Genomic DNA, 54,921 nt, shown 5'->3' on the forward strand with positions numbered 1-54,921 from the left:
CGCTTCTCATGGGACCGTCTGGAGCAGATTAAGGCGGAAACCGGAGTTCAGCAACTCGTGTTGGACCTGAGTTGTCGTCGCACAGAAAAGGGATGGAATATAGCCACAGACCGCTGGCAGACTGTTACGGATACGGTGATTGATCTGCCGACCTTGCAAGAGTTGGAAAAGCATTGCGCTGAGTTTTTGATTCATGCTGCTGATGTAGAGGGTTTGCAGGCGGGTATCGATCAGGATTTAGTGAAATTGTTAGGCGATATCACGACCATTCCTGTGACCTATGCAGGTGGTGCACGCGCGCTGAAAGATCTTGCGTTGGTGCATCAGTTGTCAGCAGGGAAGGTGGATTTAACGATTGGCAGTGCGCTGGATATTTTTGGTGGTAATGGCGTCACGCTTAATGAATGTATTGAATGGAATCAACATATCGCTTAACCGTTGTTTTATTTCTAGATATCAGACTAGTCTGTTTTTCTGTAGAACACGATAGATCTTCTGGCTGGTCTTGGCGAGTTTATTGATATCTCCCAGGCCCGGCTTCTCTCCTTCCTTAAGTCTTTGCTCCCACTCCCCCAGCTCCATGTCGAGAAAATCAATCAGTTTTTTAGAGCATCCTGTACAGATACCTGAACATAGCTCACTCATGGGCAGCTCAAAGGGAACAGTAAACCTAACCTCATTAATCAGGTTGTGCATTGCGGTTGTTGTGTCTGGCTTCATGCTGCTTTCCGCTATTACTCATCGAGCTTATTTTAACCAATCCGCTGTGGTAAGCATTGATTTAAAGCAGGTCAGCAAAATAGGTGGTAATTTGTATTTGCTTTGCTATTCCTTTTAGGAATCAAAAGTATAAAAATTATGAATTTGTATAATTTCTGATGCTCTATTAGGATAGCGTCATAATAACGGGTGACTTAATAATAGCTAAGCTGTTGTGGCGTGCCTATACAACCGGATACAGGAGAGTTCTCTGATGGCGGGTAAAACATTATATGACAAATTATGGGATCAACATCTTGTTCGTCAGAGTGAAGATGGTAGCTCATTAATCTATATCGATCGCCAGATTCTTCATGAAGTCACATCGCCACAGGCATTTGAAGGACTGCGTCTTGCAGGTCGTAAATTGTGGCGTGTTGATGCTAATTTAGCTACGCCTGACCATAACGTGCCTACCACCGAACGCTCAGGAGGCGTTGATCTGATCGTTGATCCGGTTTCGCGTATTCAGGTAAAAACACTGGATGATAACTGTGACGACTTCGGCGTGGTTGAGTTCAAAATGAACGATACACGTCAGGGTATTGTACATGTTGTTGGGCCTGAGCAGGGTATGACATTGCCGGGTTCTACGGTGGTGTGCGGTGACTCTCATACGTCTACACATGGCGCATTTGGTGCGTTAGCCCATGGTATCGGTACATCCGAAGTTGAACACGTTATGGCAACTCAGTGCCTTATCGCCAAAAAAATGAAAAATATGTTGGTGCGGGTCGATGGTCAGTTAGGTACGGGTGTGACAGCTAAAGATGTAGTGTTGCATATTATCGGTGTGATCGGTACGGCAGGTGGAAATGGTTGTGCCATTGAGTTTGGCGGTGACACGATTCACAACATCTCAATGGAAGGTCGAATGACCATCTGTAATATGGCCATCGAAGCAGGCGCTCGTGTCGGTATTGTTTCTGTAGATCAAACCACCATAGATTACTTTAAAGGCCGTCCGTTTTCACCCAAGGGTGAACAGTGGGATGCAGCAGCAGTTGCCTGGAAAGAGCTTGTTTCCGATGATGATGCTGAGTTTGATAAGGTCGTTGTAATACGGGCAGAAGATATTCTCCCTCAGGTGACTTGGGGAACCTCACCAGAGATGGTAGTAAATGTAAGTGCAACGGTACCTAACCCTGATAAAGAATCTGACCCAACTAGAGCGGATGGGATTCGTCGCGCATTGAAATATATGGGACTAAAAGCCGATCAGAAGATTACAGATATTCAGCTAGATCGCGTCTTTATCGGTTCTTGTACAAACTCACGTATTGAAGATTTACGGGCAGCCGCCGAGGTAGTTAAAGGTCGTAAAGTGGCAGCCACAATCAAACAGGCACTGGTTGTGCCGGGTTCTGGTTTGGTGAAAGCGCAGGCAGAAAAAGAAGGTCTGGATAAAATCTTCATTGAAGCAGGTTTGGAGTGGCGTGAGCCTGGTTGCTCAATGTGCCTGGCAATGAACCCCGATAAATTAGGTAATGGTGAGCACTGTGCTTCTACCAGTAACCGCAACTTTGAGGGGCGTCAGGGATTTGGTGGGCGAACCCATTTGGTAAGTCCTGCGATGGCAGCTGCAGCCGCTGTAACCGGACATTTCATTGATGTTCGTGAATTAATGGGCAGCTAAGGTAGCGCAAGCTTCAGGTAGAGGAAGAATAGAATGAAAAGTTTTACGAAGGTTACTGGTATTGCTGCACCGTTAGATCGTGCCAATGTCGATACGGATATGATTATTCCGAAGCAGTTTCTGAAATCGATTAAGCGTTCGGGTTTTGGTCCTAACCTGTTTGACGAATTACGTTATATGGATGAAGGTCAGCCTGATCAGGATTGTGCGGGTCGCCCTGTTAATCCTGACTTTGTATTAAATCAGGCGCGTTACCAAGGAGCCGCGGTATTGCTTGCGCGTGAAAATTTTGGTTGCGGCTCCAGTCGTGAACATGCGCCGTGGGCGTTGGATGATTTCGGCATTCGCTGTGTGATAGCGCCAAGTTTTGCAGATATTTTTTATAATAACTGCTTTAAGAATGGTTTGTTGCCTATCATCCTTAATGATGAACAGGTCGATCAGCTGTTTAATGAAGTTGAAGCTACTGAAGGCTATCAGTTGACCGTCGATCTGGACAAGCAGCTCGTTATAACGCCTTCAGGTGCAACTTTTTCCTTTGAGGTAGACGGGTTTCGTAAGCACTGCTTACTGAATGGTCTGGATGATATAGGTTTAACCCTGCAATATGCGGATGAAATAGCTGCTTATGAAGCTCGCCGACGTCAGGAAACACCCTGGTTGTTTGATGCCATCAAATAACAAAATAGATAAGTTAAGGATTTTAAGATGAGTAAAAATGTTCTGATTCTTCCTGGTGATGGCATCGGCCCTGAAATTGTTACACAGGCTAAGCGCGTATTAGAACTGGTTAATTCCCAGTTCTCATTAGATCTTGAATTCACAGAAGCATTGGTGGGCGGGGCGGCAATCGATGCCGATGGCGTTCCTTTGCCAGCGTCAACATTAGAAGCGGCAAAAAAAGCAGATGCAATCCTGTTAGGGGCTGTGGGTGGTCCTAAGTGGGATACCAATCCTGATTTCCAGATTCGTCCGGAAAAAGGTTTATTGGGTATCCGCTCAAACCTTGGCTTATTTGGTAACCTGCGTCCGGCTATTCTATATCCACAATTGGCGCATGCCTCATCGTTGAAACCTGAAATTGTATCGGGTTTGGATATTCTGATTGTACGCGAGTTAACGGGGGGGATCTATTTTGGTCAACCACGCGGTATCCGGGTTAAAGAAGGCGGTATTCGTGAAGGCTTTAATACCTATGTTTATGACGAAAATGAGATCCGCCGTATTGGTCGGGTAGCCTTTGAGGCCGCTCGTCAACGTGGTAAGAAGCTGTGTTCAGTCGACAAGGCTAACGTACTTGAAGTGACCGTGTTATGGCGTGAGATCATGGATGAGCTAGCGAAGGATTATCCAGATGTTGAGCTGAGTCATATGTATGTTGATAACGCGGCAATGCAGTTAGTACGGGCGCCAAAACAGTTTGATGTAATGGTTACGGGTAATATGTTTGGTGATATTCTTTCGGATGCTGCTGCTATGCTAACCGGGTCTATCGGCATGTTGCCATCGGCGTCTTTGGATGTGAATGGTAAAGGGATGTATGAGCCATGTCATGGCTCTGCACCGGATATTGCTGGTCAGGGTAAAGCAAACCCATTGGCAACGATTCTTTCAGTCGCTATGATGTTACGTTACTCGTTGGGTGCTGGCGAAGCTGCAGACAAAATCGAAGCGGCCGTTAGTCAGGTGCTTGATCAGAATCTGCGCACTGCCGATATTATGTCGCAGGGTATGACCGCTGTCAGCACATCACAAATGGGTGATGCGGTTGTGGCTGCTCTTAAAGGCTAATGTTCGTCAGCTTCTGAACAGCACATAATACACCTTAGTCGGAGTCTTCGGATGCCGGCTTTTATGTTTTTGTACTTTGTACTTTTTTAAATTGGGGATACCAATGAAACGTGTAGGTTTTGTCGGTTGGCGTGGAATGGTTGGTTCTGTGCTGATGCAACGCATGATGGAAGAGCGTGATTTCGATCACATCGAAGAGCCCGTCTTTTTTACCACTTCTCAGGTTGGCGAAGCGGGCCCGGATATTGGTAAATCGATTCCGGCACTGAAAGATGCCACGGATATTGAAGTGCTGAAGACCATGGACGCGATTATTTCCTGTCAGGGCGGGGGCTACACGAAAGAGGTATTCTCAAAGCTGCGTGAGTCCGGTTGGAAAGGTTACTGGATCGATGCAGCATCCGCATTGCGAATGGATGATGACAGTATCATTATTCTTGATCCTGTAAACCGTAAAGTAATCGATAAAGGCCTGGCGTCTGGTGTTAAAAACTTTGTCGGCGGAAACTGCACGGTTTCCCTGATGTTAATGGGATTGGGTGGTTTGTTTAAAGCCGGTCATATTGAGTGGTTGACTTCCATGACCTATCAGGCCGCTTCAGGAGGCGGTGCCCGTCACATGCGCGAGCTAATCAGTCAGATGGGTGTTATTCATAACTCTGTGGCGGGTCAACTGGATGTCAACGGTGCAATTCTGGATATCGATAAGCGTGTCGCTGAGACGATTCGTAGTTCGGACATGCCGGTTGATAATTTTGGTGTTCCACTGGCGGGTAGTTTGATTCCATGGATCGACGTTGCGCTGGAAAATGGGCAAAGTAAAGAAGAGTGGAAAGGATTTGTTGAGACAAACAAGATTCTGGGTCGCTGTGATAGCCCTATTCCGATTGATGGAACTTGTGTGCGTATCGGTGCCATGCGTTGTCATAGTCAAGCCTTTACCATTAAGTTGAAGCAGAATGTACCACTGGATGAAATTGAGTCGATGATCGCTGAAGCGAATGACTGGGTTAAAGTTATTCCGAATACGCGCGATATTACGGCTGCTGAGCTGACACCAGCCAAAGTTACAGGTACTCTGAGCGTCCCGGTAGGCCGTCTGCGTAAAATGAAAATGGGTGGCCAGTACCTGAATGCTTTCAGTGTCGGTGATCAGTTACTCTGGGGTGCGGCTGAGCCGTTGCGTCGTATGCTGCGGATTTTGATTGAACGAGCCTGATAAGCAGTTCATATAGTTTTCAATAGCCCGACATTGTTCGGGCTATTTTGTTTTTGAGGGTAAGATGGAAAGAACGTTTAATGTCGTTGTTGTTGGTGCCACCGGATTGGTTGGCGAAAATATACTGAGCATTTTGGAAGAGCGCAGTTTTCCTGTCGGTGAATTGTATCTGTTGGCCAGTGAGCAAAGCGAAGGTACAAAAATATCCTTTAAGGGGCATAGCGTAAAAGTCCGGAGTGTTGTTGATTTTGACTTTAGTCAGGCACAAATTGCTCTTTTCTGTACGCCAGAAGATGTGTCTGCTCAATATGCGCCTATCGCTGCGGATGCTGGCTGTGTTGTTATTGACTCGAGTGCTGCATTTCGCAATGATCCGGATGTTCCGCTTGTTATTCCAGAAGTTAATGCATATCGACTTGCCGATTTTTCCATAAGGCATATTGTTAGTACACCTGATTGTATGACGACTCAGATGTTGATGGTTTTAGCGCCGATTCATAGAGCCGTAGGCATCGAATTAATTACGGTCTCCACCTATCAGGCCGTATCTGGTTCAGGAAAAAAAGGTGTTGAAGAGCTGGCAAAACAAACAGCACAGTTGCTGAATGCGCGTGAAATAGAAACGCGGGTTTACAAGAAGCAAATAGCATTTAATAACATACCCCAGGTAGGCGCTTTTTTGGAAAATGGTTATACCCGGGATGAAATGGGGATTGTCTGGGATACGCAAAAAGTGTTGGATGATACCTCCATTAGAGTTAATCCGACCTGTGTCCAGGTGCCGGTGTTTTTTGGTCATGGCGAATCTGTTGGTATAGAAACGCAGGCCTATATCAGCGCTGATGAAGTCACTGATATTTTACAGGCATTAGAAGGAATTGAGGTTGTTGATAAAGGCGATGAAATGGATATTGCGACGCCAGTAACGGATGCTGCAGGAAGTGATGCTGTATTTGTCAGCAGGATTAGGGAAGATTTAAATGGACATCAGGGTATAAGTTTTTGGATCACGGCCGATAACGTTCGAAAGGGCTCTGCTTTAAATCTAGTTCAGATCGCAGAGTTGCTGATTAATGACTATCTGTAGGCATTAATCAGCATATTAATCGCTAAAAAAGAATAATTAGGCAAATTACACGCTTATTTGCCCAGTTTCTTGACCGATTGCTACTTATTAACAATACTTTGAAGAAATATCGGATCGGCAACCTGCTGATTATGCAAGAAATAATCAGTAGGTAACTTAAGGAATATAAAATGCTGCGCAAACTTACTTTGAGTCTGGCTGTTGCAGGTGCTCTTGTATCGACACAGGCTAACGCGTTAGGGCTTGGTGATATCAAGATAAAATCGGCTTTAAATGAGCCACTGAATGCAGAAATTCAGTTGCACCAGATACGTGATTTGAATCCATTGCAGATCCGTCCCAGGATGGCTGATCAAGATGAGTTCGCGCTTGCGGGGATGAGTCAGCAAAGGGCTCTGTCTGATATCCGTTTTCAGGTGAAAGTGAGTCCCAATGGTAGTGGCGTTATAGTACTCACCTCGCGGGAGCCGGTAAAAGAGCCGTTTATCAATTTTTTAGTTGAGGTGAATTGGCCTAGCGGGCGCTTGGTACGTGAATATACACTGTTGCTTGATCCTCCGGTATTTGATCCGGCTCCAACGCAGAGGCTTGTCGAACCCGCTGTATCGGCTGCTGTACAGACGCGTCCAAGCGTACAGGCCGTTGCGCCGGTTGCGCGTAGTACTTCAGGTGTATCAAATATCCGTACGCGTATGGATAAAAAAACTCAGGCGTATGTGGATGTCAAAGATACGCTTTGGGGGTTGGCTATTGAGAATCGTGTAGCGCCGGATATTTCGTCCTACCAGATGATGGTCGCGATGCATCAGAAAAACCCGCAAGCCTTTTCCGATGGAAATATTAATAACTTAAAAGCGGGTGTGGTACTGAATCTTCCCACTGAAGCCGAAGCGAGGGCTGTATCATCACAGGCGGCTGCAGCAGAAGTTCATAGACAAACATCATTGTGGAAGCAGCAGAAATCACCGGTTACCGATAAAGCACCGATAGACGGAACAAAAAAAAGTTTAAAGAGTGACGCCGCAAAATCCGAAGAAGCAGATGAAGCTGACAAAGGGCAGCTGAAAGTAGTAACACCTGCAGAGTCAGTTGATAAGGATGATGCGGCGTTAAGCGATCAGAATAATCAGGTGGATGATCCTGAAAAACAAACGTTGATTGAAAAAAATGAACTGTTAGAAAATCAGCTGGCCGTTTCTTCTGAATCGCTGGATCGTCTGGAAAGAGATAATGTCGATCTGAATGATAAATTAGATGCTATCCAGCAGCAGCTTGATTCCTTGCAGCGATTAATCGAACTGAAAGATCAGCAGTTAGCAGCATTGCAGAATCAAGTTAATCAACCAGTAGTCTCTGTTGAAGCACCGCCTCCGGTCACTGAAAAAAGCTTGTTGAATAAAATACTACAGACCCCTGAGTACCTGGCTGGTATTGGTGGTGGACTTATCGCAGCCTTGGTAGGTTTAGGGCTGATACTGCGTCGTAAGAAAAAAACCGAAGATGCCGTTGAAGAGGAAGAGTTTTTCTCTCCGGTTATTGATGAAAAGTCAGACAATAAAGTTGCTGTGTTGGAAGAGACGTCTGATGATCTTGCAGCAGCAGCAGCAGCAGCAGCAGCAGCAGCAGCAGCAGCAGCATCGCAGGAAGGAACTGATTCCCTTGCCGCCAGTGATTTTGATCTGGACGATGATATTGATGATCTGAACTTAGATATGGACCTGGATCTGGATGAGTCATTTGACAGTGATCTTGAATCAATCGATATTGATGATGTTGCAGGAACTTCTGTATTGTCTTCGGCAGAAAAGGTTATCGATGAGCCGGATGAGGATGACTTGCTAGGCTCGATTCTAGGTGAGCAAGACGAAATTGAGGATGATGAGTTTGATCTGGGTCTGGATGAGTTGCCGGAGCTGGAAAATGCTGATGATATCGCTGTTGATATGCCAGACGAAAATCAGTCGGTTGATTTGGATGAAGAGTTTGAATTAGATGATTTGTCTGATGAGGCAGTAGACGCAGATACCGCGCTTGATGAGCTATTGGCCGACGATAGTGATGAGCTTGATGCGCTGGATAAGTCCCGAGGTGCTAACGAACGCTCGGGTATGGACATGGTCGATCCTATTTCAGATCTATCAGAATCTGAAGATACCCTGGAGTCGCTGGGGTTGGGCTCGTTCGAAGAGAGTCCGGTTGTTTCTGATGCGACAGAGGTATCTGCTGTTGCTGAGGAAGTATCCTCGGCGGATGATGACGGGCTTGAGTTTAATCTGACAGAAGAAAAGCCCTCTGAGCAGAGTAAGGACCTGAGTGACCTTGAAGCTGATCTTGAGGGTCTTGATTTTGATTTGGATAATCTTGGTGAAGAGCAGCCTGGGGTTGCGACTGACGTAGCCGAAAATGAAGATGATCTGGACTTTGAAACTGATCTGATGGCAGATCTGGATTCGCTCTTAGCTGACGACGTCGCGCCTGAAGATGAGCCACTGAGTGACCTGAATGTTAGTGAAAATGAAGATGCACTGACTTCTGAAACACTTGTTGCTGACGGGCTTACTAGTGAAGAGTTTGGTTTAGAGGATGCGCTTGATTCAGAGGAGGCGCTTGATTTCGAAGAATCGCTTGATGCAGAAGATCTCGTTGAAAGCACTGTTGAGTCTCCCGCTGACGTTGCGGAATTATTGGAAGACCCTGTAGGGCTTGATCTGGATGTAGAAACAACGCCTGAGCCAGAAGAAGAAACAATGGATTTGGCCGGTTTCGATCTTGATGACCTTGATCTTGACCTCGAGGGCGAAGAAAACGAACTGCCAGGCACCCCTTCAGATGAAGAAGTTACGCGGGAATTAACCTCTAATATTGAACATGATCTTGATGCAGAGCTGGATGGCGAGCTGGAAGCATTACTGAACAGCACAGATAACGATATTGCTTTGGAAGAAACGTCATCTGAAGAAGATCATTCACTGGATGCGTTAGGCTTTTTGGACGGTGCTGATGAAGTTGAAACTAAACTGGACTTAGCCAGGGCTTATATTGATATGGATGATGTCGAGGGTGCCAGAGATATTCTTGAGGAGATTGCTCAGGAAGGGAGTGATGCCCAGAAAGAGGAAGCTCAGGAGTTGCTGGAGGGGCTTGCTTGATTCGTCAAATAGAGTCATTGAATAATGAAAAAGGGGCGACTTCGGTCGCCCTTTATCGATATGCGCTGTGTGTAGAGTATGCCGGTGCCCGGTATAATGGTTGGCAAATTCAGAAGAACGATGAAGTGCCTACCGTACAGGGGCATGTGCAGAAAGCGTTGTCGGTTGTAGCAAACGAGCCGGTAGCGGTTGTTTGTGCTGGCAGGACTGATGCGGGGGTCAATGGAACCTATCAAATAATTCATTTTGATAGCCATGCAAAACGTGAAAACCGGGCATGGGTACTGGGCGGAAACACTCATTTGCCGGATGATATTGCTATACGTTGGGCGATACCGGTTGATGATACTTTCCATGCCAGGTTTAGCGCACTGGAGCGCCGCTATCGTTATCTGATATACAGCCACAAAGTTAAACCGGCACTGCTGACGAAAGGTATTACCTGGACATATAAGCCGTTGAATATTGAGAAAATGAAATTGGCCGCTACCTATCTGGTAGGAAAACATGATTTTTCTTCGTATCGTGCTGTGGCGTGCCAGGCTAATAGCCCTGTTCGTGATGTTAAGGAGTTGAATGTCTATCAGTCCGGAGACTTGATCGTGATTGATGTCCGGGCGAATGCTTTTTTGCATCATATGATCAGGAATATCGCGGGTGTGCTGATGAAAATCGGTGCAGGCGAAGCATTGCCTGTCTGGGCTAAAGAAGTACTGGAGGCAAAAAACCGTTGTGCCGGTGGTATTACTGCGCCGTCTGCGGGCCTCTATTTTGTTGATGTGAAATATCCTGATAGTTATTCACTACCAAAATCTGAACTCGGGCCTTATTTCGTTAATATAACTGGCTAACGTTGAGCTGTTAGTTCTGTTAGAATCGCTTCTTTGTTTAATCATATATCGACTTAATCATGGCAGTACGCGTAAAAATTTGTGGAATCACTCGTAAGGTGGATGCTCAGTTAGCTGTTCAGGCAGGAGCACATTCATTGGGTTTTGTTTTTTATGAACCCAGCCCGCGTTATGTAGAGCCTGCCGTCGCTGCTGAAATAATCTCTGGTTTGTCGCCGTTTATTACCTCCACTGCGCTTTTTGTGGATGCGGACCCGGATGTTGTTAGGGATATTATCTTACTGACGAAGGTTGATCTGCTTCAATTTCATGGAAACGAATCGCCTGAGTATTGCGAGCAGTTTGGCAGGCCTTACATTAAAGCGTTACGCATGAAACCTGATATGGATCTGGTTCGGCAAGTGGGTTGTTATTCATCGGCGCGAGGTATTTTGCTTGATGCTTACAAACCCGGCGTCCCCGGCGGAACCGGAGAGTCATTTGAGTGGTCGCGAATACCTGTTTCAATGCGCTCCTCGATAGTGCTTGCTGGTGGTTTATCTGCTGAGAATGTAGCCAAGGCGATAGAGCAAGTCGCTCCTTATGCTGTTGATGTCAGCGGAGGGGTGGAAGCATCTGCGGGTCTTAAAGACGCGAATAAAATTAAATGTTTTTTTGAAGAGGTGGCACGTGCCAATAATAACTGATCCGGCTGCTCTGATGCAGCTGCCTGATGAGCGAGGCCATTTTGGTCCTTACGGTGGTCGTTTTGTATCTGAAACCTTGATGGGAGCACTTCAGGACCTGGAAAGGGTCTATGAGCAGCTCTCTAAAGATGCAGAATTCCAAAAAGAGTTTGATCGTGATTTAGCTCACTATGTGGGCCGTCCATCACCGCTCTATTTTGCCGAACGCCTGACAAATCAGGTCGGTGGTGCAAAAATTTACCTAAAACGCGAAGACCTGAATCATACAGGTGCGCATAAAATCAATAATACAATCGGGCAGGCTTTACTGGCTAAGTTTATGGGTAAGCCCCGTATTATTGCTGAAACGGGTGCGGGTCAGCATGGTGTTGCCTCTGCTACTGTGGCAGCACGTTTAGGGCTTGAGTGTAAAGTTTATATGGGGGTTGATGATGTTCATCGTCAATCGCTTAATGTTTATCGCATGAAGCTGTTGGGCGCAGAAGTTGTCGCCGTTGAGTCAGGCACTCGCACATTAAAAGATGCGATGAACGAAGCGATGCGGGATTGGGTCACTAATGTCGATAATACGTTTTATATTATCGGTACTGCGGCAGGTCCACATCCTTATCCGAAGCTGGTACGTGATTTTCAGTGTGTGATTGGACGCGAAGCTCGTCAGCAGTGTATGGAACATGAAGGCCGTTTGCCGGATGTACTGGTCGCATGTGTGGGCGGCGGTTCTAATGCGATTGGTTTATTTCATCCGTTTATCGAAGATAGCAGCGTTCGTATGATTGGTGTTGAAGCGGGCGGCTATGGCATTGAAACCGGGCAGCACGCTGCGCCGTTGTGCGCAGGTCGTCCAGGTGTGTTGCACGGAAACAGAAGCTATTTGATGTCTGATGATGCGGGGCAGATTATGGGCACTCACTCAGTGTCTGCAGGTCTTGATTATCCGGGTGTCGGTCCTGAACATGCGTGGTTGAAGGACTCCGGACGGGCAGAATATGCTTCTGTCACAGATGAAGAGGCATTAAGTGCCTTCCGCATGCTTACCCGCGTTGAGGGTATCATGCCTGCTTTAGAGTCAAGTCATGCTGTTGCTCATGCAATTAAAGTCGCTAAAGAGATGGATAAGGATCAGATTGTACTGGTTAACTTGTCGGGTCGTGGTGATAAAGATATTCATACCGTTGCTGGTATTGATGGTATTGAGCTTTAAATCACTAAGGATATTTTGAAGATGGGTCGTATTAATCAAAGTTTCGAGTCCCTGAAAGCGGCGGGTCGTAAGGCGTTGATCCCTTACATTACCGCAGGAGATTCACAACCGACTGTCACTGTACCGTTGATGCATGCCATGGTTGAGGCGGGCGCTGATATTATTGAATTAGGTGTGCCTTTTTCTGATCCTATGGCTGATGGGCCGGTTATTCAGTTGGCTTGTGAGCGTGCATTGAGTCACGGTACACGGTTAGTTGATGTATTAGATATGGTCAAAGATTTTCGTAGTACAGACGCGACAACACCGGTTGTCCTGATGGGATATCTTAATCCTATTGAAGCGCTTGGTTATGAAAATTTTGCACAAAAAGCCAGTGAGGCAGGAGTGGACGGTGTTCTGACGGTGGATTTACCACCAGAAGAATCTGTTGAGTTTGCTGCTATCATGAAAAAGTATGCGCTGGATGTGATTTATCTATTAGCTCCTACGACTGAAGAATGCCGTATTGAGCAAGTCTGTGAATATGGCTCTGGCTATGTTTATTACGTATCAGTTAAAGGTGTTACCGGTTCTGCAGCGCTGGATGTAAATGAAGTAGCCAGTAAGCTTGAAGTGATACGCCGTCATACCACTATGCCTGTCGGTGTCGGTTTCGGGATTCGCGATGGTGCTTCTGCAGCGGCGGTCTCTAAAATTGCTGATGGTGTTATCGTGGGCAGTGTGCTGGTGAATGCGATTGCGGAAAAAGCAAATCAGCCTGAAGAGATTGCTATTGATGTCGCGGCTATCCTTGCACAAATGCGTAGTGCGATGGACGCTTGAGAATAACGAATTATCAAATGGGATTTAGATAAGCATGAGTAATTGGTTAGACAAAATTGTTCCCTCGCTCGTACGTTCAGAGAACAAAAGAGCGAGCGTCCCTGAAGGTCTTTGGAAGAAGTGTCCTAAGTGTGAAGCGGTATTGTACCTTCCTGAGTTAGAAAAAAACCTCAATGTTTGCACTAAGTGTGATCATCATATGCGTCTGGCGGCTCGTCAGCGTTTGGAGTCCTTTCTGGATAAAGGCTCGTTTACCGAGCTGGCAGGGGAAGTGGAGCCGGTAGACCGGCTTAAGTTTCGCGATACCAAAAAATATAAAGATCGTTTATCAGCGGCTCAAAAAGAAACCGGTGAAAAAGATGCGTTGGTAGCTATGCAGGGTAAGCTGCTGGAAATGCCTGTTGTGGCGGTTGCATTTGACTTCCGCTTTATGGGCGGGTCGATGGGCGCGGTCGTTGGAGAGCGCTTTGTTCGTGCCGTCAACGTTGCACTGGAAAAGAAGATCCCGTTGATCTGCTTTTCAGCATCCGGTGGTGCGCGTATGCAGGAAGCGTTGATCTCCTTGATGCAGATGGCTAAAACCAGTGCTGCATTAGAGAAAATGCGTCAGGCGGGTATTCCGTATATTTCAGTACTGACTGATCCTGTTTATGGTGGTGTTTCTGCCAGTTTGGCGATGCTGGGAGACCTGAACATCGCTGAGCCTAAAGCGCTGGTGGGCTTTGCTGGCCCGCGTGTTATTGAGCAAACCGTGCGAGAGAAATTACCTGAAGGGTTTCAGCGTGCTGAATTTCTATTGGAGCATGGTCAGGTGGATATGATTGTTTCCCGGCTTGAAATGCGTCAGCGTTTGCATTCGATTCTTTCAATGTTTACGCATCGCTTTGCTGTCCCGGCTCAAGTTGAAGCGGCGGTTGTTCAGGGCGACGCTAAGAGCAAAGTTCAGGCAAGTGATAAGCAGGCACCTACTCAGCCGATAAAAGACTCGGATGCTTGATAGGTGGTTTGAGGCCGGTGAACGCCGGCCTTTCTTTTGGTAAGCAGTATTAATGAATAGATCAGAATTTACACTTGAACAATGGTTAAGCTGGATGGAAAACAATCATCCGGTTGCAATTGATTTGGGGCTTGCTCGGGTACAACAAGTATTCACCAGGTTGGACCTGGATTTTCGACAGGTGTGCGTCATTACCGTCGCTGGCACTAACGGCAAAGGCTCAACCGTGTCGATGCTTGATGCTATTTATCGTCAGGCGGGTTATAAAACGGCGTGTTATACCTCACCTCATTTACAAATATATAACGAACGCGTCCGTCTGAATGGTGGATTAGTCAGTGATCAGCAGCTTGTTTCTGCATTTTCTGCCGTTGATCAGGCCTGTGGTGATATTTCACTGACCTACTTTGAGATGGGCACATTAGCGGCGTTGTGGTTGATTGCAGAGCAGCAACCGGATGTGGCTATATTGGAAGTAGGTTTAGGTGGGCGTTTGGATGCGATAAACGTCCTGGATGCGGATGTGGCCGTCATTACGACGATTGATATCGATCATGTTGATTGGCTGGGCGATGATCGTGAAATAATTGGCCGGGAAAAAGCAGGTATTTTCAGAAAAGGCAAACCTGCCGTTTGTGGTGAATTGAACCCACCCGCTTCAATTGCTGAGTATGCGAGGGAGCTTGGTTGTGAGTTGCGCCAGGTAAACCAGTCCTATGAGTATCATATTAAGAGCGAAAGGCGTTGGTCCTGGGAAGGCTGTGACCTGCAGGGTAATATCGTTTCATTTTCAGACCTTCCGTTACCACAACTACCTGTGCAGAATGCAGCCACGGCTATTCAGGCAGTTTTACTTTCAGGTTTGCCGTGCTCGCCAGAAAGTATGGCTGCGGGTTTGCAGACGGCCTATGTCGCCGGTCGCATGGAGCAAGTGGCATATCAGGGGCGCTTGTTTATTCTCGATGTTGCACATAATCCACAATCGGCCGCTTATCTGGCAGACCAGTTAAAACAAGCTGAGGCTGACGGCATGGTGCTGATTTTGGGTATGCTGGCTGATAAAGATTGTGCTTCAGTTATGCAATCATTGGCGACGGTTGTCGCATCCTGGCATCTGGTGACATTGGATGTGCCAAGGGGGCAGACGGCTGAGCAGCTAAGTGCATATCTGCCGAAGGTGAATCAAGCAAGCGTGATGTGCCATGTTAGCGTCGATGCTGCGATCAGTCATCTGATTTTGGCGGATATTCCTACTAGCAAAAAAATTGTAGTAGCGGGTTCTTTTTATACAGTAGGCGATGCTTACCGTGTTCTTAAAAGAGAAGTGGTTTAATGGAAGATAGTGTGAAACGACGGCTATTAGGTTTATCTGTACTGGCTATTGCTGCTGCCTTGCTTTTCCCTTTGTTTCTTACTGGTGAAGGATATCGTGAGCGCCATCTCGAAAGTCGTATTCCGGTTGCACCAACCATGCCGGACATTGTTGAGATTCAGCCTGAGTCCACCTTGCTGCCCGATACTTCTGAATATCCGGAGGCTGTTTCGCCACCTGAAAAAGTCATTGTAATGGTTGAAAATCAACCGGAGAAACAAACAATAGCGCAAGAGAAACGACCTGTTGTCAGCACTGATAATGATAAGCCTCAATTGGATGAGCAAAATGTCCCGGTTGCCTGGACGCTTCAGTTGGCCAGCTTTAAAGATGAGTCAAATGCTCGTGCATTGCGAAATAAGTTGGTGGAGGCTGGCCATAAAGTCTATACACGAAAAAATGCTGATCTCTTTAAAGTGTATGTTGGACCGGATATGTCACGTGACCGACTGGATAAGTTAAAGGAATCGCTGAAGCGGGATTATGGTGTGGATGGAATAATTTTCAGATTCACGACTCAGTGATTGGGTTCACCTTTGCCCTCTGTTAGAATGCGCGCAAACTCGATAGGTAGAAATAAATGAATTGGGCCGACTGGGCAATCTTGGGTATTGTCGGAATTTCAGGGCTTTTCAGCATTAAGCGCGGCTTCGTTAGAGAAGCGTTATCCTTGCTTACATGGGTCACTGCTTTTATTATCGCCCGGTTGTTTACTGATGCGTTAGCAACTGTCCTGGCTGATTATATTCAGACACCATCTTTTCGTATTGCGTCTGCATTTGCAATACTCTTTATAATGACCCTCATTGTAGGTGCGTTGGTGAGTAATTTGGTTAGCTTGTTAGTACAGGCAACCGGTTTAAGTGGTACCGACAGAATATTAGGTATGGGCTTCGGGCTGGCACGTGGTGCACTGCTGGTTGTCGTGCTTGTTGCTCTGCTGGGAGGGACTCCGGCTGTTCAAGATGCCTGGTGGCAGGAATCACAATTGATTCCTCACTTTGTTTTGATGGAAGCATGGTCCAGAGACGTTGCCACGGAAGTGGGGCAATTGATCTGGAACGCAGGACGTTAAAATAAGCCTTTAGATACGAGAGAGGCCTGATGGCCGCTCAAACAGCTTTTTCTGATCCCCTTGAGGTAGTTTAAATGTGCGGTATTGTTGGGCTTGTAGCCAAATCACTTGTTAATCAGACAATCTTTGATGCGTTAACTGTGCTTCAGCATCGTGGGCAGGATGCCGCAGGCATGGTGACCTGTGAAGGTAACCGGTTTTTTCTACGGAAAGATAACGGCTTGGTTAATGAAGTGTTTCGTACTCGTCATATGAAGCGACTGATGGGTAACGTAGGTATCGGCCATGTCCGGTATCCAACCGCCGGTAGTTCCAGTGCTGCAGAAGCGCAGCCATTTTATGTGAATTCACCGTACGGTATTGCACTGGCGCATAATGGCAATCTAACCAATGCTGATGAGCTGGTTGAGCAGATGTTTCGTGAAGATCTGCGTCATATCAACACTACCTCCGATTCAGAAGTGTTGTTGAATGTTTTTGCACATGAGTTGCAGCATCAGAGAAAGTTAAAGCCGGAACCTGCAGATATTTTTGAAGCAGTGTCTAAGGTGCATAAGCGTGTCAAGGGTGGCTATGCCGTCGTCGCTGTTATTACCGGTTATGGTGTGTTGGCTTTTCGCGATCCTCATGGTATTCGACCTCTTATTTATGGTACGCGTTCAACGCCCGAGGGTGAAGAGTGTATGGTTGCCTCTGAAAGTGTCGCGCTGGATATTGCCGGCTTTACCCGTGTGCGTGATATCGAGCCGGGAGAGGCTATCTTCATTGACATGGAAGGTAACGTTTTTACCCGTCAATGTGCAGAAAAGATTGAACTGACACCGTGTTTGTTTGAGTTTGTTTATTTGGCGCGCCCTGATTCAATTATCGATAATGTTAATGTACATCAGGCGCGTATGCGCATGGGTGTTAAGCTTGCAGAAAAAGTCACAAGTATATTCCCTGATCATGACATTGATGTGATTATGCCGATACCCGATACCAGCCGAACCTCTGCACTGGAAATGGCTAAGCACCTTAATGTTACTTTCCGGGAAGGGTTTATCAAGAATCGTTATATCGGCCGCACTTTTATTATGCCGGGTCAGACGCAGCGCACTAACTCAGTACGTCGTAAGCTGAATCCGATTGAGCTTGAGTTCAAGGATAAGGTTGTGATGCTGGTCGATGATTCCATCGTTCGGGGAACAACCTCCAAACAGATCGTTCAGATGGCAAGAGATGTGGGGGCGCGTAAGGTTTATTTTGCGTCAGCTGCGCCTCCGGTTCGCTTCCCGAATGTTTATGGTATTGATATGCCGTCGCCTGAAGAGTTTATTGCACATAATCGTAGCCCTGATGAGATAGGTGAAGCCATTGGCGCTGACTGGATGTTGTTCCAGGAACTGGATGATTTGAAAGAGTCAGTCGCTGCAGGCAACGCTGACAAAATTAATAATTTCGATTCGTCCGTTTTCGATGGCTACTATGTGACAGGCGATATCGATTCTGCGTACCTAGACCGTCTTAATCAGAAACGTAAAGATGCTGCTAAGGTAGTCCCGGAAACTGTTGATCACGAAGACGAAGCACCTGCTGACCTTCATACAGAAATATCATAAGGGGATACTGATAATGGCAAAACCAGGCTTTGAGCGGGAGCAGCGCATACAGTTTACGTTGGCGCAGGCCGGTCTTTCTACACTAGCTATCAGAGCGGGCCAAACCCGCACAGCTGAAGGCGAGCATAGCGACGCTATTTTTCCGACTTCCAGTTTTGTTTATTCCTCCGCACGAGAAGCGGCGGCGCGCTTTAGCGGTGATGAAGAGGGGAATATCTATTCTCGCTTTACTAACCCGACGGTGCATGCCTTTGAAAAACGTATGGCTGCTCTGGAAGGTGCTGAGCGTGCGGTTGCTACTTCATCAGGTATGGCCGCTATTTTGAGCATTGGTCTGGCCTTGTTGCAGCAGGGTGACCATGTTGTATGTTCCCGCAGTGTGTTTGGCTCTACTATCTCGTTATTTGAAAAATATCTGAGTCGTGCGGGTATCAGTACGACATTTGTAGATCCTAAGGACCTGCACGCATGGGAAGCGGCTATTCAGGCTAACACCCGTTTGCTATTTTTGGAAACTCCATCAAATCCACTGGGTGAACTGACAGATATTAAAGCAGTAGCGGCTATAGCGCATAAACACAATGCCTGGCTCGCTGTTGATAACTGTTTTTTAACACCTGTATTTCAACGTCCTTTTCTATTAGGAGCTGACATCGTTATTCATTCAGCGACCAAGTATCTTGATGGACAAGGGCGATGTGTGGGTGGGGTTGTTGTGGGTTCGGATACGCTCATGGAAGAGATTTATGGGTTTATCCGCACAGGTGGTGCGTGTATGAGCCCGTTTAATGCATGGGTTTTCCATAAAGGACTCGAAACACTGAAGATCCGTATGGAAGCACATGGCCGCAATGCTATGGAAATGGCAACCTGGCTACAACAACAGCCGGGTATTGAAAAGGTCTATTATACAGGTCTTGAAAGTCATGCTCAGCATGCGTTGGCAATGCAGCAGCAAAATGGATTTGGTGGTGTACTGTCATTTGAGGTGCGCGGTGATCAGGATGCTGCCTGGCGCTTTATTGACGCCACGCAGATGGTGTCGATAACCGGTAATCTTGGTGATGTGAAGTCTACTATCACGCATCCAGCAACTACTACTCATGGACGCATGACACCAGAAGCGCGGGCAGAGGCGGGTATTAAGCCTAACTTGATTCGTTTGTCAGTCGGACATGAAGATATTGATGATATTCGTGCCGATATGCAACTCGGGTTGAATGCGCTCTGATTATTCAGGTTTAGCGGAGTAGATCGCTTCGATACGATGAAGTGAGCCGGAAGGGCGGCGCCAGCTGCTTTTCAAATTGAAGTGATCTACCGTAAAGTTCAATGTTTCGAATGTTCTGCGGTTTTCTAATACATTTAAAACCAGATGCTCTTCATTTTTCCGGGTATAGGCCAGTGTAATATGAGGTTTAAACGGCCTCCCTTCAAAGCCCATATCAACCTTATCCAGTGCATCAATAATGCTTAGGTGAAGTTGTGTTATCTGATCTTCAGGTGTCACACCTAGCCAGATATCACCACTACGAAAGCTGCCAAACCGATCACAACGCAGAGTGAAAGGTTCGAAGTTGATTGTTTCCAGTTGACGGTTTAAGTGTGGCAGCCATTTTTTTTGCACCTTGCCTAAAAAGGCTAAGGTGATATGAAGTCTTTCCGGCGGTGTCCAGCTGACGCCGTGGAAATTACAATAGAGCTGAGAAATCTGTTGTTGCACGGTGTCGGGTATGTCTATCGCGATAAAAAGACGCATCCGAGATCCCTCAATTTTTATAGTGATTAAAGCATAAACATGAACGCCACTAAAGTGAATACACAGACAGGTAAAATCATACTCGCTCCGATGGAGGGTGTGGTCGATGCGACTATGCGCCATCTTATCAGCCGTTTAGGCGGAGTGGATCTGTGTGTGACTGAATTTATCCGCATTACTGGCTATGTGTTGCCTGAAAAAGAGTTTCTCAAATCTGCACCTGAACTGGCAAATCAGGGCACTACTGCTTCGGGTATTCCTGTCGTGATTCAATTGCTTGGCAGCGAGCCAGAGCTGTTGGCCATGAATGCTGTGCGTGCTGCGCAGATGGGTGCGCCTGCCATTGATCTTAACTTTGGTTGTCCTTCCAAAACAGTGAACAAACACCGTGGCGGTGCCGTCTTGCTGGATGAGCCAGATATCATCCATGACATCGTAAGAGCGGTACGGCAGGCCGTGCCGGCCAATATCCCGGTGACGGCGAAAATGCGCCTCGGCAATCTGGATAAATCCCTGGCGATAGATAATGCCTTGGCTATTCAGGAAGCGGGGGCTGATAGTCTGGCTGTGCATGCGCGTACAAAAGTAGAAGGTTATAAACCACCGGCGCATTGGGAGTGGATCGGACGTATTAAAGAGCGAGTCGATCTGCCTGTTGTCGCTAATGGGGAAGTGTGGAACTGTGAAGATTATCAGCGTTGCCGTGAACTCAGTGGTTGTGATGATGTGATGATTGGTCGGGGCCTGATTGCCAGACCCGAGTTAGGCCTGATGATTAAAAGTTTTCAGTTAGGGCAAAGCTCAGAGGGACAAGCATGGTCAAAGATTATGCGGCTGTTGCTCGAGTACTTTGATTTCGTAGAACAGAAGTTACCGCCTAAATATGTTCATGGCCGTATTAAACAATGGCTACATATGATGCGCCCGCAACGTGGTGAAGCTGAAAAACTTTTTTTTGAAGTTAAAACTATCAATGATTTGAATGATCTGCGTTCTATTCTGGAGCGCGAGCTTTAATCTTTGCTTCTTCAGCAAGGTTGATTTTTAAGCAGGGTTGATACGTACTACTCTGCGTTTAGCGCCCCAGTCGCCGGGCTGGTCCTCAAAAATACCGGGGATAGGCGTCTGGCATTTTTCACACTTTCCATCATGTATGTGCCATTCGCCGAGTTCATACCAGTCGCGTTCAATCAACAGGGTATGACAATGATGACAGTAGGTAGAGCTCGCCTCAGCATGGTGTACATTGCCTATGTATACGTATCTGATACCATTCGCTAATGCTATCTTGCGTGCTCTTAATAAAGTGGACGTCGGTGTTGGCGGTGTATCCTGCATTTTCCAATCGGGGTGAAATGCCGAAAAATGCAAGGGTATATCGGGCCCTAAGTTATTTCGAATCCATTGGGATAATGCCTCTATCTCTTTGTCAGAATCATTTTCACCTGGAATTAACAGAGTGGTGATCTCAAACCAGAGCGTTGTCTCGTGTTTGAGATAGAGTAAGGTGTCTAGCACTGTACTCAGTTGGCCTCCGCAGATATGCTGATAAAAACGTTCTGTGAAGGCCTTCAGGTCGACATTGGCGGCATCGAAAGATGAGAAAAAGCGGGGGCGGGCGATATCGGTAATGTAACCGGCTGTTACAGCAACACTTTTAATATTGGCGGCTCTGCAGGCAGTGGCAACATCTTCAGCATATTCGAGAAAAATAACCGGATCATTATAGGTAAAGGCGATTGAGCGGCACCCATATTGCTTAGCAGTTAGTGCGAGTTGTTCAGCAGACGCCTGGTCGCAAAGCCGGTCCATATCTCTGGCTTTACTCATATCCCAGTTTTGGCAAAATTTACAGGTGAGGTTACAGCCCGCCGTTCCAAAGGAAAGCACCGCGGACCCCGGCAAGAAGTGATTGAGTGGTTTCTTTTCGATAGGATCAATACAAAAACCACTTGATCGTCCATACGTGTGTAATTTCATTTGCCCGTTTTCATTCCCACGGACGTAACAAACCCCTCTTTGCCCCTCTTTCAAAGAGCAGTGATGAGGACAAAGATCACACTGAATACGCTTCGCATCCAGCCGATGCCAGAAAAGAGTTTCATGATGATCTGGATTCATAAGTCTCACCGGTTTACTATCTATATAGACAATATAAAATATATTGATCGGGGAGGGTAGCATTATGAGTATTCGACCTGCTGCTGTAGCCGGACTATTTTATCCGCAAACCAAAACGGATTTATATCATTTATTATCTGAAATGTTGCCGCAACACAGCCCTACTCATCCAAAAGCATTAATCGTACCGCATGCCGGTTATATTTATTCCGGGCCCATTGCTGGTCAGGGATATGGCCTGTTAAAAAAAGGCGAATCCTTCGACAGGGTTTATCTTTTTGGTCCGAATCATAGGGTGCCGTTAGATGGCTGCGCTGTGCCTGAAAGTGAATTCTTCTCTACTCCTTTGGGTGAGTTACCCGTCGATCAGAAAGCGATTGCTTCATTATTAAGGTTTCCGGCGGTAATTGCTTCTGATGAGGTGCATGCTGAAGAGCATTGTTTAGAGGTTCAGCTGCCTTTTTTGCAATATTTGCAGATTAGCGCACCCATCGTGCCGGTGGTGGTGGGTGAGTGCCCGGCTTCCGTAGTGGCGGACATTATTGAGCCAATACTGGCTGAGCCGAAGACTCTCGTCATTATCAGTACAGATCTGAGCCATTTTCATACCTATGAAAACGCGTTACAGATTGATGCACATACTGACCTGAAAATAATGAATGCGGATCATGATATTAAGCCGACAGAGGCGTGTGGTTGTCATGCTTTGAATGGCTTTTTACTGGCGGTTAAAAGGCAGAGCATGGTGATAATAAAAATGGCGCTCGGTAATAGTGGCGACACCGTAGGCGATAAAAACCGAGTGGTTGGCTATGGTTGTTATGTCGTCTATTGAGTTGAATGACGAGAAAAAAAAGGCGCTCGTTGCTTGTGCCAGAAGGTCCATCCAGCAGGCGTTGTCCGGGCAATGGGATCAGAATCCCGCAGAACTGTTATCGGATGAAAACGCTGCGACTTTTGTGACGCTGAAGCTGCAAGGAATGTTGCGTGGCTGTATAGGGTCACTTCACGCCAGTCAGCCTCTTATGCTGGACGTTTGGCACAATGCATATAATGCGGCATTTCGTGACCCTCGTTTTTTACCCTTAACAGTCAATGAGTTTGATCTGATCCAGATTGAGGTTTCTGTATTGACCCCTGCCGTTGCATTGAATATTGATAGTGAAGAAGCGCTGCGTGATATACTTCGTCCCGGTATTGATGGCGTGATACTGGAAGAGGGTGCTCGCCGGGCAACCTTCTTGCCGGCAGTATGGGAAACGCTGCCACAGACGGAAGATTTTTTGCTGCATTTAAAGCGTAAGGCAGGGTTGCCTGATGATTATTGGAGTCCTTCAATCCGGGTCTCGCTCTATCAGGCGATTAAATGTACTGAGTCTCCAGGTTATTGATTGAGTAAAGAAGTTAGTTATGTGTAGTGGTGCCACTTTATGTCCTCTTTGAAATACCTTTCTGCGTATGCGCCAGAGTTGCAAAGTCAAGTTAAGCAAATGATTGAACAGCAGCGCCTGGCTGATTTTTTGCTGAAAAAATATCCGGATACACACGACATTAGTAACGATAAATATTTACGCGCATATGTCATGGCGCTAAAAAATCGCTATCTGAAGAAGTCAGTTCCGCTGAGCAAAATTGCTTATGACAGTAAGATACATGTGATCAATAATGCATTAGGTTTGCATAGTTATGTGTCGCGGATTCAGGGCGCCAAACTGAAAAGTAAAAATGAAATTCGTATAAGTGCTATCTTCAAAAAAGCGCCTGAAGCGTTCTTGAATATGATTGTTGTGCATGAGCTGGCTCACCTGAAAGAGAAAGAGCATAACAAAGCTTTTTATCAGCTTTGCCAATATATGCTGCCCGAATACCATCAGTTAGAGTTTGAGATGCGTTTATATCTAACGCATTTGGAGCGCAATGGGGCGCTTTATTCTTAAATTGATGTAGAATGCGCGCCCCGTTATGTAACTTTCAGATCAGCAATCAGCAGAGAGCGCTATGGACTACGAATTTAGTATTGATGAGTCAGGACGTCCGCAGGCTAAATTTTCCATGGGAGCCGAAGCGATAGGTCGTTGGTTTTCTGAAGAGCTGTCTGATGATCAGCAGCAAATTAATCAATTAGTGGCAATTGTTGAAACACTTGAGCAAGGCGCAATAAGCGATTACCAGCAGTCGGGCAAAGAGTTTCAATTGCGGCTCAATCAACATGAAATTGAAGTCATTGCTTTAGCGCTTGATCTGGGTTTTGATGACGAGCTCCCAGAAGAAACTAACCTTTATGATGAAGAATCGTACGCGGGTTGTGGCTTGCCGGATTTTAAGCAAGCGTTGTTATCGTGGCAATCGTTTGTCGCTTAGTCTGAAACCTGACATAGAGAGCTGACGGGTAATTTTCATATCCAGTCAGATAGCTTTACAATAAGCTTCGAACATATTTTTATAAAGCTGCAGTGGACTCATGAACAGAAAGAAAAAAATAAATAGTATTCTTATTAAGCGGGCCAAAAAAGCTAATAGTAAGCTCAACCCTGTTACTAAGCCGCGTTACATCTCGAAAGAAGATCGAGCTAAATCCGAAAACCCTGAATGATTGGGTGGGTTACCGTAGGCAAGTGACTTAGCTCCCTTCCTTATATCTTCTTACGATTAGCCGGGCTTTATATTGGGTAGACTCACAGAGCCGTTAGTGTAGAAAGTAGGTTGTTAACCTTGTCGTAAGTCTCTTGATATTCCATCTCACTAATTGAATCGGCCACAATTCCCCCACCTGCCCAGCAATGGATCTTATTCTTTTCGACCAGTAGTGTTCGAATGGTAATGCTGGTATCCATCTGCCCGGTTGTACTGATGTAGCCAATACTGCCGCAATAGATGCTGCGCCGATGTGGCTCCAGCTCGTCAATGATTTGCATAGATCTTATTTTGGGCGCGCCAGTGATAGAGCCGCCCGGAAAACAGTGTCGCAACAGGCTAACCGGTGACTCGTCAGGTTCCAGTGTGCCGATGACTGTACTCACCAGATGATGTACATTTTTATAACTCTCAACGGCAAACAGTGAAGGAACCTTGACGCTATGGGGCTGGCAGGCTTTGCTAAGATCGTTGCGCAGCAGGTCGACTATCATGACGTTTTCAGCCTGGTCTTTTTTTGAGTGGCGTAGCTCTTCTGCCAGCTGTTGATCCTTTTGCGGGTCTGTTCCGCGAGGGCGTGTCCCTTTAATTGGTTGGGTAATGACATGGCCGTCTTTATCGGTCGCTAAAAAGCGCTCAGGAGACAGCGACAGAACGGCGCCATGTGGTGTATCAAAATAGGCCGCGTAGTGTGTTGGTGCGGCAGTGCGAAGTTGTTGATAAGCGTGCCATGGATCTCCGCTGCACGTTGCGCTGAATCGTTGTGCCAGATTGACCTGATAGCAATCACCTGCATGGATATAGTCATCAATTTTTGCCAATGCCTGATGGTACTCTGTCTCATTCAGATTACTGGCGAACCCGGAAGTTAAATGAAATGCTGTATTTACACGGGGTGATGCTTTAGAGACCTGCTCTGCAATTTTATCAAAGGCAGTGGCACTAATAAGGTGTGATCCATTCAACCAGGCAGTTTGCGTGAGGTGATCGATAATAATGGACCAGCTATACAAGCCGACATGCATCTCCGGTAGAAGCGTATCATTGATGGCTTGATCGGGTAGGTCTTCCAGCGCCCGGCCCAGGTCGTAGCTGAAATGACCTACTAGCCCTCCATTAAATGGTAGCTCATCATGTGTTTCAGTCAGTGTCTGTGCGGGCGCTTCAGTCTGACTGCTTCGCGAGTACTGATAGAGCGCTTCAAGTGCTGCAAACGGATCCTGATTCGTTGAAATATCAATAGGCAGGTTATTACCGGTGAGTACGCCATGCTGATAGCTTAACTGGCATAAAGGAGCCGCCACCAGAATATCAAAACGCCCCCGCTCACTGTCGGGCTTACCACTGTCTAGCAGAACGGCATTGCCCATGCCTCTGATACGTTCAAAGTAGCGTGTGGTGCTGGTTTTATATGACAGTGAAATGCGTTTAAGCACCCGATGGACCTTTATTAATGAAAAAAGAACTGCATTTTACGCATCCTACTTATGGATAGCGAGCATATGGATCACGAGAGTTACTCTTTGCCTGTCTTTATCTGAAGGTTGATTCACGTATACTGGATTGTAGACAATTTACAGGAATTGGATTCATTTATGCGAAATGGCCAGAATGCCAGTCGACAAGAACTGCATGTAGCAGATCAGGTCATTACCTACCGTATCTATAAAAACCCCAAAATAGATAATGATAAAAAACTCGTATTACTGCATGGCGCGGGAGTTGCCGGGGAAGATACCTGGGGGTTGATTGCATCAATGCTGACGCAATGGCAAGAGATATTAGTGCCTGATCAGCGCGGCATGGGTGATACCTATTACCCTGACCGTTGCGAATATCCTTTCAGTGCTCAGGTGCTGGTGGCAGATTTGAATGCGCTGGTGGACCATCTGGGCTGGTGGGAGTTTGATCTGGGAGGCTACTCTCTTGGCGGGATGGTATGCATGCTGTTTAAACAACAGCACTCAGAGCGGGTGAAAAAGCAGTTTTTATTAGAGTCGGCATTATTGGATCGACCTTGCTGGGATTCTACACTTCAGTTACGACAGCGTTATAGTGAGGCAGCAAATCATTTGCGTAGTGATAATCGGGATATCGGTATTCGTAATTTTATGGACACTATATCGCCAAATCGTAGGACATCAGTACAAATTGATGATCTGACCGCGTCGCGTTTAGGGCGAAGGCCGCTGGGTTTTGCCTATGCACTGGATTGTGTAACAGAAGCGATTAACAGTATTGACAGAGAGTCGTTAGTTGCCGCGCAGGGTGATGTGACCAGTCTCATAGGCGGCCTGAGTGTTGATCTGATGCATCAATACCATAGAGATATGGCAGAAGGCCTGCCGAATTGGCACTATTTTATGGTGCCCGGGACAGACCATTCTTTGCCTTTTCAGAAGCCTCGGCAGATAGCCAGAATAATGAATGAGGAGACCCTGAGGTTTCGCTAGTCTTGAGTCGATAATAATAAGGGAATACTCTTAAACTTTTGTATAGTGTTGACAACTTTATTCTTTTATACGGTTGACGCGCCTAAAATGGCGATGTATCGTTGGTTTTATAAAAGATTGTCGACAATCCTAGCAGGCAGATTGTAATGGCAGATATAAAAATAATGAATGAAGCTCCGGTAGAAAGTCGTACGTTAGCCGATAAAGTGTGCGAACAAATAATAAATGCCATCGTCGTCGGTGAAATACCTCCCGGCCAGAAGATTAGTGAGCCTGAACTGGCACGTATTTACGGTATCAGTCGTGGGCCTTTACGAGAAGCAATGAGACGACTTGAAGCACTGCGGTTAATTGAACGTAAACCACACATTGGTGCGCGAGTCGTAAAGCTTAACGAAAAAGAACTGATCGAAATATACCGGGTTCGCGAAGCATTAGAAGGCATGGCGTGTCGCATGGCGGCAGAGTTCATGACAGATGAAGAGATAGCCAGCCTGCGAGTTTTATTAGATGAGCATGATCGCTCAATAACACAGCTGGATGGTCGATCCTACTTTCAAAAAGAGGGCGATCTGGATTTTCATTACCGAATTGTGCAGGGCAGTAAAAACGACACATTATTGGAACTGCTCGGCAGTGATCTGTACCACTTGGTACGTATGTACCGTTATCAATTCAGTGTATCGAGTTCTCGTCCCACGCGCGCACTCAAAGAGCATCGACAGATTGTTGATGCGATTGAAGCGAGGGATCCTGAGTTAGCAGAGATTTTGATGCGCCGGCATGTCAGTGCAGCGCGCAAGAATATTGAAGAGAAGCTGAATATATCAACCGACCTCAAAGGGGAAAAACATGGCTAAACTGACTGCAGGCGGACGTTTCCGCAAAGCGCTACTAGAAGCAAAACCACTACAGATCGTTGGTGCAACTAATGCTTATCATGCAATGATGGCTGAGCGGGTGGGCCACAAAGCCGTCTATTTGTCAGGGGGCGGTGTTGCAAACACATCCTATGGTCTGCCTGATCTGGGTATGACGTCCATGAACGATGTTCTGGAAGATGTACGTCGTATCACCAGTGCAGTAGAAACACCGTTGTTGGTTGATATTGATACGGGTTGGGGCGGAGCTTTCAACATCGCTCGTACTATTAAAGAGATGACTAAAGCAGGCGCTGCCGCAGTTCATATCGAAGATCAGATTGCTCAGAAGCGTTGTGGACATCGTCCGAACAAAGAGATCGTTTCTCCTCAGGAAATGGTTGACCGTGTTAAAGCGGCTGTTGACGCTAAAACAGATGATGATTTCTTTATTATCGCACGTACCGATGCTTTTCAGATGGAAGGCCTTAACTCTGCCGTAGATCGTGCTCAGGCATGCCTTGAAGCCGGTGCTGATGGTATTTTTGCGGAAGCCGTGCATACACTGGAAGATTACAAAGCGTTTGCGGATGGCATTAATGGTGCGCACTTGCTGGCGAATATCACTGAGTTTGGTGCGACCCCTTTGTTTAATACTGAAGAGCTGGTAGCTAATGGCGCTAGTATGGTGTTGTACCCACTTTCGGCTTTCCGTGCAGCGAACAAAGCTGCTTTGAATGTATACGAAGCATTGCTGCGCGATGGCGATCAGAAAGCGGTAGTTGATACGATGCAGACACGTATGGAGCTTTACGATTTCTTGAACTACCACGATTTTGAACAGAAACTTGATGCGCTTTTTGCAGAAGGTAAAAATAAGTAAATTTGTTGATTAGCCGTAATCGCAAGATTTTAACTCAATAATTAGAAATAAACTGGCGCGGGAGGGTAACCCTCCCAATGACAGAAGGAGAAACCGGATGGCAGAAGCAAATAAACTCAGTGGTGCAGGCCTGCGTGGTCAGTCTGCTGGTGAGACTGCACTCTGTACTGTGGGGCAAACCGGTGCAGGTCTGACTTACCGTGGTTATGACATTAAAGAATTGGCTGATAAAGCTCAATTCGAAGAAGTGGCATATCTGTTGTTGTATGGAGCTTTACCAACACAAGCAGAGTTAGATGCTTACAAAGCCCGCCTGAAAGGTATGCGTTCATTACCGGCAGCACTAAAAACTGTTTTGGAACAAATTCCTGCCAATGCACATCCGATGGATGTCATGCGTACGGGGTGTTCTATGTTGGGTAATCTGGAAACAGAGCAGGATTTCTCCGGGCAACGTGATCATATCGACCGTATGTTGGCTGTGTTTCCGGGGCTGATTAACTACTGGTATAACTTCAGTCATCATGGCAAGCGTATCGACGTAGAAACTGGTGCAGACTCTATCGGTGAGCAGTTCTTGTGGACGCTGCATGGTAAAAAGCCGGACCCATTGCATATAGATGTTATGCATGCTTCTTTGATTCTGTATGCAGAGCATGAGTTTAATGCCTCTACTTTTGCAGCGCGTGTGTGTGCTTCTACGCTGTCTGATATTCATAGCTGTGTAACCGCCGCGATTGGAACACTGCGTGGTCCTTTGCATGGTGGTGCAAACGAAGCGGCCATGGATATGATTCAGGACTGGAAAACGCCTGATGAAGCGGAAGCGGAAATCATGGGTATGCTGGAGCGTAAAGATAAGATTATGGGCTTTGGGCATGCGATTTACCGTGAGTCTGATCCACGTAATGCCATCATCAAAGAATGGTCTCGTAAACTCTCTGCACAGGTAGGTGATACGGTGTTATTCCCTGTCTCTGAGCGTGTTGAAGCGGTTATGTGGCGTGAGAAAAAGCTGTTTTGTAATGCTGATTTCTTCCATGCATCGGCATACAATTTCATGGGAATTCCGACTGCGTTGTTTACTCCGATCTTTGTATGTTCACGTGCTGCAGGCTGGACTGCACATGTTATGGAGCAGCGTGCGAATAACCGAATCATACGCCCGAGCGCCGACTATACAGGCCCTGATTCTGCGGATTGGGTTGATATCGCAAACCGCGGCTGATTTTGATTCGTTTTGAACGTTGATTAAGAAGAGGGTAGGCATTTTGTTGTGCCTGCCCGGCCTCTCTGAACATTACTCGATGGAGTAAGCTATGAATACTTTATATCGCAAATCATTACCGGGCACAAAACTGGATTACTTCGATACGCGTGCTGCAATCGAAGACCTTCAGCCTGGTTCCTATGCAAAACTACCTTATACCTCTCGTGTGTTAGCCGAACAGCTTGTACGTCGTTGTGATCCGGAAACGCTGACCGACTCACTGAAGCAGCTTATTGAATTCAAACGTGAGTTAGATTTTCCTTGGTACCCTGCACGTGTTGTCTGTCATGATATTTTAGGCCAGACAGCCTTAGTTGACCTGGCCGGTCTGCGTGATGCTATTGCTGAACAAGGTGGTGATCCATCTAAAGTCAATCCTGTGGTCCCTACTCAGCTGATCGTTGACCATTCTCTGGCGGTAGAAGCGGCTGGTTTTGATCCCGATGCATTTGAAAAGAACCGTGCGATTGAAGATCGTCGTAACGATGACCGCTTTCACTTTATCGAGTGGTGTAAGACTGCATTCGATAACGTCGATGTGATTCCTGCCGGTAATGGCATCATGCACCAGATTAACCTGGAGAAAATGTCTCCGGTAATCCAGGCGCGTGACGGCGTTGCTTACCCGGATACTTGTGTCGGTACTGACTCTCATACCCCTCACGTAGATGCCTTAGGTGTTGTCGCGATTGGGGTGGGTGGTCTTGAAGCTGAAACCGTCATGCTGGGTTTGCCATCTATGATGCGCCTACCCGACATTATTGGTGTGAAGTTGATCGGTAAACGTCAGCCAGGCATTACTGCGACTGACATCGTATTGGCCATTACTGAATTCTTGCGTAATCAGAAAGTGGTATCCGCTTATCTGGAGTTTTTCGGTGAAGGTGCTAAAAACCTAACCATCGGTGACCGTGCAACTATCTCCAACATGACACCTGAGTTTGGTGCGTCTGCGGGTATGTTCTACATTGACGAGCAGACCATTGATTATCTGAAGTTGACTGGCCGTGAACCTGAGCAGGTGGCTCTCGTTGAGCAGTATGCTAAGCTGACCGGTCTATGGGCGGACGATCTGGAAAACGTTGAATATGAACGTGTTCTTGAATTTGATCTGTCCACGGTTGTTCGCAACATGGCTGGCCCGTCTAACCCGCATCGCCGTCTGCCAACTTCTGCGCTGAACGAGCGCGGTATCGCTGGCGACGACATGCTGGCAGCGGCTAAGGCTGAAGAGGCTGATGGCCTGATGCCTGATGGTGCGGTTATTATCGCCGCTATCACCTCGTGTACCAATACCTCTAACCCACGTAACGTCGTGGCGGCAGGCTTAATAGCTAAGAAAGCCAACGAGCTGGGTCTGGGGCGTAAACCTTGGGTTAAGACCTCCTTCGCCCCCGGTTCTAAGGTTGCCAAACTGTATCTGGAAGAAGCTGGCCTGCTGTCTGAGATGGAACAGTTAGGCTTTGGTATCGTCGGTTACGCTTGTACTACCTGTAATGGTATGAGTGGCGCGCTGGATCCTGTGATTCAGCAAGAGATTATTGATCGTGATCTGTATGCCACCGCCGTATTGTCCGGTAACCGTAACTTCGACGGCCGTATCCACCCGTATGCTAAGCAAGCGTTTCTGGCGTCGCCTCCGCTGGTAGTAGCCTATGCGATTGCCGGTACGATACGTTTTGATATCGAGAAAGATGTACTGGGTACTGATAAAGACGGTAAGCCGGTCACTCTGAAAGATATCTGGCCGAGTGATGAAGAGATCGATGCGATTGTTGCCAAGGCCGTTAAGCCTGAGCAATTCAGCCAGGTTTATATCCCGATGTTTGATTTGGGTGCGGTAGAAAAATCTGTTAGTCCGCTGTACGACTGGCGTCCACAGACCACCTACATCCGTCGTCCTCCCTACTGGGAAGGAGCTTTAGCGGGTGAGCGTACGATGAAAGGTATGCGTCCACTGGCCGTGCTTGGCGATAACATCACAACCGATCACCTGTCCCCATCAAATGCCATACAGGCGTCTAGTGCTGCAGGCGAATATTGCGCCAAAATGGGTTTGCCGGAAGAAGATTTCAACTCTTACGCCACGCATCGTGGTGATCACCTGACAGCACAGCGTGCAACGTTTGCTAACCCTAAATTGCTTAACGAAATGTGCCTGGATGAAAACGGTAACGTCAAGCAGGGATCACTGGCACGTATTGAGCCGGAAGGCAAAGAGAGCCGTATGTGGGAGGCGATTGAAACCTACATGGAGCGTAAGCAGCCGTTAATTATCGTAGCGGGTGCTGATTATGGTCAGGGTTCATCACGTGACTGGGCTGCGAAAGGTGTGCGTCTGGCAGGTGTGGAAGCGATTATGGCGGAAGGCTTTGAACGTATTCACCGTACTAACCTTGTTGGTATGGGGGTATTACCGCTGGAATTTAAAGCGGGTGAAACACGTAAAACCTACGCTATTGATGGTACAGAAACCTTTGATGTAGAAGGCGATATTTCTCCTCGTGCAGAGCTGACTGTTATTATTCATCGTACCAATGGCGAAACGGTTAAAGTACCCATGACGTGTCGTTTGGATACGGCTGCCGAAGTTCATGTCTACAAGGCGGGTGGTGTGCTACAACGTTTTGCTCAGGATTTTCTGGAAGGAAACGCTTAAGCATTGTATCTGCCAGGTAACCGGTAAGCGTTGTTATGTGTTGTTTACAGTTCGCGGCAGTGGCTGCGAACTGTAAACAACAGTGCATACCGGTACCATTCTCAATATTATTCTTAGTATTGAGAATGGTGTTTTGAAGAAGAAAGTCCTTCATTGCTTCTGTTGAGTCATGGCTGACAGACGACTGAAAGAAAAGTAAAGTCGCAGCTGACGTTATTAAGGTTTTTCTTAGCAATGGTGTTGATTGAGAAAACAGCGCCCCATTAGCCAGGCCCCAGTAGCCAGGCCAAAGTAGACAGGATAAGAAATTATGTCACACGTCCCGCAGATTAAAATCCCCGCTACTTATATCCGTGGCGGTACCAGTAAAGGTGTGTTTTTCCGCCGTCAGGATCTTCCTGAAAGTGCTCAGGTTGCTGGTGCAGCGCGCGATAAAATTCTTTTGCGCGTGATTGGTAGCCCAGATCCCTATGGCAAGCAAACAGATGGTATGGGCGGCGCAACCTCTAGCACCAGTAAAACGGTTATTTTGGATAAGAGCAGCCAGCCAGGGCATGATGTTGATTATCTGTTTGGTCAGGTAGCGATCGACAGGGCATTTGTTGACTGGAGTGGTAACTGCGGTAACCTCACGGCAGCTGTAGGTGCCTTTGCCATTAGTGGTGGTCTGGTCGATGCAGATCGCATCCCACAGGACGGTGTGTGTGTCGTGCGTATCTGGCAGGCTAATATCAAGAAAACTATTATTGCGCATGTGCCCATTACCAACGGCGAAGTTCAGGAAACCGGTGATTTTGAGCTTGATGGTGTCACCTTTCCGGCAGCCGAAGTTCAGGTTGAGTTTATGGATCCCGCTGATGGCGAAGGCTCTATGTTCCCCACAGGCAACCTGGTTGATGATCTTGAAGTGCCGGGTGTCGGTACTTTTAAAGCCACCATGATTAATGCGGGTATCCCGACTATTTTTCTCAATGCTGATGAAATAGGCTACAAGGGTACAGAGCTTCAGGAGGCGATTAATGGAGACCCTGCTGCACTGGAAAGATTCGAAACGATCCGCGCATACGGTGCAGTTCGCATGGGGCTGATAGAGGATGTTTCTGAAGCAGTCGCTCGTCAGCACACGCCAAAAGTTGCCTTCTGTGCTCCTGCGCAGAACTATGTTTCTTCCAGTGGGAAGCAAGTAACTACCGATGATATCGATGTAGCGGTGCGTGCTCTTTCTATGGGTAAATTACACCATGCGATGATGGGGACTGCCGCCGTTGCTATCGGAACGGCGGCTGCTATTCCGGGTACGCTGGTTAACCTGGCGGCGGGTGGCGGTGAACGTAGTACAGTCACTTTCGGTCATCCATCGGGCACGCTAAAAGTTGGCGCCGAAGCGAAACAGGTTGATGGTGAATGGACCGCAACCAAAGCAATCATGAGCCGCAGTGCCCGTGTGTTGATGGAAGGATGGGTTCGCATACCCGGCGATTCATTTTAAATGGTAGTGTTTTATGTTTAATTGAGTTAACTGTTTGAAGTGGGGATGTGGTAAATCTGACTGCCTATCAGGACAGATTTACTTCTACTTCTTTGTTCCCTGCATGGCCTGCCATGCAGGTTTTTTTATCCCCTCTATTAGATTGTTATTAGATTAGTCTCTGGCCAGTGTTAACTCTTGCTTGGGTTGTTTTTCTGCCGGCAGTTCGCCGATTAGCATTAAGCTCTCTTCGGCAAAACCAATACCTGCTTCGGTATAAAAGTTAAACACATTGTCAATACCCGCACTGATAAGCTGCTCACGCTGATCCTGAAAGCGCGCTATCGCTGCTATTTGTCCCTGATAATTTGCGTTACGTAGTTGAATGGTAATGTTCTTATCATCCTCGATCGAAGGCAATGCAAGTAAAACAAGCTTGATAGCAGAGGAATCAAAGCTTTCCCACAGATCAGCGTCTTCACCGTCCCCAAAAAACACATTCAGCCCTTGTTGTTGGAATTCTTTAACACGTAACCGGTCAGCATCCATACCTACGACACGTTGATCTACCATGTTCTGCAGTGCTTTAAAGGCGCCTTTACCTACGCGCCCAAGACCAATAACCAGTATTTCTGCACGGGCTGGTTGGATAAAAAGATCTTCTGTCAGGCGTGTATTGCTTTCGAAGCGCTTGATCAGGTTTTTGTACTGTCCGTAAATTTGATGGGCGTGGCCGTAGAATAAACTGGTTAAAATAAATGAAAATGATACCGCGAGTGCCAGAATTACCAGCCATTCTTTATTGATCCAGCCGGAATCTACGCTCAGCGCAGTGACAATCAGGCCGAACTCACTGAAATTACTTAAGGCCAGAGCGGAGAGAAACGATGTTCGGCCACGCAGGTTCAAGCGTGTGAATATGAAGAAAAATAGTACAAATTTAATAAGAATCAGGCTGGAAATCATGGCTGCCATGCCTATCATTGACCAGTTAGGTAAGGCAGTGAACCCAATTGAGAGGAAAAAGCCAATCAAAAAGAGGTCTTTAAAACTTAATAGTGACTTTGTTAGTTCGCTCGCTTTTGAGTGATGGCTGAGGAGTACTCCGAATAAAAGAGCACCTAAGTCGCCTTTAACACCCACCAGTGAGAAAAGTTCATAACCACCCAAAGCCAGGAAAAAACCGGTGAGTGGCAGCATCTCTCCATGTCCGGCTCTGTTGAGTAAGGCATCCAAAAGCGGGCGAATAAAAATCAGTCCGAACAAGCCCAGCGCCCAGATAGACGGGATCTTACCGGTGGCAAAAACCAGGAAAATAACGGCAACAACATCTTGCATAACCAGAATTCCCACGGCAATTTGTCCATGCCGGGTTTTCATCTCGCCACTTTCTTCAAGAAGTTTAATAATGCATACGGTGCTGCTGAAACTTAGCGCGAAGCCCAGTATGGCAGCTGCTTGAAAGCTCATGTCTGTAAAGTATGGAAACGCGACGACGGCAAGTAATAGAGAAGAGGAGCCGAACAGCAATGTCCAGATGCCCATGTGGGAGAGTGTGCTGGCCCATATTTCCCGTTTAAACAGGTAGGAGACATGTAGTTTAAGGCCAATGGTAAACAGCATTAGGGTAATGCCAAGGTCGGCTAACGTGTTAAGTGACTCTGTCGGTGCGACACCAATGAAATGCAGTACGAAACCCGCTAACAGGAACCCTATAAGTGGAGGCAGGGAGAGTAGTTTTACGGCCAAGCCGCAAACAAATGCAAATAGAATCCAGATAAAGTCCATAGTTCCCTACAATTTTCGTTGAATGGGTTTGTGCAGCGCTGCACTATGATAAGATATTTCTTTTGAAATCATAGCCGTAAGCAACACATTATTATTGCATTTTTTCATTAGTTTTTGGCATATCAAGTGTTTTGAGGAACAAGCATGTTTAAGAAGCTGAGATCAATATTTTCATCCAGCGAAGAGTCGCAAGAAAAGGCGCCTGAAGTTGTCGAGCAGTCTCAAGAAAAGCAAGAAAGTAAACCCGATGATATCAAGCCTGTAGATTCTGACGTTGTAGAGCCTGATCCGGTTAGTCTTGTGCCTGAAGTGGCAAACAACATCACACCAGCAAAGGAAGAACCTTCTGTAGATAGGGTCGCTGAGACCCTTGAAAAGGACGTAGTCGTTGTCGCCCCCAAGCCAGAATCTGAAACAGAAGCTAAAGCAGAAGCTAAACAGGCTGCTGAAATTAAGCCGCTAGATGAAGAAAAACCCGAGCCGGCAGATGAAGCAACGCTCGCAAATGAGGCAAAGCAAGCGCCTGCGATCGCGGCAACATCAGCAGCGGGCGAAGAGCCGGCTAAAAAGGGTATGTTTGCTCGTATGAAGGCGGGTTTAAGCCGGACCAAGGCGAATTTGTCTGAGAAACTGGGTAATCTGTTTCTGGGTAAAAAAGAAATTGATGATGAGTTACTGGAAGATATCGAAACCTTGCTGCTAACCGCCGATGTTGGCGTTGAAGCCACGACCGAAATTATTGGCCGGTTAACCGATAGGGTGGCGCGAAATCAGCTGGCTGATGCTCAGGCATTACATCAGTCGCTGAAGCAGGAGTTAGCAGCATTGCTTGGTCAGGTTGAGCAGCCGCTGGTGATTGATACGCAGTGCAAGCCCTACGTTATTCTAATGGTCGGAGTGAATGGCGTTGGTAAAACGACCACTATCGGCAAATTGACTAAACGCTTTCAGGCTGAAGGAAAGTCAGTCATGTTGGCCGCGGGTGATACTTTCAGAGCGGCAGCCGTAGAGCAGCTACAAGTATGGGGGCAAAGAAATAACGTACCGGTTATCGCCCAGCATACCGGCGCAGACTCTGCTTCTGTGCTATTTGATGCGTTGCAGTCAGCCCAAACCAAGAATGTTGATGTATTGATTGCGGACACCGCCGGGCGCTTGCAGAATAAAGATCATTTAATGCAGGAGCTGGAAAAGGTCGTGCGCGTAATGCGTAAAAAAGACATGTCTGCACCGCATGAAGTGATGCTCGTTCTGGATGCGGGTACCGGACAGAATGCAATGAGTCAGGCCCGGATCTTTAAAGATGCTGTCGGAGTGACGGGTATCACATTGACTAAGCTGGATGGTACCGCCAAGGGCGGAATTATATTTGCCATCGCTAAGCAGTTGCAATTGCCTATTCGTTACATAGGCGTGGGTGAACAGATTGATGATCTACGCCCTTTCGTAGCAGAAGAGTTTGTGGCGGCATTATTTGATTAGAGATCTTGGCACGACTAATTTGTTGATTTCACTGCGTATGAATCGATTGGTATTAGGTAAGTTATACTGTATATTTATCCATGTTTTTAACGGGATGAGAGTATTGCTGTGATAGGGCGCTTAAAGGGTGAGTTAATCGAAAAGCAGCCGCCGCATCTGCTGCTGGACTTACATGGAGTCGGGTATGAAGTCGAAGCTTCGATGAATACCTTTTTTCGTCTACCAGATATTGGCCAGGTTGTTCTTTTACATACGCATTTTGTTGTGCGTGAAGATGCTCAGTTGCTCTATGGTTTTATCGATAAAAAGGAACGTAGCCTGTTTCGCTCTCTGATTAAAGCGAATGGTGTTGGCCCTAAAATGGCGATCTCTATCCTTTCGGGCATGACAACAGAAGAGTTTATTGGTTGTTTACAACGAGAAGATGCCGCAGCCTTGACGCGTATTCCAGGTGTAGGCAAAAAAACAGCAGAGCGCCTGATTGTCGAATTAAAAGACAAGCTTAAAACTTTCCAGCAAGATGAACCTGCCGATTTCCAATTAACCGGAACGGATCTGCCAAATCAGGCCCAGCACTCAGCGGGTTGCAGAGAAGAGGCCGAAAGCGCCTTAGTGGCATTAGGCTACAAGCCAGTACATGCGACCAAAGCGGTTGTTCAGGCAGAGCAGCAACTAGGAATGAATGTCAGTACTGAAGAGCTGATTCGTCTGGCGCTAAAATCGATGATATCGGGTTGATATTGAGTTGATAGAAATACGGGGCAGTTATACATGATCGAAGCAGATCGTTTTATTTCGTCTGTCAGTGCACCGGTGGAAGAGCAGCATGATCGTGCTATACGCCCCAAAAAACTGGCTGACTACACCGGACAGCCTGTTGTTAAAGAGCAGATGGAGATTTTTATTCATGCGGCGAGAAAGCGTAATGAAGCGCTCGATCATACACTGATTTTTGGTCCGCCCGGATTAGGCAAAACAACATTAGCGAATATCATCGCGCATGAAATGGGGGGGGATATAAAAACCACGTCCGGTCCTATCATCGAAAAAGCAGGCGATCTGGCTGCTTTACTGACTAATCTTGAAGCGGGCGATATTCTGTTTATCGACGAGATTCACCGTTTAAGTCCGAATGTTGAAGAGATTCTTTATCCCGCGATGGAAGATTATCAGTTGGATATAATGATTGGCGAAGGCCCGTCGGCGCGTTCAATTAAGCTGGATTTGCCGCCTTTTACCCTAGTCGGAGCAACGACTCGTGCGGGGTCGTTAACCTCTCCGTTGCGTGATCGCTTTGGTATCGTTCAGCGTCTTGAGTTTTATAATATTGAGGATCTGACTCAGATTGTTATCCGTTCAGCGAGGTTATCCGGTTCACGCATTGATCCGGAAGGTGCTAAAGAGGTAGCTAAGCGAAGCCGTGGAACGCCACGTATCGCCAACCGCTTATTACGCCGCGCCCGTGATTACGCAGAAGTAAAATGTGACGGTGTCATTACTCAGGATGTGGCTAATCTGGCTCTGAATATGCTCAGTGTGGATGAGCGTGGTTTTGACCACATGGACCGCCGTTTATTATTGGTCATGATTGAAAAGTTTGGAGGTGGCCCTGTAGGTATCGATAGTCTTGCGGCAGCCATCAGCGAAGAGCGAGATACCATTGAGGACGTGCTTGAGCCTTTTCTGATTCAGCAGGGCTATATTATGCGAACACCCAGAGGGAGGGTTGTGACTGATCATGCCTATCTGCACTTTGGTATTGATAAGCCTGACACGGGTCAATAAACCTTATAAAAAACCCGTGTTTTATTCTCTGCATATTTTGGTAGACGCGCGAGCAGTTTATGCTTGAACTGTGATACCAACAATAAGAGAGAAATATTATGGCGTCCTCATTGACTACCGCTCAAGAAAAGATAATAAAAGCCGAACTGTTGGAACTACTCGCTAATTTACGTGAAGATGTTGGGCATGAGCTCCAGGATCAGCAAGGTGAACGAGTGCATCAGGCTATGAAAGAAGCTCATGATATGGGTGATGAGGCATCTGCAGACCTTGAGTCAACTATCAACCTCGTTAATATGTCTCGTCACCTGCATGAAATCAAGGAATGCCAGGACGCTTTGCAGCGTTTAACCAGTGGCGAGTATGGGTTGTGTGTCAGTTGCGGAGAGGAGATAGAATTGAATCGTTTAAAAGCGAACCCGGTATCCTCGCGCTGTTTATCCTGCCAATCTAAGGAAGAGCAGCATCCTGATGTGCATCATGCTTCTTTGTAACGAATTGGTTGGTCGCTGAGAGCTTGTTGTCTAAGTGTTTACCCGCGCACGAAAATGAGCCTTCAGCCTGTTGTGTGGCGTTTAATTGGGTAAAAGGTGACACGGATAAAAAATAACCACTACATTTAGTTCGCCCTTCTTGTATAAATCTGCGCGCCTGCTATTGTTTGCGCACTCTGCGATAAATGCTTACAAAGTGCTATTAAAAATAAGCTGGTGGCTTGAAATATGAACTTTTCAATCATGTCGCTATCTCAGAAATGGCATCTGCCTGTCAGGCTTTGATCAGATGTTTTATTAAACAATGACTATTCCTATAATCATGGTTGATTGATAGGTTTTTTACGGAGAAAACGCAGTGGTCGAACAGTTGTCGATCTGGAGCCTCGTTATCAATGCCAGCGCCGTTGTTCAGGTAGTTATGGCTATTTTGGTACTCGCTTCTTTTATATCCTGGATAATGATATTTCAACGTTTTAGCGTTATTCGTAATACGACGAAAACATTACGTAATTTTGAAGACCGATTTTGGTCGGGTATTGATTTAGGGCAGCTATATCGTGAAATTACGGATGCTACCGGAAAAATCAGTGGCGCAGAAACTATTTTTTGTGCAGGCATCAAAGAATATACACGGATGACACAGCAGAAAAGCTATGATCCGGATGCCGTGATGGAAGGTGTGCAGCGCAGTATGCGTGTAGCACTGGCCCGCGAAGAAGAAAAGCTGGGACAACATCTTCCTTTTTTGGCTACGGTTGGTTCCACCAGCCCTTATATTGGCTTATTCGGAACCGTATGGGGAATAATGAACTCTTTTCGGGGTTTGGCGAATGTGCACCAGGCGACTTTAGCCTCTGTGGCACCCGGTATTTCCGAAGCTTTGGTGGCGACAGCCATCGGGCTATTTGCGGCAATTCCGGCTGTTATTGCCTATAACCGCTTTGCTGCTAAGTCAGAATGGCTGATGAACAACTATGAAACCTTTGCGGATGAGTTTTCCAGTATTCTGCACCGCCGTATTCATTCGCCGATCTAATGGTTTAATACGATGATCAGACGGAAAAAAAACAAGCGCAAACTCAACGCCGATATTAATGTAGTCCCATACATTGATGTGATGATGGTGCTGTTGGTGATTTTTATGGTAACAGCGCCCATGTTGACACAAGGTGTTAGTGTCGAGCTTCCTCAGGCCTCAGCTGAGCCAGTTGATGCTCAGGATCAGGAGCCAATGATAGTAACGGTTGATAAAGAGGGTCTTTATTATATCAATATCGGTGGTGACGAGACTGAGGCAATCAGTCGAGAGGAAGTGGCTTCCCGGGTACAAAAAGTCATGAGTGTGAACCCTAAACAATTGCTGCTGGTAAGAGGAGACAAAAACGTTTATTACGATAAAGTTGTGCAGTTGATGTCTCTTATGCAGCAATCGGGTGCCACCAGTGTCGGTTTGGTAACTGAGTAGGATATTGTGTGGGTATAACCAGTTACATCATTCCGTTTATCTTTGCGTTAATTTTGCATGGCGGCATTCTTTTATTGTTGATTCCTCACTGGTTTCAGCAGGAAGACCCCTATCGGAGAATACCTCGTCATATTCAGGCTGAAATGATTGACCTGAAAGCGTTAAGCAATCAGGAAAATCTTCAAAAAGAGTTTCAGCAAGAGCAAAAGTTAAAAGCGGAACAAGAGAAAAAACGCGAAAAAATTGCACAGGCGCATCAGGAAGAGCTCAAGCGGCTGGAGCTTGAGCAGCAGCGCCAGGCTGAGAAATTGAAACAGGACGCTGAAAAGCAACAACAAGCTGTCGCTGAAGCACAGCAAAAAGCCCAGGCTGAGAAGCAGCGTAAAGCAGAAGATCTGAAATTAGCCAAGCTTAAAGAACAGCAAGCGATTGAGCATGCGCGTAAAATTGCGGCTGAAAAAGAGCTCAAGAAGGAAGAAGAGAAGAAAAAAGCAGAGGCTCAGGCATTGGCCGATGCCAGGAAAAAAGCGGAAGCGGATAAAAAGCGCAAAGCAGAAGATGAACGCAAAAAAGCTGACGCGGAACAGAAACGTCAGAAAGATGAGTTAAAAAGGAAGGAAGCTGAACGTAAACTAGCCGAAGAGACAAAGCGCCAGCAGGAAGCTGAACGACTAGCGAAAGAGAAGGCGGCCGAAAATGCAGCTAAACGTAAAGCTGCCGCCGCAGAGCGTGCAGACAAAATGCGAGCAGAAATCAGCGGCTATATTCAGGCGTTGATTGAGAAAAACTGGCGATACCCGAGTAACACGCGTAACGGCATGAACGCTAAAGTGCTGATACGCTTGTTTCCTTCCGGTGAGGTCGATAGTGTAGAGATAATACACAGTAGTGGTGATGCTGCGTTTGATAAATCGGCAGAGCAGGCGGTATTACGAATTGGTAGGTTTACACGTGTTGCTGAAGTGGATCCGCTCTTTTTTGAAAGAGAGTTGCGTCGGGTTATTATTGAGTTTCGACCAGAAGGTTTAAGGTGGTAAGCATGATTAAACGATTATTGGCTGGTGTTCTATTACTGGTATCGGCTTTGGCAGTCCGTGCAGAGCTGGTTGTTGAAGTGACACAAGGTGTTGATGCGCCAACCCCTGTCGCTGTGGTTCCTTTTGGTTGGGACGGTGAGGTGTTGAGTGAAGATGTCGCAAAAATTGTGTCCGACGATTTAGGTCGCAGTGGCTTTTTCAGCATGATGAAACGCGAAAGCATGCTCAGCGCACCTCGCAGCCGTGATCAGGTATTTTTTCGCGACTGGCGTATTTCAGGAAGTGATTATCTGGTCATTGGCAGGCTTCAGCCTGCAGCTAATGGCCAAATAACCGCAACGGTTGAGTTATATGATGTACTCAAAGAGCGGCAGGTATGGGCTGAAACGGTTAATGGTAATCGCAACAATCTACGTGATGTTGCACATTATATTGCGGATCAGATTTTCCAGCAGATAACCGGTATCAAAGGGGCATTTTCGACCAGGATTGTTTACGTAACGGCAGAAATGTTGGGCAAAGATAAATATCGTTATCGTTTACAAATGGCTGATTCTGATGGGGCGCGTCCTCGCACGATTCTTGAGTCTAAAGAACCTATTCTGTCGCCTACCTGGTCCAAAGATGGTAGCAAGCTGGCTTATGTTTCTTTTGAAAGCACGCGGCCTTCAATCTATGTGCAGCACCTGGCAACAGGGCAGCGTCAGCGGATTCAATCTTTTAAAGGTCTTAATGGTGCGCCTGCCTGGTCTCCGCAGGGAGATCGTTTGGCGTTGGTATTGTCTAAAGACGGCAACCCTGAAATCTATATATTAACCCTGGCAACCGGGCAGTTGGAGCGTGTGACGCGTCACTATGGAATTGATACCGAGCCGACTTGGGCTCCTGACGGTGAGTCGTTGCTGTTTACCTCGGACCGTGGCGGTATGCCGCAGATCTATTCATTACATCTGCCGACAAAGAATTTGAAGCGTTTAACCTTCGAAGGCAAGTATAATAGTCGCGGTCGTTTGACTCAGGATGGGCGTTTTCTGAGCATGGTTCACCAGGACGCCTCTGGTTTTCATATTGCTGTTCAGGATCTGAAAACGGGTCGCCTGGATATTCTGACCAGTACAGGATTGGATGAATCCCCTACAATTGCCCCTAATGGTAGTATTATACTTTATGCTACCAAGAAAGGCGGTCGTGGTGTGTTAGCCGGTGTTTCTCTGGATGGACGTGTTCGGTTTACTATGCCGAATACACAGGGGGATGTGAGGGAGCCTGCTTGGTCTCCTTTTTTACAGTAACAAAGGTTGTTCTCAAACGACTGTAGTTATAAACAGTTATAAATAGTTATAAACCGTTAAAAAAAATCGTAGATATAAATTGTTCCAGATAGAAAAGTTACAAAACCACAGGCCAAGGCCAGAAGTCATTAATCAGGAGTTACCATGCGCGTTTCAAGTGCTGCAAAAGCAATATCACTAGCTCTATCAGTTGTCTGGGTTGTGGGTTGTAGTTCGCCAAGTACGTTAACTGAAGACGGCGATTTGTCTTCATCAGCTAACGGCTCTGCTACTACCTATGGTGCTGGCTCCGGAGCCGGTATGAGCGGATCAGGCTCAGGTATGGGCGGTTCAGTCGATGTTGCAAATCTTCAAACTGTTTTCTATTTTGATTTTGATACTTCATCTGTCCGTAACGATAGTATTGCTGATCTTGAAGCACATGCTCAATATCTATCAACACATCCGCAAGCGTCTGTTCGTCTGGAAGGACATGCAGATGAGCGTGGAACACGTGAATATAATATGGCATTGGGCGAGCGTCGGGCTCAGGCAGTTGAACGTTTTCTTGCTGTAAACGGTGTTAATGGCTCACAGGTTGAGTCGATTAGCTTCGGTGAAGAAAAACCTGCTGTTATGGGTTCTGGAGAGGATTCTCTTTCTCAGAACCGTCGTGTTGAATTGAAATATGTAGCGCGCTAATGAAGTTGATATTCCTAAAAAGAATATCTGTCTGTCTGGCAGCCACTGCTTTTGCCGTGGCTGCTCAGGCTGCACAGGTTGTTCCCGTGATTGAGGTTAATCAAAATAACTCAGCCGCAGGCAATTATGCGCTTTCGCAAAGCAGCCAGTTGATCATTACCATTCAACAACTGCAAGACGAAGTACGTGGTCTAAGAGGCCAGCTTGAGTCTCAAGAGTACCGCCTAAAGCGCATTGAAACGGATCAGAAAGAGCGCTATCGCGATCTGGATCGACGTCTTAGTTTGATTATGCAAAGCCAGATGCAGGGCGAGACTCAGGGCGAAAGCGGTGCTGGTCCCGTTAGCAGTGAAGAGCCACGCAGCACTTCATCGGTTGATGTTAAAGCCCAAGAGAAGACTTCAACAGAAGCAAACACAGCTGGCCGAAATACACCTGCATCAAGTAATGCGGATAAATCAGCCGCGATGTCGTCTGAAACGGCAGGCTCATTGGCTGGTGATCAGAGTGACTATCAGGCGGCATTTGCGCTTGTCAGAGAGCGTGATTTTAATGCTGCGGCAAACAGGTTTAGCAGCTTTCTTGCTGATTATCCTGATAGCCCGCGTGTAGCTAACGCTTATTATTGGCTGGGTGAGATTTATCTGGCGCAAGGCAAGCAGAAGGAATCCGAGGCCTCATTTTTACGTGTGGCCGATCAGTACCGTGATTCACGCAAAGCATCAGATGCATTATATAAATTAGGTATTCTTTATAAACAGCAGGGTAATCTTGAAAAGTCGATGATATTTATGTCCCGTGTTATCAAGGAGTACCCGGATACATCAGCTGCGCAGCTGGCGGCCAGTGCTCTGGGCCAATAAAAAGTTTATGCAAAACAGTTTATTAAATAAGTAGGAATAAAATAGTTATGATTAAGCCTGGACCTAAGTCTGCACGTAAGCCTGCACGTAAGGCTGTGGTACTTTTATCAGGTGGCCTTGATTCAGCTACCGCGTTAGCGATGGCTATAAAACAGGGCTTTGACTGCTATGTGTTGAGTTTCGATTATGGACAGCGCTCACTGACTGAGTTGAATGCTGCCCGGTGTGTTGTTGAACAGTTAGGTATCACCGAACACCGGATTATTCGTCTTCATCTGGAAGATTTTGGTGGATCGGCTCTCACCGATCACAGCATCGATGTCCCGGACCATGAAACGGGAGGTATTCCCGTTACTTATGTTCCCGCGAGGAACACGGTTTTCTTATCTTTAGCGCTGGGCTGGGCTGAGGTGCTTGAAGCAACTGCTATCTTTATCGGTGTTAATGCTGTCGATTATTCCGGTTATCCCGATTGCCGCCCAGAGTTTATAGATGCTTTTGAAAAGATGGCGAATTTGGCCACTAAATCGGGTGTTTCTGGCCAGGGAGTTAAGATTCATACACCGCTGATGAATATGACCAAAGCTGATATTATCCGCGAAGGTCAGTCTTTAGGGGTTAATTACGCGGATACTATTTCCTGCTATCAGGCCGATGATGAGGGGCGTGCGTGCGGTGTTTGTGATAGTTGTCGCTTGCGCGCTTCCGGTTTTGAAGATGCGGGTGTGCAGGATCCGACACGCTACATTAGTGCCTGATTTGCGGCACTTTATCATTTTACGATAGTCTTCTTGTATTTGCTGTGGCGTGAAAATAATTGCGCCATAGTGTATTCTATTCCTTCCATTTATTTTTACTGGCGATATCTGACTATGTTGAGCAAAAAGGACATTTCGGATCGTATTCTGGTTCAGGAACATTTTGCGCAGGAACATCTGCCACATGAGATGGATCAGGCTGAAATCGACCGTTACAAGTCACGAATTAAAACACTGCTTAAAGAGAAAAATGCCTGCTTAGTTGCTCATTACTATACTGATGCTATTGTTCAGGAAATTACCGAAGAAACAGGCGGATGTATCTCTGACTCGCTTGAAATGGCACGCTTTGGTACACAACGTCCCGAGCAAACATTGGTTGTTGCAGGTGTGCGTTTCATGGGCGAAACCGCCAAGATTCTGAATCCTGAAAAGCGCATTCTCATGCCAACGCTTGAAGCGACTTGTTCTTTGGATATTGGTTGCCCGATAGAAGAGTTTTCAGCATTTTGTGATCAGCATCCTGATCATGAAGTGGTGGTCTACGCGAATACTTCAGCCGCTGTAAAAGCCCGGGCTGACTGGGTCGTCACTTCCAGTATTGCGGTTAATGTTGCTGAGTATCTGGAAGAGCAGGGCAAAAAAATTATTTGGGCGCCGGATAAGCATCTGGGTGAATATGTACAAAAACAAACCGGCATTGAGATGTTAATGTGGGATGGTTCTTGTATTGTTCATGAAGAGTTTAAAGCTAAAGGTATCCTTGAGCTGAAAAGCGTTTATCCTGATGCTGCCATACTGGTTCATCCTGAGTCGCCCGATGCGGTTGTCGAAATTGCCGATGTTGTGGGTTCGACAACGCAGTTAATTAAAGCGGCCTCTGAACTTCCTAACGAGACATTTATTGTTGCTACAGATCGGGGCATTTTTTATAAAATGCGTCAGTCTGCGCCCGGGAAAACTTTTTTAGAAGCACCCACAGGCGGAAGTGGTGCTACCTGTCGTAGTTGCGCTCACTGTCCCTGGATGGCAATGAATGGTCTTGAAAATATTATCTCTGCACTGGAAACCGGTGCAGGTGAAGTGCTGGTTGATGAGTCCTTAATTGAAGACGCTCGCCGTCCGTTGCAGCGTATGCTCGACTTCTCGAACAGCCTTAATAAGTAATTTATTTCAGGTCTGTTTGTTCACATAGGGTTTGCTCACTCAGGTGGTTTCCTGGGTGAGCAACGCTTCTCAATAAAAGCTTCTCAATAAATGTCTTGGCTTTTTCCTTAATTATTTAAGCCTCCCTCATTATTATTTAAGTTTCTCTTACGATTATTTAATTCACCTGATCCTACGTTTGTCGCGTTTTCAGTGTAGACTTTTTATTACATTTCAATACAGATTAAAGCTCGCTTGACGCCAGTTCCATTTAAAAATAAAGCGTATACTTTAATCTTGATTAGGGGTAATTATATTATGCCTAAAATACTTGTGATTAATGGCTCTTACCGGTCAGGCGGTATTACTGATCAAACTCTGGATGTGATGGTGCCGGCGCTTAAGGCCGAAGGCGCTGTCGTTGATCGGGTCGATCTGCGTGATTATCCTATTGAATTCTGTCTGAATTGCAGGGAATGTACAAAGAGAAAGGGTAGTAGTCCGGGTAAATGCGTGCAGCAAGATGCAATGCAGGCGTTGGTCGATAAAATAGAGATGGCGGATGCTTACGTGCTTGCTTCGCCTACTAATTTTGGTTCTGTCACGGCAGTTTTTAAGCGTTTTATGGAGCGTTTAATTGTGTATGCATATTGGCCATGGGATCAAAATGCCCCTGTTTTTCGCAAAGCGGGCTTGTTGCCTAAAAAGGCGATACTGGTTTCTTCCTGTGCCGCGCCAGGTATATTGGGACGGTGGTTGTACGGAACACACAAGCAGCTTAAAACGACGGCTAAGGTAATCGGTGCCCATGTCGTTGGGACGCTATTTACCGGGCTTGTTGCAAAACAGTCGACGCCGCAGTTATCATCACAGCTCAAAAAAAAAGCAGAAGCACTCGCATTGAAGCTACTCTGAATGAAAAGCAACGGAGCTCACAGTTATGCCTGCAATCTCATGGTTATCATTAGCATGGTGCGCATTGCCCGTTGTGATTGTCTGCGGGATTTTTTTTAGCTGGCAGGGAAAACCGTCTGAAATATTGCTCGCCAGTGCGCGGATGGCACTGCAGTTGATCGGCGTGGGTTATGTGCTTGTTGCTTTATTTGGTAATCCGTCTGTCTGGCTGACACTGACGGTATTGTTGGTCATGATCAGTGCCGCTGCCTGGATTTCTATACGTCCCGTGAATCATCATAAAGGGTTTTTGGCACCGGCTTTCATAGCGTTAGGTGTGTCCGTTGCTCTGCATCTTTTGATTACTCTGAAGTTGGTGCTGGCCGTGGATGTTTGGTATGAACCGCGCGTGATTATACCGCTGGCAGGGATGTACTTTGCAAACACCATGAACGCCATCAGCTTGGCGGCAGAGCGTTATCATGCAGAGCTTCATCAGAACAAAGATGAGCAGTCAGCGCGTTTAAGTGCCTTTCATGCGGCTATGATTCCACAGGTCAACGGATTGCTGGCAGTCGGGTTGGTCGCGTTACCGGGAATGATGACAGGGCAGATTCTATCTGGCGTCTCGCCTCTGATTGCGGTGCGGTATCAGATAATGATTATGACAATGATATTAGGTGCAAGCGGCATGGGGGCAGCGCTGATGCTTTGGTTGCTGGGGCGGCGTTATCGTAAGACCTGTGTAGCTTTGCCATATGAACAAAGGCAGCCCGGTAATCATGGACACAGTGTGGAATTTGAATAATTCTACGGGGGAGGAGGCCTTCATCAATAAACAGGTAGCCGGTAAGAGGTTATTAACTGGGCAAACTAAACCGGGCTCACGCGGTTCAGACGCTGCCAGCCCAGTTGTCTTTTCTTAGTGCTGAGTTGATTCTTCTTCTTCTTCGTAGTCGAGTAAATTTTCAGTATCATTGTTCACGTGACTGAACTCTTCCAGCATGAGTAAGCTGTCAGGACAGTGGGGATCTTGCCAACTTAGCAGCTTTTCAAGCGGTACTAAAATACTCGTTCCGATGCTTACTTGTTGCATATGTTCTTTATTGATCATAGCTACGTCCTCATCTTATGTAACGAAAAGACTCTTAATTGTTATTCTTGCCAAGGACAGCAAATAGGATTTACCACCCTATATTGAATATCCTATCTGATATCTTTTTCATTTGCATTAATCAATTAAACTTTAGTTTTTAACATCTGGCATGCTTGAAACCGATTAAATCATCACTCTTACGCGCCTCGTAATAACTTTGCTAGAGCTTATTTTCAGATAATTGTTATGTGGCAGGCAATTACTTTGAGTGTCAATGAAAATTATTTAAGGCATGGTTGAGTGAGTTGTGATTAGTGAACTTACTCTCTGTCGCTAGCATAATCTCTGGCTATAAGTAGAGATGGTGTAACTATTATACCAAAAAGGAATAATGAGTTAATTTAATGTTCGTTTACGTACAGTGTGTTCTGTTTATACTGACGTTCTTCCGTTCAGAAAATGAACAGAATTTATCGCTGATGTTCCCCTGATGTGATAATGCCCCAGCACTGCGGTGTTGGGGTTTTTTTATGCCGTACTGTTCAAGTCCAGCCGATGTGAGCATGCCTTAATCGTAAACTTATTAGGGTAAAAGTCTTTGATCTGGCTCATTCATCAGTGTCGATCAGGGCAGTTATACTCGTCGTGTTGGTGGCCTTGCGTGGAAGCTGGCGGCGCTTTTAGCTTTATGTTGGCGTAGGGTTTTATGAGTATGACCGAGTGCTGATAGATATTTAACCTAGGCTGCGTTAAGTGAAAATGGCTGAGTTGTTGCTATAGTACGGCCTCGCAGGTCACTTCTATGCTGGATTTTAATGGCTCAACAGGGGTTGTCGATGTAGACGCGCGAACTTATCAAAGGGAGTGGATTAAAGATGCTGCCGTCGTGATTGATACCGATTATCATGAGGGTGGCTCGGAGATATTGAGAAGCAAGGGGTAAACCCTGGACATCAACTCTCACGCCAGTGCCTGGCAGTTTAACACTATGACTTATTGCATTGATCAGCCAGACCTGGAGTTTGTTCAACTTAGCCGTTAGCGAGTCGCGGTTAGTTCGTCGCCTCTCGTAACGCTCAAATTATTATAGGGAAGTAAGATGCTGAAAAATTTTTTATTAGTGGGTGGGTTTAATAGTATGCCACTGAGCAGATTAATAATCAGGCTCATGACCCTAATCCTGCTCATGCTGACAGCACACACCGCCAGTGCCATACAACCTCGTTTGCCCGAGATGAATGCACTCCCGGATCAGACCTCGATTTCCGGTTTGTCTTCCGGTGCATTTATGGCGTCTCAATTTCATGTGGCGTATTCTGAAGATATGGTTGGTGCCGCTATTATTGCGGGTGGTCCGTGGAATTGCGCCTCTACTTTCTCATGGCTATCGCCGCTGAATAATGCGCTTACCAGTTGTATGGACCCCTGCAAATACACCTGGTTTATCTGCCCGGCATGGTTTTTTCCCAATGGAAGTGATTTAGCGGTTCAGGCAAAAGATGCTGTGGCAGCAGGGGAGATTGATGATGTGTCGAATCTGCTGGATGACAAGGTGTACATTTTTTCAGGACGTAATGATGATACTGTCGTGACCGGTGTTGTTGATGCTACACAGGCATTTTATCGCGCCCTGGGTTTGCCTGATGAGCATATTTTCTATAATAAAGGTATAGATGCGGGACACGCATTTATTACTAATGATGCCAGCGATGCGCCCTGTGATGTTACCCAATCTCCTTACATCAATAATTGTAATATAGCGCAGGCAAGAAGGCTGCTTACTCATATTTATGGTGAGTTAAACGAAGCACCTGCTTTGTCTCCCATAGCAGAAAAAATAACAGAGCATGCAGTAGAGCCAGAAGCAGAAGCAGCGCAAGCAGCAGAGCCAGAAGCAGAAGCAGCGCAAGCAGCAGAGCCAGTATTGCAGGGGGAATTGATTCGTTTTAACCAGAAAGAGTTTTTAGAAACGGATAACACCAGCATGGATGATGATGCTTACGTTTATATTCCGCAGTCATGCGAAACTCAACAATGCCGTGTGCATGTGTCTCTTCATGGATGCCGTCAGGGAATATCGGTGATAGGGACCACTTACATTGACGAAACCGGCTATAACGAAGTGGCAGACAACAATAATCTGATCATTCTCTACCCGCAGGTAAAAAAATCATCGGTTAATCCTGTTAATCCGCGCGGTTGCTGGGATTTTTGGGGATATACAAGCGCAAATTTGCCGCCGTTTAAGTATGCGCAAAAAGATGCACCCCAGATGAAAGCGATTAAAAAGATGATTGATCGTCTTACCTCTTCTGATCAATCGGCCGATAAACCGGCAACAACTGAATCAGTGCCATCTGAATCAGTGTCATCCGGACTTGCCCCATCAGAATCGACGCAGCTTCCGGCAGTCACTGAATAATGCAATACAGACAGGGGCCGGTACAGATAGAACAGGCAGCCGACGCGCTATTAACACGCCGTATTAACAACACAATAACGGCACGATTAGCGCCAGCATTGCGACCGCAAACGTTGCAGGATGCGTTTGCGATACAGCAAGCGGTAGTCAGGAAGATGGCAGATAAACAGATCGATAGCGTCGGTGGATGGAAGTGTGCATTGCCTGATGCCGATAAGCTTATTGCTTCACCTATTTTCGCCAGCACTGTCTATAATCAATCACCGTGTCCGATTAAATTGGATAACGGCGTTTGTAAAATAGAGCCGGAAATAGCCTTCCGGTTTGAGCAGGATCTGCCTGCCAGGGCTGAACGCTATAGTGACGAGCAGATTGTCGCTGCACTGGGCAATGCCTATCTGGCACTTGAACTGATTCAAAGCCGTTATCTTGCGCCTGATGAGGTGAGCTATCTGGAGCATCTGGCTGATGGTCTGTTTAACCAAGGGGTATTTTTAGGTCCCGAGATTAGTCTGGAGCAAGCCTTCGTGGCATCCGAGATCAACTTTACGTTGCAGCAATTTGTTTCAGAAAAGAAGGCGGGTCAGCATCCAAACCAGTTTCCACAGCGTCCGCTGTTCTGGCTAGTCAATTTTCTCAGGCAACGAGGGATTGATGTTAAAGCGGGGCAGGTGGTAATAACAGGCTCTTACGCTGGAGTAATGGAAGTGCAGCCTGATGTTGAATTCTCATTACAATATGGTGAGTTAGGCAGTGTTGTTGCGATACTGCTTGAATAGTTTACGTGGAAACGTTTGACATGCTTAATGCCAACTCAGTCGTTGTATTGGATTTTGAGACCACGGGCCTTTCTCCTGATATGGGTGATCGCGCCATTGAAATCGGAGCGGTACGTATTGAGAATGGAGAGATAACCGGACGTTTTCAGCAGTTGATGAATCCGGGCCGGCGCATCAGTGGTTTTATAGAAGAGTACACCAGTATCACTAATGCAATGCTAAAGGATGCACCTTCGTGCGCCGAGGTGATGGATGAATTTGCCGATTTTATCGATGGCTATAATCTGGTCGCTCATAATGCATCGTTTGATAAACGCTTTTTAGATGCGGAGCTAGGGCAAGTATCCAGACGTTATTCAGGTGAGTTTGCCTGTTCAATGCTAGTGGCTCGTCGAATTTATCAGCATTCACCCGATCATAAGTTGGGCACGCTGGTGCGGTATGCGAATATCCCCAGTGACGGGGTGTTTCATAGGGCGCTTTATGATTCAGAAATGGCCGGTAAGCTGTGGCTCAGCATGCTGGATAGTATTAATGAAGCGTACGGCCTGAATGAAATCCCCTTCAAACTGATGCAGAAAATAGCCAAAACACCGAAGCACTCCGTGGCCAGGCTGCTTAAGCTTTATTAGATCACCCTGACTGGATTCTCCGTGATTAGATCAGGCAAGATTAGATTCTCCATGCCTGCATAAAAAAGCCCCTCCTGTTGAAGGGCTTTAGAACCTTCCAGGCTTTATTTACGCGCCGATAATGCCGCCATCCTCACGTTGAATAACCATAATGGTTGAGCGAGGTTTGCTGTTGCCGCCAGCAGGAAAGTGTGAGGGTGCGTTATTTTCCCCCGGGTGTTGCACGCCGACAAACATGCTGCGCTGATCTGGCGAGAACATCAGACCGGTGATTTCACACGCGATAGGGCCGGTAGCAAAGCGGCGCACTTCACCTGAGACGGGGTCAGCACATAGCATCTGGTTATTGCCCATGCCTGCAAAGTCGCCTTCATTTGAGTATTTGCCATCCGTCATAATCCATAAGCGACCCGCCTTATCGAACCCTAATCCGTCAGGACTGTTAAACATATTTTCGTCGGTTATGTTGGCACTACCCGCATAGAAGTCTTTATGTACGGCTGGATTGCCCGCTACCAGAAAAAGATCCCATGTAAATACACGGCTGGTATGGTCAGCGTTTTCTGGTTTCCAGCGAACGATCTGGCCATATTTGTTCTCAGCGCGTGGATTAGGGCCTGTGACTGGTTGGTTGTCTTTAATGCCGCGGTTTTTATTGTTAGTCAGTGTGCAGAAAACGGTTTTGTTGTCAGGGTGCACGGCCACCCATTCAGGACGATCCATCGTGGTAGCGCCGACAACCGTAGCGGCTTCACGTGCATAGATGAGTACGCTGGCCTGATCAGTAAAACCATTCTCTGCTGTGAGGCCGTTTTTGCCGTACGTTAGTTCAAGCCACTCACCCGCGCCTTTTAACTCACCTTCAGCTGCATTAAAGCGCGCAACAAACAGTGTACCGTCTTCTAACAGATCGCGGTTAGCCGCTTTATTGTCTGGGTTGTAACGGTTTTTAGAAACAAATTTATAGAGATGTTCACCGCGCTCATCATCACCCAGATAGACCACGATATGTCCGTTGTCGGCTAATGTGACCGCTGCATTTTCATGCTTGAAGCGTCCCAGTGCCGTGCGCTTTTTAGGCGTTGAAGTGGGATCCATAGGATCGATTTCAACCACCCAGCCGTGACGGTGTGGCTCGTTAGGCTCTTGTGACATATCAAAACGTGGATCAAATGTATGCCACTGATATTTGTTTTTATCTGCTTTGAGACCGTAACGTTTCTGGCGCTTATCCATTTCTGCGCCAGGGGCTGCAAAGTAACCGTTAAAGTTCTCTTCGCAGGTCAGGTATGTTCCCCACGGTGTTTCGCCATTGGAACAGTTATTAAATGTTCCCAGTACTTTTTTACCTGATGGATCGGCATTGGTTTTCAGCAGTGGGTGACCGGCCGCCGCACCCGTGAGTTCCATTTCAGTATTCGCGGTAATGCGACGGTTGTAGTTGGATTCTGTCAGATAATGCCAGTGCCCATCGTTTTTACGTTCAACTTCAAAGATAGAGACGCCGTGAGCCGCTTGTGCTTTTTTTACATCATCTGCCGTCAGTTGTTTGCCCTGATGGGCGAACAGCAGCAAATAGTTAGTGTATTCATTATTGACTGCTAGCACAGCCCGGCTTTCAGAGAGCGGAAAAAAGCTCATGCCATCGGTGTTATCACCAAACTGGCCAGCCTGGGCAGTGCTTGTTTGCGTACCTGACTCATCAAATGCTGGCGCATTTTTGAGAATCGGATCTCCCCAGGAAATGAGTGGTTGCGCGATATAGCCTTGCGGAACAATAAAGTCATCTGAGGTGCTGGTAGGCAAAGCTGAAAATCCCAGCAGTTTACTGGTCGGCGCAGATACGGCGGCTATGGCTTTTGTTAAAGGATTAGCAGCCAGAAACAGCCCCATTGCTGCAGCGCCCCCTTGCATAAAGCGACGACGGCTTATGCCGCTTTCAATC

Annotated in this window: 54 protein-coding genes; 47 read left to right on the forward strand and 7 right to left on the reverse strand. The window is 46.7% G+C overall.

All coding sequences use genetic code 11. The annotated features are described in order from the left end of the window. Positions 1-435 (forward strand): HisA/HisF-related TIM barrel protein (locus tag ABY436_RS02925; protein ID WP_372737530.1); only part of this gene is annotated, 435 nt, incomplete at its 5' end. A 21-nt stretch (positions 436-456) separates the two neighbouring features. Here ABY436_RS02925 and ABY436_RS02930 read toward each other — a convergent pair. Next, the gene (locus ABY436_RS02930) at positions 457-720 is read right to left on the reverse strand and encodes a hypothetical protein (protein WP_372737531.1); all 264 of its coding nucleotides are present in this window, start codon (positions 718-720) and stop codon (positions 457-459) included. A 253-nt stretch (positions 721-973) separates the two neighbouring features. Here ABY436_RS02930 and leuC point away from each other — a divergent pair, with 253 nt between their 5' ends. From leuC to ABY436_RS03010, 16 genes are all read left to right on the forward strand, one after another. Then, positions 974-2,395, forward strand: a complete 1,422-nt coding sequence (leuC, locus tag ABY436_RS02935; protein WP_372737532.1) for a 3-isopropylmalate dehydratase large subunit — start codon at positions 974-976, stop codon at positions 2,393-2,395. Positions 2,396-2,428: 33 nt separating this feature from the next. After that, the gene (gene leuD / locus ABY436_RS02940) at positions 2,429-3,076 is read left to right on the forward strand and encodes a 3-isopropylmalate dehydratase small subunit (protein ID WP_372737533.1); all 648 of its coding nucleotides are present in this window, start codon (positions 2,429-2,431) and stop codon (positions 3,074-3,076) included. 27 nt (positions 3,077-3,103) lie between these two features. Next, entirely contained in the window at positions 3,104-4,186 is a 1,083-nt protein-coding gene (gene leuB, locus ABY436_RS02945; protein WP_372737534.1) for a 3-isopropylmalate dehydrogenase, read from the forward strand. A gap of 103 nt (positions 4,187-4,289) precedes the next feature. Then, the gene (gene asd / locus ABY436_RS02950; RefSeq protein WP_372737535.1) at positions 4,290-5,405 is read left to right on the forward strand and encodes an aspartate-semialdehyde dehydrogenase; all 1,116 of its coding nucleotides are present in this window, start codon (positions 4,290-4,292) and stop codon (positions 5,403-5,405) included. A 64-nt stretch (positions 5,406-5,469) separates the two neighbouring features. After that, entirely contained in the window at positions 5,470-6,492 is a 1,023-nt protein-coding gene (locus ABY436_RS02955) for an aspartate-semialdehyde dehydrogenase (protein ID WP_372737536.1), read from the forward strand. A gap of 170 nt (positions 6,493-6,662) precedes the next feature. Continuing rightward, entirely contained in the window at positions 6,663-9,641 is a 2,979-nt protein-coding gene (locus tag ABY436_RS02960) for a FimV/HubP family polar landmark protein (protein ID WP_372737537.1), read from the forward strand. After that, positions 9,638-10,492 carry a tRNA pseudouridine(38-40) synthase TruA gene (truA, locus tag ABY436_RS02965; RefSeq protein WP_372737538.1) on the forward strand — a complete coding sequence of 285 codons (855 nt, stop codon included), beginning with the start codon at positions 9,638-9,640 and terminating at the stop codon, positions 10,490-10,492. The genes ABY436_RS02960 and truA overlap by 4 nt, the downstream gene beginning before the upstream one ends. A 59-nt stretch (positions 10,493-10,551) precedes the next feature. Further along, positions 10,552-11,178, forward strand: a complete 627-nt coding sequence (locus ABY436_RS02970) for a phosphoribosylanthranilate isomerase (RefSeq protein WP_372737539.1) — start codon at positions 10,552-10,554, stop codon at positions 11,176-11,178. A 13-nt stretch (positions 11,179-11,191) separates the two neighbouring features. Further along, the gene (trpB, locus tag ABY436_RS02975) at positions 11,192-12,382 is read left to right on the forward strand and encodes a tryptophan synthase subunit beta (protein WP_372737583.1); all 1,191 of its coding nucleotides are present in this window, start codon (positions 11,192-11,194) and stop codon (positions 12,380-12,382) included. A 21-nt stretch (positions 12,383-12,403) separates the two neighbouring features. Continuing rightward, on the forward strand, positions 12,404-13,207 hold the full coding sequence (trpA, locus tag ABY436_RS02980; RefSeq protein ID WP_372737540.1) for a tryptophan synthase subunit alpha: 804 nt from the start codon (positions 12,404-12,406) through the stop codon (positions 13,205-13,207). Positions 13,208-13,241: 34 nt separating this feature from the next. After that, the gene (gene accD, locus ABY436_RS02985) at positions 13,242-14,204 is read left to right on the forward strand and encodes an acetyl-CoA carboxylase, carboxyltransferase subunit beta (protein ID WP_372737541.1); all 963 of its coding nucleotides are present in this window, start codon (positions 13,242-13,244) and stop codon (positions 14,202-14,204) included. Positions 14,205-14,256: 52 nt separating this feature from the next. Next, a complete protein-coding gene (gene folC, locus ABY436_RS02990; RefSeq protein ID WP_372737542.1) occupies positions 14,257-15,537 on the forward strand; it encodes a bifunctional tetrahydrofolate synthase/dihydrofolate synthase in 1,281 nt (426 codons plus the stop codon). Next, entirely contained in the window at positions 15,537-16,100 is a 564-nt protein-coding gene (locus tag ABY436_RS02995) for an SPOR domain-containing protein (RefSeq protein WP_372737543.1), read from the forward strand. Before folC ends, ABY436_RS02995 begins: the two co-directional genes overlap by 1 nt. Positions 16,101-16,156: 56 nt before the next feature. After that, entirely contained in the window at positions 16,157-16,651 is a 495-nt protein-coding gene (locus ABY436_RS03000) for a CvpA family protein (RefSeq protein WP_372737544.1), read from the forward strand. Between the two features lie 74 nt (positions 16,652-16,725). Further along, a complete protein-coding gene (purF, locus tag ABY436_RS03005; protein ID WP_372737545.1) occupies positions 16,726-18,252 on the forward strand; it encodes an amidophosphoribosyltransferase in 1,527 nt (508 codons plus the stop codon). 13 nt (positions 18,253-18,265) lie between these two features. After that, entirely contained in the window at positions 18,266-19,483 is a 1,218-nt protein-coding gene (locus ABY436_RS03010) for an O-succinylhomoserine sulfhydrylase (RefSeq protein ID WP_372737546.1), read from the forward strand. Here the strand turns inward: ABY436_RS03010 and thpR are convergent, their stop codons facing one another. Next, entirely contained in the window at positions 19,484-20,011 is a 528-nt protein-coding gene (gene thpR, locus ABY436_RS03015; RefSeq protein ID WP_372737547.1) for an RNA 2',3'-cyclic phosphodiesterase, read from the reverse strand. 39 nt (positions 20,012-20,050) lie between these two features. Between thpR and ABY436_RS03020 the strand changes: the two genes are divergently transcribed. Beyond that, positions 20,051-21,028, forward strand: a complete 978-nt coding sequence (locus ABY436_RS03020) for a tRNA dihydrouridine synthase (RefSeq protein ID WP_372737548.1) — start codon at positions 20,051-20,053, stop codon at positions 21,026-21,028. A gap of 27 nt (positions 21,029-21,055) precedes the next feature. Here the strand turns inward: ABY436_RS03020 and amrS are convergent, their stop codons facing one another. After that, positions 21,056-22,132, reverse strand: coding sequence for an AmmeMemoRadiSam system radical SAM enzyme (gene amrS, locus ABY436_RS03025; RefSeq protein WP_372737549.1), 1,077 nt, complete (start codon positions 22,130-22,132; stop codon positions 21,056-21,058). 64 nt (positions 22,133-22,196) lie between these two features. On the opposite strand from amrS, the gene amrB reads away from it, so the two are divergent. The 5 genes from amrB to ABY436_RS03050 all read left to right on the forward strand — a co-directional run bounded on the left by amrB (position 22,197) and on the right by ABY436_RS03050 (position 24,725). Next, positions 22,197-22,967 carry an AmmeMemoRadiSam system protein B gene (gene amrB / locus ABY436_RS03030; RefSeq protein WP_372737550.1) on the forward strand — a complete coding sequence of 257 codons (771 nt, stop codon included), beginning with the start codon at positions 22,197-22,199 and terminating at the stop codon, positions 22,965-22,967. After that, positions 22,954-23,523: an AmmeMemoRadiSam system protein A gene (gene amrA, locus ABY436_RS03035; RefSeq protein WP_372737551.1), complete on the forward strand. Its 570-nt coding sequence runs from the start codon at positions 22,954-22,956 to the stop codon at positions 23,521-23,523. Before amrB ends, amrA begins: the two co-directional genes overlap by 14 nt. 39 nt (positions 23,524-23,562) lie before the next feature. After that, on the forward strand, positions 23,563-24,069 hold the full coding sequence (locus tag ABY436_RS03040) for a YgjP-like metallopeptidase domain-containing protein (protein WP_372737552.1): 507 nt from the start codon (positions 23,563-23,565) through the stop codon (positions 24,067-24,069). Between the two features lie 61 nt (positions 24,070-24,130). Beyond that, positions 24,131-24,493 (forward strand): YacL family protein, encoded by a 363-nt coding sequence (locus tag ABY436_RS03045; RefSeq protein ID WP_372737553.1) that lies wholly within the window; start codon positions 24,131-24,133, stop codon positions 24,491-24,493. Positions 24,494-24,593: 100 nt separating this feature from the next. Continuing rightward, positions 24,594-24,725, forward strand: a complete 132-nt coding sequence (locus tag ABY436_RS03050) for a DUF2986 domain-containing protein (protein WP_372737554.1) — start codon at positions 24,594-24,596, stop codon at positions 24,723-24,725. An 82-nt stretch (positions 24,726-24,807) separates the two neighbouring features. Here the strand turns inward: ABY436_RS03050 and pabB are convergent, their stop codons facing one another. Further along, positions 24,808-26,202: an aminodeoxychorismate synthase component I gene (gene pabB, locus ABY436_RS03055; RefSeq protein ID WP_372737555.1), complete on the reverse strand. Its 1,395-nt coding sequence runs from the start codon at positions 26,200-26,202 to the stop codon at positions 24,808-24,810. Positions 26,203-26,361: 159 nt separating this feature from the next. Between pabB and ABY436_RS03060 the strand changes: the two genes are divergently transcribed. From ABY436_RS03060 to prpF, 6 genes are all read left to right on the forward strand, one after another. After that, entirely contained in the window at positions 26,362-27,219 is an 858-nt protein-coding gene (locus ABY436_RS03060) for an alpha/beta fold hydrolase (RefSeq protein ID WP_372737556.1), read from the forward strand. 146 nt (positions 27,220-27,365) lie between these two features. Further along, positions 27,366-28,079 carry a GntR family transcriptional regulator gene (locus ABY436_RS03065; RefSeq protein ID WP_372737557.1) on the forward strand — a complete coding sequence of 238 codons (714 nt, stop codon included), beginning with the start codon at positions 27,366-27,368 and terminating at the stop codon, positions 28,077-28,079. After that, positions 28,072-28,962: a methylisocitrate lyase gene (gene prpB, locus ABY436_RS03070; protein WP_372737558.1), complete on the forward strand. Its 891-nt coding sequence runs from the start codon at positions 28,072-28,074 to the stop codon at positions 28,960-28,962. The genes ABY436_RS03065 and prpB overlap by 8 nt, the downstream gene beginning before the upstream one ends. Before the next feature lie 97 nt (positions 28,963-29,059). After that, positions 29,060-30,190 carry a 2-methylcitrate synthase gene (gene prpC / locus ABY436_RS03075; protein ID WP_372737559.1) on the forward strand — a complete coding sequence of 377 codons (1,131 nt, stop codon included), beginning with the start codon at positions 29,060-29,062 and terminating at the stop codon, positions 30,188-30,190. 91 nt (positions 30,191-30,281) lie between these two features. Then, on the forward strand, positions 30,282-32,891 hold the full coding sequence (gene acnD / locus ABY436_RS03080) for a Fe/S-dependent 2-methylisocitrate dehydratase AcnD (RefSeq protein ID WP_372737560.1): 2,610 nt from the start codon (positions 30,282-30,284) through the stop codon (positions 32,889-32,891). A gap of 310 nt (positions 32,892-33,201) precedes the next feature. Beyond that, entirely contained in the window at positions 33,202-34,380 is a 1,179-nt protein-coding gene (prpF, locus tag ABY436_RS03085) for a 2-methylaconitate cis-trans isomerase PrpF (protein WP_372737561.1), read from the forward strand. A 153-nt stretch (positions 34,381-34,533) separates the two neighbouring features. Here prpF and ABY436_RS03090 read toward each other — a convergent pair whose 3' ends face one another. Beyond that, positions 34,534-36,147, reverse strand: a complete 1,614-nt coding sequence (locus ABY436_RS03090; RefSeq protein WP_372737562.1) for a cation:proton antiporter — start codon at positions 36,145-36,147, stop codon at positions 34,534-34,536. Positions 36,148-36,291: 144 nt separating this feature from the next. On the opposite strand from ABY436_RS03090, the gene ftsY reads away from it, so the two are divergent. From ftsY to ABY436_RS03160, 14 genes are all read left to right on the forward strand, one after another. After that, entirely contained in the window at positions 36,292-37,629 is a 1,338-nt protein-coding gene (gene ftsY / locus ABY436_RS03095) for a signal recognition particle-docking protein FtsY (RefSeq protein WP_372737563.1), read from the forward strand. A 108-nt stretch (positions 37,630-37,737) separates the two neighbouring features. Next, the gene (gene ruvA / locus ABY436_RS03100; protein ID WP_372737564.1) at positions 37,738-38,367 is read left to right on the forward strand and encodes a Holliday junction branch migration protein RuvA; all 630 of its coding nucleotides are present in this window, start codon (positions 37,738-37,740) and stop codon (positions 38,365-38,367) included. A gap of 33 nt (positions 38,368-38,400) precedes the next feature. Further along, positions 38,401-39,414, forward strand: coding sequence for a Holliday junction branch migration DNA helicase RuvB (ruvB, locus tag ABY436_RS03105; RefSeq protein ID WP_372737565.1), 1,014 nt, complete (start codon positions 38,401-38,403; stop codon positions 39,412-39,414). 98 nt (positions 39,415-39,512) lie between these two features. Then, the gene (locus ABY436_RS03110) at positions 39,513-39,908 is read left to right on the forward strand and encodes a TraR/DksA family transcriptional regulator (RefSeq protein ID WP_372737566.1); all 396 of its coding nucleotides are present in this window, start codon (positions 39,513-39,515) and stop codon (positions 39,906-39,908) included. A 358-nt stretch (positions 39,909-40,266) separates the two neighbouring features. Continuing rightward, positions 40,267-40,947, forward strand: a complete 681-nt coding sequence (gene tolQ / locus ABY436_RS03115; protein WP_372737567.1) for a protein TolQ — start codon at positions 40,267-40,269, stop codon at positions 40,945-40,947. Positions 40,948-40,959: 12 nt separating this feature from the next. Beyond that, positions 40,960-41,376, forward strand: a complete 417-nt coding sequence (gene tolR / locus ABY436_RS03120) for a protein TolR (protein ID WP_372737568.1) — start codon at positions 40,960-40,962, stop codon at positions 41,374-41,376. Between the two features lie 8 nt (positions 41,377-41,384). Continuing rightward, positions 41,385-42,413, forward strand: a complete 1,029-nt coding sequence (tolA, locus tag ABY436_RS03125) for a cell envelope integrity protein TolA (RefSeq protein ID WP_372737569.1) — start codon at positions 41,385-41,387, stop codon at positions 42,411-42,413. A gap of 2 nt (positions 42,414-42,415) precedes the next feature. Next, complete coding sequence (gene tolB, locus ABY436_RS03130) at positions 42,416-43,705, forward strand: Tol-Pal system beta propeller repeat protein TolB (RefSeq protein WP_372737570.1); 1,290 nt, start codon at positions 42,416-42,418, stop codon at positions 43,703-43,705. Between the two features lie 144 nt (positions 43,706-43,849). After that, on the forward strand, positions 43,850-44,386 hold the full coding sequence (pal, locus tag ABY436_RS03135) for a peptidoglycan-associated lipoprotein Pal (protein WP_372737571.1): 537 nt from the start codon (positions 43,850-43,852) through the stop codon (positions 44,384-44,386). Then, entirely contained in the window at positions 44,386-45,249 is an 864-nt protein-coding gene (gene ybgF, locus ABY436_RS03140; RefSeq protein ID WP_372737572.1) for a tol-pal system protein YbgF, read from the forward strand. The genes pal and ybgF overlap by 1 nt, the downstream gene beginning before the upstream one ends. 47 nt (positions 45,250-45,296) lie before the next feature. Then, a complete protein-coding gene (gene queC, locus ABY436_RS03145) occupies positions 45,297-46,007 on the forward strand; it encodes a 7-cyano-7-deazaguanine synthase QueC (RefSeq protein ID WP_372737573.1) in 711 nt (236 codons plus the stop codon). Positions 46,008-46,121: 114 nt separating this feature from the next. Then, on the forward strand, positions 46,122-47,174 hold the full coding sequence (nadA, locus tag ABY436_RS03150; protein ID WP_372737574.1) for a quinolinate synthase NadA: 1,053 nt from the start codon (positions 46,122-46,124) through the stop codon (positions 47,172-47,174). 297 nt (positions 47,175-47,471) lie between these two features. Beyond that, positions 47,472-48,068, forward strand: a complete 597-nt coding sequence (locus tag ABY436_RS03155) for a flavodoxin family protein (RefSeq protein WP_372737575.1) — start codon at positions 47,472-47,474, stop codon at positions 48,066-48,068. A 25-nt stretch (positions 48,069-48,093) separates the two neighbouring features. After that, positions 48,094-48,855, forward strand: a complete 762-nt coding sequence (locus ABY436_RS03160) for an ABC transporter permease (protein ID WP_372737576.1) — start codon at positions 48,094-48,096, stop codon at positions 48,853-48,855. Positions 48,856-48,969: 114 nt separating this feature from the next. On the opposite strand, the gene ABY436_RS03165 is transcribed toward ABY436_RS03160, so the two are convergent. Beyond that, positions 48,970-49,161 (reverse strand): hypothetical protein, encoded by a 192-nt coding sequence (locus ABY436_RS03165; RefSeq protein ID WP_372737577.1) that lies wholly within the window; start codon positions 49,159-49,161, stop codon positions 48,970-48,972. Between the two features lie 784 nt (positions 49,162-49,945). Between ABY436_RS03165 and ABY436_RS03170 the strand changes: the two genes are divergently transcribed. The 4 genes from ABY436_RS03170 to ABY436_RS03185 all read left to right on the forward strand — a co-directional run bounded on the left by ABY436_RS03170 (position 49,946) and on the right by ABY436_RS03185 (position 52,976). Then, entirely contained in the window at positions 49,946-50,086 is a 141-nt protein-coding gene (locus ABY436_RS03170; protein WP_372737578.1) for a hypothetical protein, read from the forward strand. 156 nt (positions 50,087-50,242) lie between these two features. Continuing rightward, positions 50,243-51,565, forward strand: coding sequence for a poly(3-hydroxybutyrate) depolymerase (locus tag ABY436_RS03175; RefSeq protein ID WP_372737579.1), 1,323 nt, complete (start codon positions 50,243-50,245; stop codon positions 51,563-51,565). After that, on the forward strand, positions 51,565-52,344 hold the full coding sequence (locus ABY436_RS03180; RefSeq protein ID WP_372737580.1) for a hypothetical protein: 780 nt from the start codon (positions 51,565-51,567) through the stop codon (positions 52,342-52,344). Before ABY436_RS03175 ends, ABY436_RS03180 begins: the two co-directional genes overlap by 1 nt. A gap of 20 nt (positions 52,345-52,364) precedes the next feature. Continuing rightward, a complete protein-coding gene (locus ABY436_RS03185; protein WP_372737581.1) occupies positions 52,365-52,976 on the forward strand; it encodes a PolC-type DNA polymerase III in 612 nt (203 codons plus the stop codon). A 108-nt stretch (positions 52,977-53,084) separates the two neighbouring features. On the opposite strand, the gene ABY436_RS03190 is transcribed toward ABY436_RS03185, so the two are convergent. Beyond that, positions 53,085-54,920, reverse strand: a complete 1,836-nt coding sequence (locus ABY436_RS03190; protein WP_372737582.1) for a PhoX family phosphatase — start codon at positions 54,918-54,920, stop codon at positions 53,085-53,087. Between the last annotated feature and the right edge of the window lies 1 nt (position 54,921).

It is taken from the genome of Neptunomonas sp. (assembly GCF_041601355.1).
GTDB lineage: Bacteria > Pseudomonadota > Gammaproteobacteria > Pseudomonadales > Balneatricaceae > Neptunomonas.

Bases quoted from the DNA above. Each gene is read 5' to 3' on its own strand.
- amrS (WP_372737549.1), bottom strand. From the start codon at position 22,132: ATGAATCCAGATCATCATGAAACTCTTTTCTGGCATCGGCTGGATGCG.
- ABY436_RS03155 (WP_372737575.1), top strand. From the start codon at position 47,472: ATGCCTAAAATACTTGTGATTAATGGCTCTTACCGGTCAGGCGGTATT.
- trpA (WP_372737540.1), top strand. From the start codon at position 12,404: ATGGGTCGTATTAATCAAAGTTTCGAGTCCCTGAAAGCGGCGGGTCGT.
- nadA (WP_372737574.1), top strand. From the start codon at position 46,122: ATGTTGAGCAAAAAGGACATTTCGGATCGTATTCTGGTTCAGGAACAT.
- prpF (WP_372737561.1), top strand. From the start codon at position 33,202: ATGTCACACGTCCCGCAGATTAAAATCCCCGCTACTTATATCCGTGGC.
- ftsY (WP_372737563.1), top strand. From the start codon at position 36,292: ATGTTTAAGAAGCTGAGATCAATATTTTCATCCAGCGAAGAGTCGCAA.
- amrA (WP_372737551.1), top strand. From the start codon at position 22,954: ATGTCGTCTATTGAGTTGAATGACGAGAAAAAAAAGGCGCTCGTTGCT.
- amrB (WP_372737550.1), top strand. From the start codon at position 22,197: ATGAGTATTCGACCTGCTGCTGTAGCCGGACTATTTTATCCGCAAACC.
- ABY436_RS03090 (WP_372737562.1), bottom strand. From the start codon at position 36,147: ATGGACTTTATCTGGATTCTATTTGCATTTGTTTGCGGCTTGGCCGTA.
- leuB (WP_372737534.1), top strand. From the start codon at position 3,104: ATGAGTAAAAATGTTCTGATTCTTCCTGGTGATGGCATCGGCCCTGAA.
- ABY436_RS03180 (WP_372737580.1), top strand. From the start codon at position 51,565: ATGCAATACAGACAGGGGCCGGTACAGATAGAACAGGCAGCCGACGCG.
- ABY436_RS03160 (WP_372737576.1), top strand. From the start codon at position 48,094: ATGCCTGCAATCTCATGGTTATCATTAGCATGGTGCGCATTGCCCGTT.
- queC (WP_372737573.1), top strand. From the start codon at position 45,297: ATGATTAAGCCTGGACCTAAGTCTGCACGTAAGCCTGCACGTAAGGCT.
- acnD (WP_372737560.1), top strand. From the start codon at position 30,282: ATGAATACTTTATATCGCAAATCATTACCGGGCACAAAACTGGATTAC.
- folC (WP_372737542.1), top strand. From the start codon at position 14,257: ATGAATAGATCAGAATTTACACTTGAACAATGGTTAAGCTGGATGGAA.
- trpB (WP_372737583.1), top strand. From the start codon at position 11,192: ATGCAGCTGCCTGATGAGCGAGGCCATTTTGGTCCTTACGGTGGTCGT.
- ABY436_RS03185 (WP_372737581.1), top strand. From the start codon at position 52,365: ATGCTTAATGCCAACTCAGTCGTTGTATTGGATTTTGAGACCACGGGC.
- ruvB (WP_372737565.1), top strand. From the start codon at position 38,401: ATGATCGAAGCAGATCGTTTTATTTCGTCTGTCAGTGCACCGGTGGAA.
- ABY436_RS03020 (WP_372737548.1), top strand. From the start codon at position 20,051: ATGAACGCCACTAAAGTGAATACACAGACAGGTAAAATCATACTCGCT.
- ABY436_RS03000 (WP_372737544.1), top strand. From the start codon at position 16,157: ATGAATTGGGCCGACTGGGCAATCTTGGGTATTGTCGGAATTTCAGGG.
- ABY436_RS02960 (WP_372737537.1), top strand. From the start codon at position 6,663: ATGCTGCGCAAACTTACTTTGAGTCTGGCTGTTGCAGGTGCTCTTGTA.
- tolR (WP_372737568.1), top strand. From the start codon at position 40,960: ATGATCAGACGGAAAAAAAACAAGCGCAAACTCAACGCCGATATTAAT.
- leuC (WP_372737532.1), top strand. From the start codon at position 974: ATGGCGGGTAAAACATTATATGACAAATTATGGGATCAACATCTTGTT.
- ABY436_RS03010 (WP_372737546.1), top strand. From the start codon at position 18,266: ATGGCAAAACCAGGCTTTGAGCGGGAGCAGCGCATACAGTTTACGTTG.
- purF (WP_372737545.1), top strand. From the start codon at position 16,726: ATGTGCGGTATTGTTGGGCTTGTAGCCAAATCACTTGTTAATCAGACA.
- leuD (WP_372737533.1), top strand. From the start codon at position 2,429: ATGAAAAGTTTTACGAAGGTTACTGGTATTGCTGCACCGTTAGATCGT.
- ABY436_RS02955 (WP_372737536.1), top strand. From the start codon at position 5,470: ATGGAAAGAACGTTTAATGTCGTTGTTGTTGGTGCCACCGGATTGGTT.
- thpR (WP_372737547.1), bottom strand. From the start codon at position 20,011: ATGCGTCTTTTTATCGCGATAGACATACCCGACACCGTGCAACAACAG.
- ABY436_RS03110 (WP_372737566.1), top strand. From the start codon at position 39,513: ATGGCGTCCTCATTGACTACCGCTCAAGAAAAGATAATAAAAGCCGAA.
- ABY436_RS03165 (WP_372737577.1), bottom strand. From the start codon at position 49,161: ATGATCAATAAAGAACATATGCAACAAGTAAGCATCGGAACGAGTATT.
- prpC (WP_372737559.1), top strand. From the start codon at position 29,060: ATGGCAGAAGCAAATAAACTCAGTGGTGCAGGCCTGCGTGGTCAGTCT.
- prpB (WP_372737558.1), top strand. From the start codon at position 28,072: ATGGCTAAACTGACTGCAGGCGGACGTTTCCGCAAAGCGCTACTAGAA.
- ABY436_RS02970 (WP_372737539.1), top strand. From the start codon at position 10,552: ATGGCAGTACGCGTAAAAATTTGTGGAATCACTCGTAAGGTGGATGCT.
- tolB (WP_372737570.1), top strand. From the start codon at position 42,416: ATGATTAAACGATTATTGGCTGGTGTTCTATTACTGGTATCGGCTTTG.
- ABY436_RS02930 (WP_372737531.1), bottom strand. From the start codon at position 720: ATGAAGCCAGACACAACAACCGCAATGCACAACCTGATTAATGAGGTT.
- ABY436_RS03175 (WP_372737579.1), top strand. From the start codon at position 50,243: ATGCTGAAAAATTTTTTATTAGTGGGTGGGTTTAATAGTATGCCACTG.
- ABY436_RS02995 (WP_372737543.1), top strand. From the start codon at position 15,537: ATGGAAGATAGTGTGAAACGACGGCTATTAGGTTTATCTGTACTGGCT.
- ABY436_RS03045 (WP_372737553.1), top strand. From the start codon at position 24,131: ATGGACTACGAATTTAGTATTGATGAGTCAGGACGTCCGCAGGCTAAA.
- ABY436_RS03060 (WP_372737556.1), top strand. From the start codon at position 26,362: ATGCGAAATGGCCAGAATGCCAGTCGACAAGAACTGCATGTAGCAGAT.
- ABY436_RS03065 (WP_372737557.1), top strand. From the start codon at position 27,366: ATGGCAGATATAAAAATAATGAATGAAGCTCCGGTAGAAAGTCGTACG.
- asd (WP_372737535.1), top strand. From the start codon at position 4,290: ATGAAACGTGTAGGTTTTGTCGGTTGGCGTGGAATGGTTGGTTCTGTG.
- accD (WP_372737541.1), top strand. From the start codon at position 13,242: ATGAGTAATTGGTTAGACAAAATTGTTCCCTCGCTCGTACGTTCAGAG.
- ABY436_RS03040 (WP_372737552.1), top strand. From the start codon at position 23,563: ATGTCCTCTTTGAAATACCTTTCTGCGTATGCGCCAGAGTTGCAAAGT.
- pal (WP_372737571.1), top strand. From the start codon at position 43,850: ATGCGCGTTTCAAGTGCTGCAAAAGCAATATCACTAGCTCTATCAGTT.
- ybgF (WP_372737572.1), top strand. From the start codon at position 44,386: ATGAAGTTGATATTCCTAAAAAGAATATCTGTCTGTCTGGCAGCCACT.
- ABY436_RS03170 (WP_372737578.1), top strand. From the start codon at position 49,946: ATGCTGGATTTTAATGGCTCAACAGGGGTTGTCGATGTAGACGCGCGA.
- ABY436_RS03050 (WP_372737554.1), top strand. From the start codon at position 24,594: ATGAACAGAAAGAAAAAAATAAATAGTATTCTTATTAAGCGGGCCAAA.